A 55,673-nucleotide genomic window follows, 5' to 3' on the forward strand; every position below is an offset into this window, starting at 1 on the left:
ACGCGCAAGGAAGAGCTGCTGGTCGAGAAGGACAAGCTTTCGAAGATGTGGGTCCTGCGTCGTATCCTCATGCAGATGGGCACGATCGACGCGATGGAATTCCTGCTCGACAAGATGAAGGATTCCAAGACCAACGAAGACTTCTTCGATACGATGAACCAGTAAGTTCCGGATCTTCTAGGGGGAGAGCCTGGTGCACAGGCTATTGTATCGCAGTCAGGTTGCCGATGGCGTGAAAGCGGCGGACGTCTTCGACATCGTCGCCCAGTCCGAGCGCAACAACCCGAAACACGCAATGACGGGGTTCCTGCTGCAGGAATTCGACAGTTTCCTCCAGTTCCTGGAAGGGCCTGTCTTCGCCGTCGAAGCGCTGCTGACGCGGATCGAGGAAGATCCGCGTCACAGCAATCTCGAAGTGCTCTATCGCGAGGACGCGCAGACGCGGCTGTTCGACGAATGGTCGATGAAGCACCTGCTCAGTTTCGGGGAACGACCGGCGCTCGAGCAGCTGCGCAACATTCTCGGCACCCGACCCGACGGAGAGCGCCTTCTACGCGAGGTGGAGAAGTTCGTGTCCGGCGGCTAGCCGGCAGCCTTCTGCCGTTCGAGTTGAGCGGCCATCATTTCCCAGACCTTGTTCACTGCCTTGAGCGGGCGGACCATCACCTTGAAATCTGTAATCAGGCCGTCCTCGTCGAAGCGGATCAGGTCGATACCGTTGACGTGAATGCCGCCCATCTCGGTCACGAATTCGAGCAGGATATTCTCGCCGTCGACCATCTCCCGGACATAGCGAAAGCTGTCATTGTTGAGCGTCTGTCCGGCAGCTCCGAGGTAGGCCATCACGATCGGCTTGCCGCGTTGCGGGGTGTGGACGACCGGTGAGTGGAATACGGCGTCATCGTGGAGGATGTCCGCCAGTGCGTCGGCCTTGTTGCCGCCTTCGATGACGGCATGCCAGCGAGCGAGATTGTCGGTTGCGCTCATATCGCCTTCCTGAATGTATCGGCGCGGGCCTGGCGCCACGAGCGGGCATAGCGCGTGCCTTCGGGATCGTCGAGCAGCACGCCGGGTTCCAGAAAGTCGTGAATGTCGTCGAGCTGACAGGCGCGTGCTCCGTCGAGCCTTTCGCGCATGTCCTCGGCCCGGATATGCCACGGGCTGTCATGGCCCATGGCGACGACGATTTCCCGCAGCGAGTGCAGCGTCTGGCGCTGGAAGCGGGTTACGCGCTCGGCCTTCTTGTCGACGTCTAGACCCTGCTGGCGCCATTCCTTCTGGGTCGCGATGCCGGTCGGGCATTCGCCGGTGTGGCATCGCATCGACTGGACGCATCCCAGCGAGAACATGAAGGCGCGCGCCGCGTTGCAGAAATCCGCGCCGATCGCGAAGGAAATGGCGAGGCCCGCGCCCGAGTGAACCTTGCCGGATGCGCCGAGTGCGATGTGATCCTTGAGGTTCATCCCGACGAGCATGTTGCGCACCACGACCAGCCCTTCGCGCAAGGGCATTCCGACATTGTTCGACAGTTCGAGCGGCGCTGCTCCGGTTCCGCCCTCCGCGCCGTCGACGACGATGTAGTCAGGCGCGATACCGGTCGCCCGCATCGCCTTGCCGATGGCGAAGACTTCATGGACCTGGCCGACGCAGAACTTGATGCCGATGGGCTTGCCACCGCTGAGACGCCGCAGCTGGCCGATCCACTCCATCATTTCCAGCGGCGTGGAGAATGTCGAATGCGCTGCCGGTGAAATCACGTCGCGGCCCGGATCGACGCCGCGGGCCTCGGCGATCTCCGCCGTGACCTTGGCACCCGGCAGGACTCCACCGTGACCGGGCTTCGCGCCCTGGCTGAGCTTGATCTCGACCATCTTGACCTGCTGGTCTTGCGCCTGGTCGGCAAAGCGATCGGGATCGAAACCGCCGTTCTTGGTGCGGCATCCGAAATAGCCCGAGCCGATCTCCCATATCAGATCCCCGCCATGCGAGCGGTGATAGCGGCTGATGCCGCCTTCACCGGTGTTGTGAGCGAAGTTTCCGGCCGCCGCCCCCTTGTTCAGCGCCTCGATCGCCTTGGCCGAGAGCGAGCCGAAACTCATCGCGGAGATGTTCAGCAGGCTGCTGTCGTAGGGCTGGGCGGTCTCCGGGCCGCCGATGGTCTTGCGCCATTCGAGCGGCGCATCGACGTTGGGCACCATCGAGTGACCGAGCCATTCGTATTCTTCCGAATAGACATCGTATTCGGTCCCCATGGGATGCGCGTCGAGTTCGCCCTTGGCCCGGGCATAGACCAGACTGCGCTCTTCATGGCTGAAGGGTCGGCCCTCCAGATCGTCCTCGATGATGTAGGACTGCATGAACGGCCGCAGATCCTCCATCATCCAGCGGATGCGGGCGACCAGCGGATAATTGCGCCTTAGCGTGTGGCTTCGCTGGAAGAAGTCCCGCAGGGCGATGCCGAGCAAGGGTAGGGCGAGCACGAGGCCCCAGCGCAGCGTAGGCCAAGGGGCAATTGCCAGCCCCGCCACGACCAGCAGCAGGATCAGCGGGACGAGGTAGCGGGGCGCAGTCGGCGCCACCGGGCTCAGCCCAGGTGCTCCTTGAAGAATGCCTCTGTCCGCGAATCGGCGAGCTGGGCGCCTTCCTCGTCGCGGCGGTCGCCGAACTCGGTTGCAAAGCCGTGATCAAGGCCCTCGTAATCATGGAGCGTGACCTTCGGATGGTCGTCCAGCCCTTCATGCATGGCTTTCTGAGCTTCCTTGTCGACGAAATGATCCTCGGTGGGAACGTGCAGCATGAGGGGGTTGGCGATCGCGTGCTTCTCGCCCAGCATCTGGTCGATCTGAACACCATAGTAGCCGACGGTCGCGTCGCTGTCGGTGCGTGTGGCAACCATATAGGCGAGTTTACCCCCAAGGCAGTAACCAACTGCGCCGACTTTCTCAGCGCCTTGGCTGCGCGCGTATTTGATCGCGGCCTCGATGTCCTTCACGCCCTGATCCGGATCGAACTTGCCCATAAGTTCGAGCGCGCGCTGGAATTCCGGCTCGACGTCCGGGTCGAGCTCCACGCCAGGTTCGAGGCGGAAGAACAGGTCTGGCGATACGGCCAGATATCCGGCCTCGGCCCACTTGTCGCATTTGCGCCGAATTCCGGCATTCACTCCGAAGATTTCCTGGATGACCACGATCGCGGCCTTTGGCTCGTCGGCCGGACGGGCGACGTAGAGCTTGAATTCCTCATTGCCATCGAGCGTCTCGATCATCACGGTTTCGGACATTGGCTGTATATTCCTTTTGCAAGCGGCGCTGTTGTCGACGTCGAGCGCACGAGGGGATTGGGCTTGTCTGTCGGCATTGATAAACCCAGATAGGGACGACGAGATCATAACGGAGAAACGGGGATGAAGGTCAACATCGAAATCGATTGCACGCCGGAAGAGGCGCGAACCTTCATGGGATTGCCCGACATGAGCAAGGCCAACAGCGTCTATGTCGATACCATGGCGAAAGCGATGAAGGGCGTCACCAACCCGGAGAAGCTCCAGGAATACGCGCAGAATCTGGCTCCGATGGGGCAGATGGGCCTGAAGTTGTTCCAGAATTTCATGGAGAACAGCGCCGCGATGGCCGAAGGAGCGTCGCGTCCGAGGAAATCCTCCGACGATTGATCGGTGGGCATTGCCCCGATGAGCGATGACACGATCTTTGCGCTATCGAGCGGCGCGCCGCCTGCTGCGATCGGCGTGATCCGGATCAGCGGTTCTGGCGCAGGGGACGCGGGCAGGGCGCTCGCCGGCGATTTGCCGGAGCCGCGACGGGCGGCGGTTCGCAGCCTCCGCAACAGCGAAGGTGAGCTTCTTGACGAGGCCCTGGTGCTCTGGTTTCCGGGGCCCGGCAGCGCGACCGGCGAGGATTTGCTCGAATTTCATTGTCATGGGGGACGGGCGATCGTTGCCGCAGTCAAGCGCACTCTGGCTTCGCGCGTCGGCCTGCGCGAGGCAGAGCCCGGAGAATTCACGCGCCGGGCCTTCGCCAACGGACGCATCGACTTGGCCGAGGCCGAAGGGCTGGCCGACCTGCTGGAAGCGGAAACCGAACTGCAGCGCGCCTCCGCGCTCGCAATGGCTGGCGGTACGCTGTCGCGCCAGGCTAACTTGTGGCGCGAGGAGCTGCTGGCATTGTCCGCGATCGTCGAGGCATCACTCGATTTCTCGGACGAGGATGATGTCGACGAACTGCCACCGTCCTTCACTTCGCGCTTGCGGGAATTCTCCGGCGAAGTCGCGCAATGGCTTTCCCGGCCAACGGCAGAACGCTTGAAGGACGGATACAGGATCGTGCTGGCTGGGCCACCGAATGCGGGGAAGTCGAGCCTTTTCAACGCATTGACCGAGTCGCAGGGAGCCATCATCTCGCCGCATGCAGGTACGACGCGTGACCTGATCGAACGGAGCGTTGCGATTTCGGGCGTGCCTCTGACATTCGTCGATACGGCAGGATTGCGCGAAGAAGGTGCCGAGGAAATCGAGGCGATCGGAATCGCACGGGCGCGGGATGCGCTCGAAACCGCCGATTGCGTCTTGTGGCTCGGAGAAGAGGGGCAGGGTCCGCCGCAGGCCTGGGAAATCGAGACCAAGGTCGATCTGCCAGATCGTCCGGGAAAGGCTTCTGCGGTCTCGCGAGTCTCGGCAGAAACGGGATCGGGCATCGGCGAATTGGTGGAGAAGCTCGTTCGCACCGCGCGCGATGCCATGCCCAGGCCCGGAGAAACGGCGCTCAACCGGCGGCAGCGCCGGCTCGTCTCCGAGCTGGGGATTGCGCTTGCTGGCGCCGGTCGTGTTTCCGACCCGCTATTGGTGGCGGAGAGGCTACGGACGGGACGGCTTGCGCTCGACGCGCTTGTCGGGCGGACATCGACAGAAGACATGCTGGACGGGCTTTTCGGTCGTTTCTGCATTGGCAAGTGACGCGTCCGAGCTAAGGCGCGGTTGTTCCACGTGGAACACGGCTTTGCTTTGACGCTCCATCGGCGATTCAGTATGGGCGCACTATGCGCTCATTCGATGTCATCATTGTAGGCGGTGGGCACGCCGGCGTGGAGGCGGCTGCGGTCGTTGCGCGCATGGGCCTGCGCGCGGCACTGGTGACGTTCGGCCTCGATACCATCGGGGCGATGAGCTGCAATCCGGCCATCGGAGGTCTGGGCAAGGGCCACCTCGTGCGCGAGGTGGACGCCTTTGACGGACTGATCGCGCGCGCGGCCGACGAGGCTGCGATCCATTATCGCATGCTCAACAGGTCGAAGGGCAGCGCCGTATGGGGCCCGCGCGTCCAGGCGGACCGAAAACTGTTCAAGGCGGCGATCCAGCGCATGCTTGCCGAACAGGGAGATCTCGCCTGCATCGAAGGGGAAGTCGCAGCGCTGCTGATGGATGGGGCCAGGGTGACCGGTGTTCGCCTCGCAGACGGTACCGAACTTGCAGGGCAGGCTGTCATCCTGTGCACCGGCACGTTCCTTGGCGGGACGCTGTTTCGCGGCGAAGAACGGCTGCAGGGTGGCCGCATCGGCGAGGCGGGTGCGCACAAGCTGGCTGAGCAGTTGCGTGCAGCCGAGCTACCGATGGCCCGCCTGAAGACCGGCACCCCGCCGCGTCTCGACGGTCGAACGATCGACTGGGCTGGGCTGGAGGAGCAGGCTTCGGATGACGAAGGCTGGACGATGTCCCCGCTCACTGACGGACGTGCGATGCCGCAGGTCTTCTGCGCCATCACCCGGACCAACGAGCGCAGTCACGCGATCATCCGAGAGAATCTACATCGTTCGCCGATGTTCACCGGGGCGATCGACGCGCAGGGCCCACGATATTGCCCCTCGATCGAGGACAAGATCCACCGTTTCGCGGATCGCGACGGTCATCAGGTCTTCCTCGAGCCGGAGGGGCTCGACACGCACCTGGTCTATCCGAACGGCATCAGCACATCCCTCCCGGCCGACGTGCAGCTCGCCATGCTGCGCACCATGAAGGGGCTGGAGCGGGTGGACATGGCGGTGCCGGGGTATGCCGTCGAATACGACCACATCGACCCGCGCGCCTTGTCGCGTTGGCTTGAAGTCAAGGTATTACCGGGACTGTATTGCGCCGGACAGATCAACGGCACTACGGGCTACGAAGAAGCTGCGGCGCAAGGCCTGATTGCCGGGATCGGTGCCGCTTGCAGTGTCTTGGAACGTGCCTATCCGGCGTTGGACAGGGCAAATTCCTACCTCGCCGTGATGGTCGACGACTTGTCGCTCCAGGGTGTCAGCGAGCCGTACCGGATGCTGACTGCCCGCGCCGAATATCGCCTGCGCTTGCGTGCGAACAACGCGATCACGCGCCTCACCCCGATGGCGATCGAGGCAGGGTGCGTCGGTGAGCGACGTCGGGATTGGTTCGCGGCACGCTCTGCTCGTCGCCAGCGATGGCTTGAGGCACTTTCGCATCCGGTAAGTCCGCGAGACTTCGCCTCGGCAGACATCTCGGTGAAAAAGGATCGTCAGGCGCGATCGGTGGGTGAATGGTTGCAGGTCGACGGCATCTCGACCGACATGCTGAGGGATTGGCTGCCTGGCTGCTTTCAGACCGATGATCCGCTTGCCGCAGAATTGCTGGAAGACGTAGCCTATGCTCCCTACCTCGAACGGCAGTCCGCAGAGCTGAGAGACTTGTGTGCAAGCCAGGCGCTCCCGCTCTCGCCGCAGTTCCCATATGCCTCCGTTCCCGGTCTCTCTAACGAGATGGTCGAACGGCTGACCCGGGCACAGCCGGACTCGCTGTCTGCCGCCGGCCGGGTGGCAGGGATCACGCCCGCTGCATTGGCCGCGCTGCTGGTGCATGCGCGCCGCTATGCGAAAACGGCGGCATGATCGATTCGGAGGAAGCGGCCAGGCAGTACGTCGCTGATCGTTGCGATGACGAAACGCTTCTCACGCTCGAAAAATATGTCACAGCGCTAAAAGCCGAGAACCAGCGTCAAAACCTCGTATCTGCCGCGTCATTGGATTCGGTATGGTCCCGCCATATTGCTGATTCGGCACAACTCCTGAATTTTGTTCCACGTGGAACGTTGCCGGTGTTGGATCTGGGGTCTGGGCCGGGACTGCCTGGCCTGGTCATCGCTGCAATGCGACCTGATCAGACGGTCGTCCTCGTAGAATCGCGTCGCAAGAGGGTCGAGTTCTTGCAGGAGATGGTCGCGCTCCTGGAACTACGCAATTGTCGGGTTGAGGGCCGCAGACTCGAACAAGTCGGAGCGTTTCCGGCGGGGGCGATAACAGCAAGGGCATTTGCGCCGCTTGGCAGATTGCTGGAATTATCCAAACGATTCTCCACAGCCGACACCTTGTGGGTCTTGCCCAAGGGTCGTTCCGCGGCGCAAGAACTTGCAGACATGCCAACGGCGCAGCGAAGCTTGTTCCACGTGGAACAATCGATAACCGACCCGGCGGCAGGCATCATCGTCGGAAAACTGCCCTTTCGAGGAATTCGGAAATGATAACCATCGCAGTTGCCAACCAGAAGGGCGGAGTCGGAAAGACGACGACGGCGATCAATATTGCGACCGCCATGGCCGCTACGGGCTGGAAGACGCTGCTGATCGACCTAGATCCGCAAGGGAATGCCTCGACGGGGATGGGCGTGCCGGCAAGCGCGCGGGAAAGTTCGAGTTACGACCTGCTGGTCAATGACGTGGCCTTGCGCGAGTGCATTCAGCCGACCGAAATACCCGGCCTTGATATCGTGCCAGCGACCGTAGATCTGAGCGGCGCGGAAGTAGAATTGGTCGCGGTGGACGATCGGACCGCCAGGCTGCAACGCGCGCTGGCGGGTCACGTCGGACACGAAATCTGTTTCATCGACTGTCCGCCATCGCTCGGGCTGCTTACACTGAACGCGCTCGGCGCGGCCGATACGCTACTAGTGCCCCTGCAGTGCGAATTCTTCGCGCTCGAAGGGCTGAGCCAGTTGTTGCAAACGGTCGAACGGGTGCAGCAGCGGTTCAATGCCGATCTCGGCATCATCGGCATCGTGTTGACCATGTTCGATCGCCGAAACCGCCTGACCGACCAGGTTGCCGACGACGTGCGCGATTGCTTGGGTAATCTCGTCTTCGAATCGGTCATTCCACGAAACGTCCGCTTGTCTGAAGCTCCCAGCCACGGGATGCCTGCGCTGATCTACGACCACGCGTGCGCTGGCAGTGTGGCCTACATGGCGCTCGCCCGGGAGCTAATCGCCCGCCTGCCCGAGAAGAGGAAAGCTGCATGAGCTCCGAAATCGACGACACCGCCGCGGCAAAGCCCGCAGCGGCGAAGAAACGGCTCGGTAAGGGCCTGGGCGCTCTCCTGGGCGAGACGCGTCGGGAGGAGCCACTCGTCCGTCAGGGCCATGCAGCGGATATCGGCGCCAACGCTGCCGATGATTCGCAACCATCGTCGGCTAGCAGCAGCCCGTCATCGGCGCTCAAATCGCTCCCGATTGCGTCGATCGAGCCGTTGCCGGGGCAGCCGCGAATGCATTTCGACGAGGCATCTTTGGCAGAACTCGCCGATTCGATTGCCACGCGCGGAGTGATCCAGCCCATCATCGTGCGACCGATTGGCGAGGGATACCAGCTGGTTGCCGGCGAACGGCGCTGGCGCGCGGCCCAGAAGGCCCGCCTCCACGAAATTCCCGCGATCGTTCGCGACCTCGATCGTCGCGAGGTACTGGCGCTGGCGCTGATCGAGAACATCCAGCGCGAAGACCTCAATCCCATCGAAGAAGCGCAGGCTTATCAGAGACTTGCCGATGACGAGGAGATGACTCAGGCAGAAATTGCCGAGATGGTCGACAAGTCGCGCAGCCATGTCGCCAATCTCATGAGGCTGCTGAGCCTGCCCGACGACGTCATCTCTCTGGTGGGAACAGGCAGCCTTTCGATGGGGCACGCCCGCGCTCTCATCGGGCACGAAGATGCTTCCAGGCTGGCGCGACAGGCCGTCGATCAGAAGCTGTCGGTGCGCGAGATCGAAAAGATGGTTCGGCAGGGATCCGGTCCGGCAAAGGCGAAGCCCGGCCACACCACCCGCGATCCTGCCAAGGATGCGGATATCGCCGCCGTTCAAGGGCATCTCGAAGAATTTCTCGGTCTCAACGTTCGCATCAAGACCGATGCCGATCCCCGGTCCGGTGCGGTGACTATTCGTTACCGCACTCTCGACCAGCTGGACCTCATCTGCCAGCGGCTCACCGGCGGAGACATATAGCTTCTCCGCCGCATCCCGAGGTTAGCCAGGCGTAAAGGATTAATATCCCGCGCTTTTCGGTTAACCATATCCACAAGTAAAGATTGAACCCGGTAGTCCTACTTAGAGCCGGCGGACGGGGCGAAAACCTGTTCGGCGGGGAGCTCCTGAGTGATTTCCCCCAGGGGAAGAAGACCAGGATTTACAAGGGATTATACCAGATGATCAATAAGCTTCGCTTTGGCGCCGCTGGTGCCGCTATCGCTGCCGCACTCGGCATGGCTTCGGTTGCCAACGCTGCGGACAATGCCGACGCAACGGCGACCGCAGAAGTGCTCAGCGCGCTCACCCTCGAGGTCGCGGCGGGCACCACCCTCGATTTCGGCTCCATGGTCGTATCCGGTGCCGGTACGGTTGCGCTGGCTGCCGACGGTACGCTGACCTGCACCGATCCCGACGTGATCTGCTCGGGCACGACCAGCGTTCCGACCTTCAACATCAGCGGTGGCACCATCAACAAGGCCGTGACTGTGACATTGCCGACCGGAACGGTGAATCTCCTCCGCTCGGGCGGCGCACTTGCCAACGCTTCGGACGTCATCGTGCTCGGAGGCTTCGTCGACGACACCACGGCGGGCGAAGTGACGCTCGACGGTGCGGGCGCAGGCTCGTTCGATGTCGGCGGCACGATCACTTTCGACGGAAGCGAAGTACCGGGTGTTTACAGCGGCACGTTCAACGTGTCGGTTGCCTACTCCTGAAGCGGAGCGCATTCCGGCAATCCGCCGGATCCAAAAACGAAAAACGGGGGCTGCGCTCATCTGCGCGGCCCCTTTTTTCATGCCTGCTGGAGGCCGGTGTTTAAGCAATCTTAACCCTGTCTGCTTACCAAACCAGGTGAAACCACGGAGCTCGGTCTTCGTGCGTCACACGCGAATCGGGAAAGGTCGCAGCATGAATTTTTCGCCCTTGCGTTCACTCTTCGGCGCGGTCGCTCTCTTCAGCGCGACTGTGGTCGGCTGGGCAGTCAGCCCAGCCCAGGCGCAGGGCGACCTGCTCGTAGCGCCAACGCGGGTGATTCTCGACGGTCGGCGCGGAACCGAGGTCATCCTGAGCAATATCGGCGCGGACGAAGCGACGTACCGTATCTCGCTCGAACTGCGCCGCATGGAGGAGGACGGTTCGCTCGTCGATGTGGCCGAGGAAACCATCACTGCCAAGGAAACCGCCGCACTCGAGATGATTCGCTACGCGCCGCGGCGCATCACCCTGCCGCCGGGTCAGCCGCAGGCAGTGCGCATCTCGGCACGACCGGGGGCGGATCTTCCTGACGGGGAATACCGCGCGCACATGCAGTTTCGCGCGATTCCCAAGCCGGCCCCGGTAACCCAGCCTGCCGATGCGGCCAGCGGGGTCACCATCAACCTCATCCCGATCTACGGCATCACCATTCCGATCATCATTCGCCACGGCAAGATGGACGTCCAGGCGGCCATCGAGCAGCCGACGCTCGTCAACGGAGCGCGGGGGCAGGAACTGCACCTGGCGATCGTCCGGAGCGGCACGAGCTCCACCTACGGCACATTGCGCGTTCTGAAGCCGGGTAGCGATACGCCGGTCTACGAAGCGCAGGGCGTGGCGATCTACCCTGAAGTCGGCCGCCGCAAGGTGACCTTGCAGCTCACACCCGAACAGGCGGCGCTGATGCACGGGAAGCTCCGCTTCGAATATCGCGAGATGCCCGAAGCCGGCGGAGGCCTGATCGCCGCAGTCGATACGGTGCTCGGCTAAGAGCGCTCGAGGGACCCTCAGGAAATCAACGAAATGGCCTGGAAACTCTCCCGGACCCTCGGCGCCGTCGCGGCTTTCGCGGCGGCGTTCGGCGTGTCCGGGCCAGGCCTCGCGCAGACCCAGACCGAAGCCAACCAGTTGGGCGAGGATGATTTCCTCCTCCTCCAACCGGTGGTTGGCGGCTACAAGCTCACCGCCGACGTCCGTGGCTATCAGACCGATCAAGGCATCTGTCTCGATCTGGCAGACATCATCCAATCGCTCGATCTGCCGGTCCGGCTCGACAAGAAGTCGCGCCGCGCAACTGGCTGGTTGTTCGCAGAAGACCAGACGATCACGATCGACCGTTCGTCTAACACGGTACAAATCGTGAACAGAGGTGCCAAACCGATCGGCGATGCAATCTACGACACGCCCGAGGGCTGGTGTGTGGACACCAAGGCGCTTTCGGCCTGGACGGGCGTGGAATTCAAGCCCGACCTCTACAACTCGGTCGTGAAGCTGGTCACCGATCGTGAGATGCCGTTCATGCAGGCTATCGAGCGGCGAAGTCGCGCCGCACGACTTCGTCCCAAGACGCAAAGTTTCGATCTGGCGCAATATCCGCACGCAGAGATGGAATATAAGCTCTGGCGCACCCCGTCGGTCGATGTAGTGGCGCAGGCTGGGTATGAATCCGACCGCACCCGCGGCAATCGCCGCGTTGCCAAGCTGGAAGCCTATGCTGCCGGCGAAATCGGGAAGGCGAGCTACTTCGCCCGTGTCGCGACCGATAATGACCTCAAACCCGATTCGCTCCGCCTGCGAGCCTATCGACACGATGCAGACGGGAAGCTGCTCGGCCCGCTTAAGGCAACGCAGGTCGCCGTCGGCGACGTGCAGTCGCTGTCAGGTCAGCTGACCGGCGAGAGCGCGGTCGGCCGGGGCGCCTTCATCAGCAACCAGCCCCTGGCACACCGCGCACGCTTTGCCGAAACGTCGCTCCGCGGCGTGCTGCCTGCCGGGTGGGATGCCGAGCTTTACCGCAATGGCCAGCTGATCGCCTTCCAGGGCGACAATGGCGACGGACGATACGAATTTCTCGACATCGACCTGTTCTACGGTCGCAACGAACTAGAAGTCGTTCTCTACGGGCCGCAGGGCCAGATCCGCCGCGAAACGAGCAGCCAGCCCGTCGGCCTCGAGAATATTGAGCCCGGCAAGACCTACTACTGGGCCGGCATCCTGCAGGATGATCGCGATCTGATCGACTTGAGGCGCAATCGCATCGCCGGGCCGCACGAATGGCGTTGGGGCGGCGGTGTCGAACGCGGAATCGACAAGCGCACGAGCATCGGGGTCGGCTTGCAAAGCTTCTGGTACAATGGTCGCCGGCGCAACTATGCCGAGACGACTTTGTGGCGCACGGTCGGACCCGTGATGATGGAGTTTTCCGGCGCGCACGAGTTCGGCGGCGGCAGCATCGCTCAGGTCAACGCGCTCGGGCAGGTCGGCAAGATCAATTTCGGTGCGCACGTGGCGAAGGGGATCGGAAACTTCCAGAGCGAGCAGGCGCTGGACGGTTTGCGGCACGAAATCGGCGCGCAGATCGACATGTCGTTCAAACTCGGTTCGCTGAGCATCCCGCTGCAACTGTCCGGCCGACGAGCGGAGCTGCGCGACGGCGGCAAAGTCGACAATCTCTCGGTCCGGACTGCCCTGACGACGCGGGTCATGGCGATTGCTGCCGAATTCGACCACGAAAGCCGCTCGGTCCCAGGCCCCGGCGGCGATTTCGAGCGGAACAAGTTGCGCCTGCTGGCCAATAGCCGCATTTTCGGCCTGCGCCTCCGCGGTAACGCGGCGTTCGATCTGTCCGGCCCCGACAAGGGGTTCGAGTACGCCCGTCTGACTGCGGAAAAGCGCCTGACCGAACGATCGGATCTGGCGGCTGAAGTCGAGTACCTCGCACGCGAGGACGCGACCCGTTTCAGCCTGGGCTATTCGCGTTATTTCGACCGCTTCGCATTGCGCACCGATGCTTCGGTCGCGACCAATGGCGCGGTCGGCGCCCATGTTTCGGTCGCCTTCAGCTTCGGCCCCGATCCGCTGAGCGGCGGCGTGCGCTTCTCGGGCAGCAAGCTGGCACGCTCGGGCCAGGCAGCCGTTACCGTATTCCGCGACGACAATGGCGACGGAGTGCGCTCTGCTGGCGAGGAATTGCTCCCCGAAGTACAGATCGAAGCGGGCATGCGCGGCGCCGGCACCCTGACCGACGACAAGGGGCAGGCGATCGTCGACGACCTTCGGCCGTTCATCCCGGTGCTGGTCGGAATAGACGAAAGCACGCTGGAAGATCCCTTCCTTGCTCCGGCGATCAAGGGTGTGGTCGTCGTCCCGCGGCCGGGAATTGCCGCAAGGATCGAACTACCGGTCGCCCCGTCCGGCGAAGTGGAGGGCGTTCTCCTGAACCTTGCGGGCCTCGAGATCGGCGGCGTCGAGCTCGAACTGATCGATCGCGCAGGCCGGACGGTCGGGACGGCCTACAGCGAATTCGACGGCTTCTTCCTGTTCCAGCGCGTGCCTTACGGCGAATACCGCTTGCGCGTCGCGAGGGATTCGGCGCGGACTCTGGGCGCGGAACAATCGCTGGCCGGTGCGCTGGTGGTGAATCGGGACAGCGACGTGGCGCGGCTCGGCGCAGTGAAGCTGGCCCCGGCGCGGGGAAGCATTGCCGCCGCGGGCGACGACGACTAGCTCGAGAGGTCTGCCAAGGCCGGGCTCAGGGCAAGAGCAAGCGCCTCGACGCCCTCCGCATCCTCGCGATCGAACCGTTCCACCCGCGGACTGTCCAGATCGATCACGGCGACAACCTTCTCATCCACGAAAACCGGGACCACCAGTTCCGAGCGGCTCGCCGTGTCGCAGGCGATGTGTCCGGGGAAAGCGTGGACGTCGGGAACGAGTTGCGTCGTGGCGTCAGCCGCTGCCGCGCCGCAAACGCCCTGTCCAAAAGGAATGCGAATGCAGGCGGGCCGCCCGATGAAGGGGCCAAGAACCAGCTCCTCGCCAGCCACCCGGTAGAACCCCGCCCAGTTGAGCTCTGGTAGATATTCGGCCAGCAGGGCGGCGACATTCGCCATGTTGGCGACCGGATCCCGTTCGCCCGAAACAAGCGCCTGTGCGGCATTCACCAACTCGCGATAGAGTTCGCTCTTGGGCAGATCGGCATCGGGGCGGAAATCGAACATGACGCGTGATGTAGTGCGCCGCCCCATTGCCGCAAGCGTTTGCCTCGCCTATTCCGTGCACATGCATACCGGACGCAACATCCTCGCCTTCTTCCTCATCGTGCTGCTGGGGCTGCTGTTCGTCGCAGCCTGGTTCGTTCAGGGCGACGATGCCAATCTCACCGTCGCGCAAGTCGCGGGGGCCGACCCGGTCCTCGAGGAGCCGAAGGCCGAGGCTTTTCCGACCGTCCAGATCGCCGAGCCGGTCGGCTGGGCCGCAGATGACGCGCCGAGCGCTGCGGCCGGTTTGGTCGTCACGCGTTTTGCCGAGGGGCTCGATCACCCGCGCACGATGCATACGCTGCCAAACGGCGACGTCCTCGTCAGCCTGACGCGCGGACCCAAGGGTGAAGGCAAGGACGACGGTGGCATCATGCCGGCGATCCGGGGCTTCATCGAGAAGACGCTGTTCGAAAAGGCAGGCTCGGCCGGGCCGTCGCCCAATACCCTCTTGCTGCTGCGGGACAGCAACGGCGATGGGCGCGCCGACCAGCAGGTCGCACTGACGAAGGAACTCGATTCACCGTCGGGCATCGCCTGGAAAGACGGCAAGCTCTACGTCGCAAATCACGACGAAGTCCTTGAATTTGCATATGAACTCGGTTCGACAACGCTTGCGGGAGAGCCGCGCAAGCTGATGGATCTGCCGGGCGGCGGTGGACACTGGATGCGCAATCTCGAGCTGAACGAAGCGGGCGACAAGCTTTACGTCGCGGTCGGCTCGGTCAGCAATATCGGCGAGCAGGGCATGGAGGTCGAGGAAGGCCGCGCCATGATCTGGGAATACGATTTCGCGAAGCAGGCCGCGCGTCCTTATGCGCAGGGACTGCGCAACCCCAACGGGCTCGACTGGAACCCGTGGAGCGGCGAGTTGTGGACGACGGTCAACGAGCGCGACATGCTCGGCTCGGACCTCGTGCCGGATTACCTCACCAACGTGCCGGTGGGCGCGCAATACGGATGGCCGTGGATCTACTACAAGGACAATTACGATCGCCGGGTGAAAGAGCCGATGCCCGCCTATCTCCAGGAATATGCGCGCAATCCCGAATACGCGCTCGGGCCGCATGTCGCGGCGCTCGGTTTTGCCTTCACCCGCGAAGGCCAGAGGCTCGGATCGCAATTCGGGCAGGGCGCGATCATCGCCCGCCACGGCTCGTGGAACCGCAAGCCGCCGTCCGGCTATGATGTGGTCTATGTCGCTTTCGACGATCGCGGCAATCCGCAGGGGCTGCCCAAGCCGCTGCTGACCGGGTTCCTCAACGGCGACGGCACGACCAAGGGCCGCCCGACGTGGGTGGCCTGGGCCGGAGACGGTGCGTTGCTGGTGAGCGACGATACCGCGGGGATCATCTGGCGGGTCATCGATCCCAAGGCTGCCCCGGGAGCGGCAATCGTGCGCAAGAAAGGCGAAAGCCTTAGGCCCACGCGTGAGTTGACCGGCGATCCGCGCGCGGCCTTCGGCGAGGAAGACTACGCTCGTATCGAGCCTGCCCAGTAATTCTTGCTAGAGGGACTGTCCGGCGCGCCCGGCCAGTTCATTGGCGAATTGCCACGCGGTACGGCCCGAACGGCTTCCGCGTTGCCTGGCCCATTCGAGCGCGTCCTCCGTCTCGAACGCCAAGCCGAGCGCGTCGGCGTATCCGCGCACGATGTCGAGATAGTCGTCCTGCGAACACGCATGGAAGCCGAGAGACAGGCCGAAGCGATCGGCTAGTGCGAGCTGGTCGTCGATCGCGTCGCGCGGATTGAGCGAACCGTCCTGCGCGCCGGCCTCGCGCTCGACGATCGCGCGCCGGTTCGACGTGACCGCAAGCCGGACGTTGGCCGGGCGGGCTTCTACGCCGCCGTCGAGCCAGCTGCGCAGGCGGCGTGCCTGTACACCGGCTTCCTCGCCGAAACCGAGGTCGTCGATATAGACGAGGAAATTGCGCTCGACCCGTCCGAGGACGGAGAACAGGCACGGCAGTTCGGCCAGCGCATCGCTCGCCACTTGGACCAGCGCGATCGACGAACGGCGATCTTCCTGCACATCGCGCACGGTCGCGCGCACCACTGCCGACTTGCCCATTCCCCTTGCGCCCCACAGAAGCATATCGTGAGCGGCGTGGCCGTCGGCGAGACGCTGCACGTTCTCGTGCACGATGCGCTTCTGCCGATCGATTCCGCGCAGTTGTTCCAGCCGGGGCGCCTTGATGGCATCGACCGGGCGCGCTCCGCCCTGCGTCCAGACGTAGGCGGGGGCAGCCAGCCAGTCTGTATCGCCGGACTGGCGGGGGGCCAGGCGCTCGAGGGCATCCGCGATCCGCGTCAGCAGCCGGTTGCGCTCGCGCCCCACCGGCCGATCAGCCTACCAGAGCTTCGGCGCTCAATTGGTAGAGCAGCGCGGCCCCGTCCAGGGCAGAGGACTTGAGCCCGCTCGCTTCGGCGACGACGTGATCGAGGAAGAACCGCGTGGTCACCGCCTTAGATTTCGCCTGCGCAGCATTGTCGCTGCTCTTGAGCGAGCGGACTTGGCGGACAAGTTGCCAGCCGGCGACGGCCACGGCTGCCATAGTCGTGAAGGGAACGCTGCCCGCGAGCCGGTCGTCGAGGCTAGCGGTATCGGCCATCCATCGCGCGATCTCGCTGCAATCGCTTGCCAGCCCGGAAAGCCCGGCTTCCTCGCCGCAGTCCGCAACGATGTCGGCGAAGAGCGCCTGCATCGCCTCGCCGCCGTCCATGCCCAGCTTGCGCGTGACGAAATCGGCCGCCTGGATGCCGTTGGTCCCTTCGTAGATCGGTGCAATCCGCGCGTCGCGGTAGTGCTGCGCCGCGCCGGTTTCCTCGACGAAGCCCATGCCGCCGTGGACCTGCACCCCCAGGCTGGCGACCTCGATCCCGATGTCCGTGCCCCATGCCTTGATCAGCGGGGTGAGGATTTCTCCGCGCATCCGTGCCGCCGCATCGCCGAGCGTGCCGCGATCGACCTGTCCTGCGGTGTAGTAAAGCAGTGCGCGCGAGCCCTCGGTCAGCGCCTTCATGCGCAGCAGCATCCGGCGCACGTCGGGATGGTCGACGATGGCGATGGGTTTGCGATCAGGGGAGCCTGCGCGGGCCGACTGGACGCGGTCCCTGGCATAGCCGAGCGCTTGCTGCGTTGCCCGCTCGCAGATCTGCACGCCCTGGTTGCCGACGTTGATGCGCGCATTGTTCATCATCGTGAACATGGCTGCGAGCCCGCGGTTTTCCTCGCCGACGATCTCGCCGATGCATTCGTCGTTGTCGCCGTAGCTCATGACGCAGGTCGGCGAGGCGTTGATGCCCAGCTTGTGTTCAAGGCTGACGCACTTGAGATCGTTCTTCGGCCCGAGCGATCCGTCGGCCTTCACGTGATACTTAGGCACCACGAACAGCGAGATGCCGCGGCTACCCTCGGGCGCGTCGGGCGTGCGCGCGAGGACGAGGTGAATGATGTTCTCGGCCAGCTCGTGCTCGCCCCATGTGATGTAGATCTTCTGGCCCTGGATCCGGTACTTGCCGGCGTGCTCGCCATCGGTGATCGGCGTGGCGGTCGCCCGCAGAGCGCCGACGTCCGATCCGGCCTGCGGCTCGGTCAGATTCATCGTTCCGGACCATGCTCCGCTGACGAGCTTCGGCAGGTACATCTCCTGCTGCGCGCGCGAGCCATGCGCATCGAGCGCCTCGATCGCGCCCACGCTCAGCATCGGGAGCAGGTTAAATGCCATGTTGGCCGTACCGAGATTCTCGAGCACGTTGCAGGCGAGGGTGAAGGGCAGGCCCTGTCCGCCGAAATCGACCGGGCTGGCGATCGCGTTCCACCCCTGCTCGACATAATGGGCGTAGGCTTCCTCGAAGCCGTCCGGCAGCCGCACGACGCCGTTCTCCAGCTTCGCGCCTTCGAGGTCGCCCTTGCGGTTGAGCGGCGCCCATTCGCCTGCAGCGAACTGGCCGATACCCTCGACGATGGCTTCGACCATGTCGGGTTCGGCGGCAGCGAAGCGCTCGCTCGCGGCCAGCTCCTCGATCCCGGCATTGACGCGAATGGCGAGCAGTTGGTCGGCGGTGGCGGGGGCGTAGGTCACGTGCTTCCTCTTGGCTTTGCTGCCCCGCGCATATAGCGCGCCGGGCATGACCGGCAAGAACGCTACGGAAACGCTACGGGCTGATGCGGCCGGAATCGCGCGCGCCGCTGCGATTTTGCGGGATGGCGGGCTGGTCGCCTTGCCGACCGAGACGGTCTACGGCCTTGGCGCCCGCGCCGACAGCGACGAGGCCGTGGCGCGCATCTACGAGGCCAAGGGACGGCCGAGCTTCAATCCCCTCATCGTCCATGTCGCGTCGACGGACCAAGCGGAGCGGCTGGCCGTATTCGACGAGCGGGCGCGTGTCCTCGCCGATCGTTTCTGGCCGGGCCCGCTGACGATGGTGCTTCCCTTGCGTGACGATGCCGGGCTGGCAGGGGCGGTGAGTGCCGGCCTTCCGACCATCGCCCTTAGAGTACCGGGGCACCCCGTCATGCGCGCCGTACTCGATGCTGGCGGCGTGCCGCTCGCGGCACCTTCGGCGAACCGCAGTGAATCCGTCAGCCCGACCAGCGTGGCGCATGTCCTCGCCACGCTCGATGGCCGGATCGACGCCGTGATCGACGGCGGACTCTGCGAGCAGGGACTGGAATCGACTATCGTCGTCCTGCGTGGTTCTGCTGGCCGACCGGCTGGCTGGAGCTTGTTGCGGCCGGGACCCGTGACGCTCGCCAAAATTCACGCGGAACTGGGTCCGCCGCAGGACGGCCCCGCCGACCGGATCGAAGCGCCAGGCCAGCTTGCCAGGCATTATTCGCCGGGAAAGCCAGTGCGGCTTGATGCGGACGAGGCGCAGGCGGACGAGTTTTTCATCGGGTTCGGCGCGATCGCGGGAGATGTCTCGCTGTCACCTGTCGGCGATCTCGCACAGGCAGCCGCCCGGCTCTATTCCTGCCTTCACGAAGGCGCGCGTTCGGAAAAGCCCCGGATCGCGGTCGCCCCGATCCCGGCGACAGAGATCGGGATCGCCATCAACGACCGGCTGCGGCGCGCCGCGACCTAGTCTTTGTCGAGCTCGGCCGGGATCGTCGGGACGATGAGCTGGATCTCGGCATAGGTGTCGCGCGCATCGTCGCAGGAACGACGGTTGCCGTCGGCGCACTCCTGCAACTGCTCCTGATATTGCCGTTCCAGCTTGCCGAGTTGCTCTTCGCGCTTGCGAATCTCGCGCCCGCGCTTCTCGTCGGCCTCGGACTGGCTGGTGGTCGCGAGATCGACCCCCTTGCTGACGGCCTTCACCGGCAAGGTGACGACGTCGTAGGCGGCCTTGGCGATGCAGCCGGGAAGGGCGAGGATCGCGACAAGCAGGAGAGGGGAAAGGGCGCGGCGCATGAGGAGGACTGTTTCTCATGCGCCGCATAAGGACAAGGGCTTTGCGGTGTGATGAACGCCGCGGCCGCCAAGGGTTCTACGGCGTCTCGCCGGTATCCTCGGCCGGGGCCGCATCGTCGGTTTGCGTTTCGGTTGCCGGCTGGGCAGGGCCGGACTGGCAGGTCAGCGTCCCCGAGCCCACGGACTTTATGGTGCACTTGGCGCTGCCGGTGACCCGGACGTCGCCGGAACCGATGATGTTGCCTTCGACCCGTCCTTCGGATGCGAACTCCGCATCGCCCGATCCGGCGATATTGAGTTCCGCGCGCTCGGCCGAAAGGCCGGCCATGCGGGCGCTGCCGGAACCCGCCAGGTTGAGTTCCAGTCGGTCGACCGTCCCCGCAGCCTCGATTCCGCCCGAACCGGCGATGACGACTTCCAGCTTCTCGCTCCGGACCTGCGCCACCTTGATCTTGCCCGATCCGCCGATCGCGATCTCGGAACTTGCAGCGAGTGTGGCCGCCTCGATCGTGCCCGAACCGGCGATCACGAGATTGTCGGGAGCAGGCATGGTGACGCGAACTTGCGCAGTACCATCGACCCGGTCCGCCTTGGGATCGCGAAGGATCGCGAGCGTGCCATCGTCGATCGCGAACCGCAGCACTTCCGCGACGGCAGGATCGCCGCCGACTTCGATGGCCAGCGTCTCGCCCTCGGCGAGGATGACCGTGTCGGGACCGGCAAGGACGATCTTCGTCGGGGCCGGACCGGACGTGTCGAGTTCGGTCAGCGGCACGCCCTCGGTGTCGCCAACGGTGATCGTGGCATTGTCACAACCCGCCAGGCCAGCGGCGAAGGCAATCGCCACAATGGGCGCTATACCCCTGATGATCTTGTGCAGCATGTCGAACTCCCTTGCGATTGTGTATTGCCTACATAATACAGCAAGGGACGTGATGCAAGAGCGGTGCGCAGCTGCACGAAAAAGGGCCGCCGTCGCCGGCAGCCCTTCGTTCGACTATCGATGATCGCCCGCTCAGGCGTCTTCGGCGTTGTCGTAATATTGCGGAGCGTGTTCGCGCAGCACCTCCAGGATCTTCTCGAGAGCCGCCGGCTCGTCGGTTTTTTCCATGGCGGCGAGTTCGCGGGCCAGGCGGCTCGAAGCCGCTTCGAAGATCTGCCGCTCGGAGTAGCTCTGCTCCGGCTGGTCCTCGGGGCGGAACAGGTCGCGCGTCACTTCGGCGATCAGAACGATCTCGCCCGAGTTGATCTTGGCTTCGTATTCCTGCGCGCGGCGCGACCACATGGTGCGCTTGACCTTGGGCTTGCCCTTGAGGGTCTCCATCGCTTCCTTGAGCGTCTTGTCGCTCGAAAGCTTGCGCATGCCGATCGATTCGACCTTATTGGTCGGAACGCGCAGCGTCATGCGCTCCTTCTCGAAGCGCAGCACGTACAGTTCCAGCTGCATGCCGGCGATTTCTTCATTCTGCAGCTCGATCACACGACCGACGCCGTGCTTGGGGTAGACGACATAATCGCCGACATCGAAGGCGAGAGCGCTGTCTGCCATGAAAAGTCCTTTCCTCGGTGGAAGCGCGGACAACAAGGCGACAAGACCCTCTGCGACCGTGCCCGCGGCGCGGTCGAAACCGGTTCTGCGCTGTCGCTGATGCTCCTGCTCTTCCAGCTTAGCCACTCTGCCGCCGGAGGAGGTTCCGGCGCAGTTGTTGCATTATATAGCACAGCCGCAACAAAATTGCGAGTCGGAGCTTACGCTGATTCGCTCCGGGCCTGCGCGACGGCATTGAACTCGCCGCCCAAGAGGAGAAGATAAGCGCTCAGGTATAGCCAGGTGACCAGCACGACGACCGCGCCGAGCGAGCCGTAGGTCGCGTTGTAGTTGCCGAAATTGGCGACATACATGCCGAATGCACCGGTTGCGGCAAGCCAGCCGAGCGCGAACAGCACCGCCCCCGGCAGGACATCGCGCCAGTCCGGATGGGCGCGGTGCGGTGCAATCCGGTAAAGGACGGCAGCGCCGCCAACGGCGGCGAGCAGCATCGCCGCGTAGCCGGCGATCGCCCCCGCGCCTCCGCCGATGGTGGCTGTGAAGGCGAGCAGGGCGGCAACGATGCCTACGCCTGCCGCACCCAGCGCCGTGATGCCCAGCGCGGCAAGGGTCCGCCGCACGAAGCTGCGTCCTTCCGCGATGCCATAGGCTACATTGAGGGCAATGATGATGGAACCGGCCGCGTTGCGTGCGCCGATGAGGGAGAGAACGAGCGATGCCAGAAGCCCGAGACTGAGCCCGGTCGACGGTTCGGACGTCATCTCGGCAAGCTGGTCGCCGATCAGTTCTGCGGCCGAAGCGGGTAGCGCGCCGGCGAGAAAGTCGATGTGCCTTGCCACCGTGTCTGGCCCTGCGAACAGCCCGTACCCCAGCACCACCGACGCCAGGAGCGGCACCATCGCGAGGAACGCGTAATAGGCGATGCCCGCCGAAAGCAGGCTGGCGTTATGCTCGCCACTACGGGCAATTGCTGCCCGCAAGCGGGCGATCAGGCTGGTGACACGCTCGATCTCGGCGTTTGCCGGTCAGTCGCCCTCGCCGGGCTCGGGGGTGAAGTACTTCTCGTACTTGCCCTCTTCGCCCTTGTGCTCGTCGGCATCTTCGGGCGGCGCCTTCTGGCTGGTGATGTTCGGCCACTCGGCGGAGAACTTCGTATTGATCTCGAGCCATTTCTCGAGCCCGCTTTCGGTGTCGGGCAGGATCGCTTCCGCCGGACATTCGGGTTCGCACACACCGCAATCGATGCATTCGCTGGGGTTGATCACCAGCATCGTCTCGCCTTCGTAGAAGCAATCGACCGGGCATACCTCGACACAATCGGTGTACTTGCACTTGATGCACGCGTCGGTGACGACATAGGTCATGGGCGATTTTCCCCTGGAATTGGCACTATCGAACCGGCTGCTAGTTTGCTTTCACCTGCCGGGTCAAGCGCTCTGTAATGGCCTTGTGCCTCGCTAGCAGGGCCGCGGCGTGCAGGCAGGCTGGTAATTTCGATAATCCGCACTCCGCCCGGAAGCGGAATGGTCAGCACGTCGCCCGCGGCAACGGCATGGCACGGCCTCGACACGCGCTGCCCGTTGCACCGCACGTGCCCCTCCTCGACCAGGCGCCTAGCGATGCTCCTGCTCTTGGAGAAACGCAGCCAGAAGAGCGCGAGGTCGAGCCGCATTCAGCGCACGAGGCCCGCGAGCGAAGCGAAGGGATTGCCGGGAACCGGCTCGGCCCGCTCGACCGGTTTGCCGCGCGGCTTGCCGTTCTTCCGATTCGAGGCAGCCTTGTGCGGCTTGGCTTGCGGCGCATGGGCCTGTCCCGGTCTCCACGACCAGCGATCGGGCTGTCTCGGGCCAAGCTGTCCCTCGGCGAGATCGGGTGCGCGGTTCAGCCGAAACCCTGCTGCGCCCAGCAACCGCTCGAAACTGCGCGGCGTGAGCCCGGTCGAAATGGCCAGCGACTGGTCGAGCACCACCTTGCTCGCGCCCTTTTCACGCTGCTTCACCCGCGCTTCGTGCGCGGCCCGGATGATCTTGTCGGCGATATCGATCCGGATCGCCTGCTCGCCTGCCGGACGGTAGCCCGAAGGCAGCCTGTCCTTTCCTTCGATCACCGGCTGCATCGCGGCCTCGAGCGGGCGCCGGTCGCTGCCCAAGGCGTGCAGCAGTTGGCGTGCGCCCGGCTTCAGCAGCGCGGGCGCGTAGACGTCGAGCGCGCCGAAATGCACGCCGAGCTTGCGCAGGAACGGGCGCAATTCCTTGGGCACATGCTCCAGCCCGGCCGCCTTGCGTGCAACGTAGCCAGCCCCCGCGACCAGCTTCAGCAGCAAGGCACGTGCCTCGCTGCCGCCTTCCTCGGAATGGGTCGCCGCTTCGATCTTGGCGAGCGGGGCCAGCGGAGCGACCTGACCTGCGAGCCAGGCTTCGATTGCCGCCAAAAGGCGCGCCCGGGCCGGTTCGGGCACGTCGGCCAGCTCCTTGCTTGGGACGAGGCGCGGGTTCGCGATCGGACCGTCGCGATCGATCCGCGCCAGCTCCGTGCCTTGCCAGCGGACGATTCCCTGCGCCAGCTCGAGATCGGACAGATCGCTCGCGGCAAGCGCGTCGGCCCGCTCGGAGAGTATTTTCGGCATGGCTCTTTCTCCTGCTGCCTGCAGCATCTTGCGATCGCGATGATCGGCCCGGTGATCGACTTCGAAGCGGAAGCCCCGCACGCGGCCGATGCTTTCCGAATCGACCAGCAGTTCCCCGTCATGCGCGACCGTGACCGGCAGTAATCCCGCATCCTTACCGAGCGATTTCAATAACACGGCGGTCCGCCGGTTGACGAACCGTTCGGTCAGGCGAGCGTGGAGCGCGTCCGAAAGCCGCGCCTCGACCGCGCGCGAGCGGGCGGCCATCTCGTCGCGCGCCAGCACCCAGTCCGGTCGCTGGCAGATGTAGGCCCAGCTGCGGATCGCCGCGATGCGACCCTGCAGGGTGTCGATGTCCCCCTGCACGTTGTCGAGTTCGGCGATGCGAGCGGCGACGTAGTCGGCACCGAGGTAATCGTGCCTCAGGTCGCGCCACAATCTGGCGACGAAGCGCGCGTGGACGTCAGGGCCGCTCTGGCGGAAATCGGGCAGCGAACAGGCTTCCCAGAACCGCCGGACCTGGCCGGTGCCGCGAATATCGGCCGCGAGGTCTTCTTCCGCCAGGCGCTTGAGCACGGCGAGATCGATCGCCTCGGGCGCGGCGGCGAGCGCCGGGTCATCGGGCGGCGCCTCGAGATCGGCAATCAGCGTCGCTACCGTGTCGAAACGTGGCTCGGCCTCGCGCCAGAAGAGTTTGGTGAGCGGCGCGAAACGGTGCTCCTCGATCGCGTAGACCTCTTCCTCGGTGAACTCCGGCGCGTCGCGTCCGCTCGTGCCCCCGGCAAGAGTGCCGAAACTGCCGTCGCGCTGGTGGCGCCCCGCGCGCCCCGCAATCTGCGCCATTTCCGAAGGATGCAGCCGCCGTTTGCGCATTCCGTCGAATTTGCTGAGCGAGGCGAAGGCGACGTGATCGATGTCGAGGTTGAGGCCCATGCCGATCGCATCGGTCGCGACGATGTAATCGACCTCACCATTCTGGAACATCGCAACCTGCTTGTTACGTGTCTCCGGTGAAAGGGCCCCCATGACAACCGCGGATCCGCCACGAAACCGCCGCAGCATTTCCGCCACCACATAGACCTGTTCGGCGCTGAAGGCGACGATCGCACTTCGGGGCGGCAGGCGCGACAATTTGGCCGAGCCGGCATGGGTCAGCGTCGAAAATCGCGGTCGCTCGATGATTTCCGCCTTGGGGACGAGCTGGCGCACGATCGGCTCGAGTGTCGCCGAGCCCAGCAGCATCGTTTCGTCGCGCCCACGGGCATTGAGCAGGCGATCGGTGAAGATATGCCCGCGTTCGGGATTGGCGCCGATCTGCGCCTCGTCCAGCGCCACGAAGGATGCCGGCTGTCCGCCGAAGCCACCGATACGCGGCATGGCCTCGGCGGTGCAGCAGAAATAGCGTGCGCCCTCGGGCTCGATCCGCTCCTCGCCGGTGATGAGGGCGACCTGCTTTTCGCCCTTGATCGCGACCACGCGGTCGTAGACTTCGCGGGCGAGCAAGCGCAGCGGGAAGCCCATGACCCCGCTGGAGTGGCCGCACATCCGCTCGATGGCGAGATGTGTCTTGCCAGTGTTGGTCGGTCCGAGGACCGCCTTGATTGCGCCCTGATCCACGCAGGCGAGAGTGACAGTCGCGGCGCTCCGCATCAACTACTCGTCGCGGACATTCCACGGCCTGTCGCTACCACGAGTCGTTTCATCGCGAGTTAAAGCCGTCTTTACTTTGTTTAGGGCATGGTTTCGGGCATCGGGCAGCGAAACAGGCATGGCGGAAGGGGCCGCGTGCCGTTTGTCGGTATCCGGGACGGAGGGGCGTTGTTCACGCCAGAACACGATAGCGAGGCCATGGCCGCACGCGACAACGGCTCGACCGCGACCCGCGGTGGCGAGCCAATTGTCGTGGGCGCCCCGCTCGTCGCGCAGCCTGCCGTGCCGTTCCTGGCGCGTATGTCGGGCGTCATTGGTGAGCGGATCGAGGCGGCGCGCAGCAGCATCGCGCATCTTTTCGACCGGGTCGATCTTACTCCCGACCTCGCGCAGGACATCGGCAGCCGCAGGTGGTTCCGCGGGCTCGGCACGTTCCTGGGGCTGAGCGCGCTGAGCCTCGCCTTTTGGCCGGATTTCGCTCCGCTCGAAGCGGCGCCCGCCTTGCAGATCGACCGCGCGGAGCGCGACGAATACCGCAGCCAGATGATCATGCCGCTGGGCATGGGCGCCGACAGCGGGCGGCGCATGGGCGCGACCGCCAGCGTGGTGCCGCTCAAGTCCGCGCCCGAACGACCGCAGATCGAGCTCGTCGCGAATCTGCCGGGAGGCGACGCGTTGGAACAGGTTTTGCGCAGGGCAGGCGTGTCTTCCGCCGATGCGGCGCGGGTCGAGGAACTCGTATCGCGGGCGATGCCCCTGTCGGAGATCGACCAGGGCACGCAACTCGAGATCACTCTCGGCCGCCGCCCGAATGCTAATGCCCCGCGCCCGCTCGATGCGCTGACCTTCCGGGCCCGCTTCGATCTCGAACTCGATGTTGAGCGAGCCGGCGGAACCCTCGCGCTCCAGCGCAATCCGATCCGCGTCGACGAGACCCCGCTGCGCATTCGCGGTACGGTGGGCGACAGCCTGTACCGTTCGGCGCGTGCTGCCGGAGCGCCCGCCAAGGTGGTGCAGGAATACCTCAAGGCCCTGTCCGAGCAGATCGACGTCAATTCCGACATCCGCTCGACCGACACCTTCGACATGATCGTCGCCTACCGCCGCGCTGCGACCGGCGAGCGGCAGGCCGGCAAGCTCCTGTTCGCCGGGATCGACCGGGGCAGTGCGCCGAAGACCCAGCTGATGCGCTGGGGCAAGGAAGGCCGGTTCTTCGAGGCGTCGGGCGTCGGCGAGCAGCGCAGCGGCCTCGTTGCGCCGGTGCCGGGACGCACCACGTCGGGCTTCGGGATGCGACGCCACCCGATCCTGGGATACAGGCGGATGCATTCCGGTCTCGATTTCAAGGCGCGTCACGGAACGCCGATCGTCGCGGTGACCGACGGGACGGTGAGCTCGGCAGGTCGCGCAGGCGGCTGCGGGAACGCCGTGCGCCTCAATCATGCCGGCGGGCTGCAGACCCGTTACTGTCACATGAGCAGGATTGCGGTGAACCGCGGCCAGGTAGTGCGGCGTGGACAGGTCATCGGCTATGTCGGCTCCACTGGCCTGTCGACCGGGGCGCACCTCCATTACGAGATGTACCGCGGCGGCCGGGCGATCAATCCGGCGGGTGTCAACTTCGTGACCCGAGCCCAGTTGAGCGGAGCCGAGCTTCTCCAGTTCCGCGAAACGCTGAAGACCATCAGGCAAGTCGAACCCGGTGCCGCGCTCGAGAACCTCGCTCTGCAGCCGAGCGAAATCGATTCCTCTCCGCGCCGCGAGATCGATAGGGCCGAACAGCCCAAGCAGGTCGGCTGACCGCGGCCGATTGCGAAGCGCCGCGCTTTGCGGCAACACGCATCCATGACTGCCCGTTACCCCGCCACCCGCCTTCGCCGGACCCGTGCGACCGCTTGGAGCCGCGCGCTTCACCGCGAAACCGTGCTCACGCCCAGCGATCTGATCTGGCCGCTGTTCGTGACTGACGGCAAGGGGGTGGAGGATCCGGTGGCGAGCCTGCCCGGCGTGTCGCGCTGGTCGGTCGACGGGATCGTCGACCGCGCGCGCGAAGCGGTCGATCTCGGCATCAGATGCGTCGCGCTTTTCCCCAACACGCAGGAGGGCAAGCGCAGCGATGACGGCGCAGAAGCGCTCAATCCCGACAACCTGATGTGCCGCGCCATCAAGGCTATCAAGGATGCCTGCGGCGACGACCTCGGCGTGCTCACCGACGTGGCGCTCGACCCCTATACCAGCCACGGGCAGGACGGCTTGCTCGACGATGCGGGCTATGTCGTCAACGACGACACGGTTTCGGTGCTGGTCGACCAGGCAGTCAACCAGGCACAGGCCGGGGCGGACATCATCGCGCCTTCGGACATGATGGACGGGCGCGTCCACGCGATCCGCATGGCACTCGAGATGGGCGGCCACCACAACGTCCAGATCATGAGCTACGCGGCGAAATACGCTTCGGCTTTCTACGGCCCGTTCCGCGATGCGGTCGGCTCGGGCGGGCTGCTCAAGGGCGACAAGAAAAGCTACCAGATGGACCCCGCCAATGCCGAGGAGGCGCTGCGCGAAGTCGAGCTCGACATCGCCGAGGGTGCGGACAGCGTGATGGTCAAGCCGGGCCTCGCCTATCTCGACATCGTGTGGCGGGTGAAGGAGCGCTTCGGCGTGCCGGTCTTCGCCTACCAGGTGAGCGGCGAATACGCGCTCATCGAAATCGGCGCGCGCGAGGGCGTGGGCGATCGCGACGCGCTGCTGATGGAGAAGCTGCTCGCTTTCAAGCGCGCTGGCTGCAGCGGCATCCTGACCTATCACGCGCCGGTGGCCGCGCGTCTGCTCGGTGCCTGAGGTTCTCGAAACCGAGCGGCTGGTGCTGCGTCCGCCGAACGCGGATGACCTGCCCTTCCTGCTTTCCGAGATGAAAACGCCGATGGTCATGCGCTATCTGGGTGGCGCGATCTTTTCCGAGGCCGATGTCACCAGCCGCCTGCAGGCCGACATCGACGCCTTTCCGCGGCCCGAGGGGTGGCAGCGCTGGACGGTAATGCGACGCGAGGGCGAAGTGCCGGTGGGCCGTTGCGGGTTGTTCCACGTCCGCAGCGAGGCCGCTCCTGACGCTCTGCGCGGTGAGCGCGAGATCGGCTGGACGCTGGCGGAGGCGCATTGGGGGCAGGGCTATGCCACCGAGGCAGCGCGCGCCGTGCTCGACCACGCCTTTGCCACGCTGGAGGTGGTCTACTCGCAGACGAGTGATTCCAACGCCGCCTCCACCCGGATGATGCACCGGCTGGGCTTCTCGGCACGACCCGAGCTCGGCTATGTCGATCCCGATTATCCGGAGCGCGACAATCCCACGACGGTCTGGTCGCTGACGGCGCGGGAGTGGAAACGATGAACGGCGAGTTCCGCAACGAGACCGAGCGGCTGGTGCTGCGCGACTGGCGCAATGATGACTGGCCCGAGTTCTTCCGGGTCACGAACACGACCGCCGTCATGCGGTGGCTGGGCGGCGTGCTCGACGAGGAAGGCAAGCGCAAGCAGCGCGCACGGGTCGAGGCATGCCACGCGGCGAACGGCTTCTGTTTCTGGGCAGTGGAGCGCAAGGACGATGGCGCCTTGCTCGGTTTCTGCGGACTGAAGCGCGCCGACGCGCCCGGATCGAGCGTGACAGGCATGATCGAGGCCGGATGGCGCTTTCGCGAGGATGCCTGGGGCAAGGGTTATGCGAAAGAGGCGGCGATTGCCACGCTCGATGCTGCATTCGACCGCTTCGCTGCCGATGAAGTCGTCGCGCTTACCGTAATCGACAACGCACCTAGCTGGGGCCTGATGCGCCGGCTGGGCATGGAGCGCCGCGAGGAACTAGATTACGCGGACGACCGGTACGAACCGCCATGGCGCGACACCATCGTCTATTCGATCGCGCGCGAACAATGGGAGAAGCAGCAATGAGCCAATCGAGACCCGGCGTGAACATCGTCCCGATCCATGGCAAGACCCCGCAGATCGACGAGACCGCCTTCATCGCGCCCGGTGTGACCATCGTGGGCGACGTGACCATCGGGGCCGGTAGCTCGATCTGGTACAATTGTGTGCTGCGCGCCGACGTCAGCCGGATCGTCATCGGCGAACGGACCAATGTGCAGGACGGCAGCGTCCTTCACTGCGACCCGCCGCGCCCCGGCGACCCGGACGGCTCGCCGCTCATCATCGGCAACGACGTGCTGATTGGCCACATGGCTATGGTCCACGGCTGCGTGATCCACGATCGCGGCTTCGTCGGCCTGGGCGCGATCGCGATGAACAAGGCGGTGATCGGTTCGGACGCGATGCTTGCAGCAGGCGCCATGCTGACCGAAGGCAAGGTGATGGGCGCACGCGAATTGTGGGGTGGCCGGCCGGCGCGCAAGATGCGCGATCTCGACGATGCCGCGGTCATGGGGATGCGGATGGGCACGGCGCACTACGCCGAGAACGCGAAGCACCACGCCGAAGCGATTGCGGCCGCGCTTTAGTCGCGGATCAGGCTCCGCAAGGCCTCTATGCGATCCGCCTCGTGCGGTGGCTTGTCCCAGCGGATGCGGTGAATGCGCGGAAAGCGCATGGCGAGGCCCGACTTGTGGCGCTTGCTCTCGTGAACGCTGTCGAACGCGACCTCGAAGACCAGGCTCCGGTCAGTTTCCCGCACCGGACCGAAGCGATTGACCGTTTTCTGGCGCACGTGCCGGTCGAGCTTCTTCAGTTCCTCGTCGGTGAAGCCGGAATAGGCCTTGCCGACCGGCAGCAGGTCCGCCCCCGCATCGGGATCACCGTCCCAGCAGCCGAAAGTGTAGTCGGAATAGAAGCTGGAGCGCTTGCCGGATCCGCGCTGGGCATACATCAGGACGCAATCGACCAGTAGCGGGTCGCGCTTCCACTTGTACCACAGGCCGGTTCGGCGCCCGGCGACATAGGGGCTGTCGCGGCGCTTGAGCATGAGCCCCTCGATCGCGTCGTCGCGCGCGCCTTCGCGGATCCGGGCGAGATGTTCGAAATCGCGCGCCTCGACCACCTGACTGAGGTCGAAGTGGCTGTCGGGCAAGCGCGGCATCAGCTGTTCAAGCCGCTTGCGCCGCTCGGACCAGGGCAGCTGGCGCAGATCCTCGCCGTCGAGCATCAGCACATCGTAGAGCCGGACGAAGGCAGGGTACTCGGTCCGCATCTTCTTGCTGACGGTCTTGCGCCCCAGTCGCTGTTGCAGCGCGTTGAAGCTGGCCGCGCCGCCTTGCTTTTCCCGCCCGGCTTCCCCGCCCTGGTGCGTGCCGCGCACCAGCAATTCACCGTCGAGGACAGCGGGCACTTCCAGCACCTCGACCATTTCGGGGAAGCTTGCCGAGATATCGTCGCCGCTGCGCGAATAGACCCGCGTATCGCCGCCCGGATCGCCGGGCACGTGGACCAGCTGCACGCGGATCCCGTCCCATTTCCATTCGGCGGCATAATCGTCGAGCGAGACGACGGTCTCTTCCAGCGGATGCGCCAGCATGAAAGGCCGGAAGGTCGGCATGTTGTCGATATCGGGAGCGGCCTCGCCGCCTGCCGCCCAGGCGAACAGTTCGGGATAGGGAGCGCTGAGCGCGTGCCAGTACTCCTCGACCTCGTCGACCGAGACATCGAAAGCCTGCGCCAACGCGGTCTTCGCAAGTCGGGTGGAGACACCGATCCGCATCCCGCCGGTCGCCAGCTTGAGAAGCGCATAGCGCCCCGAAGGGTCGAGCCGGTCGAGCAGTTTCGGCAATTCCGACATTACCGTGACGCGGGTCATCTGCTGCAGCGTCTCGACCGCTTCGCTGACGGTCGGCGGCGGGGCGTCCGCCTCGGCGGTGCCCATCTGCCCGGTCTCCCACAGCAGGCTGGCGGTTTCGGCCGTGTCGCCGACGAAATCGCGGCTCAGCGTCCAGAGCACCGGGTCGATCCGTTCCTTCATCAGATTGCGAATGGTCGAGCTCTTCACCGCGGGAAAGTCGAGGCCGTCGCTGAGCGCGGCCAGCGCCCATCCGCGATCGGGATCGGGCGTGGCGCGCAGATATTCCGCGATCAGGCGCAGCTTCTCGTTCCGGCTGCGGGTATAGACCAGCGCATCGATGAGGGCGGCGAACTCTTCCATTAGCCGGCCAGACCCTCTTTTCGACTCGCCTGTTCATAGCTATGAAAGCGCGGAGATAGCAGGCATACGCCAGCTTCAGACGGGAAGGAATCGCCACCATGCATTTCAAGTTTTTCGCCGCGTCCATAGCCGCCATCGCTGCCCCGGTCGCGATTGCTGCCGCGCCGGCCGCCGCTCAGGAGGCCGCTGCGAAGTTCAGCACCCAGCTTCCGATCGAAACGCTGATGGCCGACGATGCCGCGCGTGCGGTGGTGCTCAAGCACATGCCCGGGCTCGATCAGCATCCGGCCTACGACCAGATGAAGGGCATGAGCCTGCGGACCATCATGCCCTATTCGCAAGGCCGGATTACCCCGGAAACGCTCGACGCGATCGACGCCGACCTGGCGACTCTCTGATCGAGTACTTGTGAGGCGGGTGCGCTCAGTCATCCTCGTCCTCGTAACCGACAAGGGCTAATGCCCGCGCGCGGCGCTGGTGTAGCTGGCACCAGCGCAGCAGCGCATCCTCGCGCCCGTGGGTGATCCAGTTCTCCTGCGCGCCGACTTCCTCGATCGTGCGGGTCAACTCGCCCCAGTCGGCATGGTCGGAAATCACCAGTGGCAGCTCGACGTTGCGCTGGCGGGCGCGCTGGCGCACGCGCATCCAGCCGCTCGCCATGGCGGTGATCGGATCGGGAAGGCGGCGGCTCCAGCGATCGTTCAGCGCGGATGGCGGGCACATGACCACCGCACCACGCATGTCGTCCTTCGAATGATCGGCGACCAGCCGTAGTTCGCCGAGATCGACGCCATGTTCTTCGTAGAGGCGGCACATCCTTTCCAGCGCGCCGTGCAGATAGATCGGGTCCTTGTGCCCGACCGCGCGCAATTCCGCGATCACACGCTGCGCCTTGCCCAGCGCATAGGCGCCGACCAGCACGCAGCGATCCGGGTGCGCGGCTAGGCGGTCGAGCAACTTGGCCATCTCGTCCTCGATCGGAGGATGGGTGAACAGGGGCAGGCCGAAGGTCGCCTCAGTGATGAAGATGTCGCAGGGCGTCACTTCGAAAGGGGGGCAGGTCGGATCGGCACGGCGTTTGTAATCGCCGGTGCAAATGATCCGCTCGCCGGCATGCTCGAGCAGGATCTGCGCGCTGCCGAGCACGTGTCCCGCCGGAATATAGGTCGCATCGACCCCGCCCTTCAGGCGGATGGTTTCGCCGTAGGCGACCGGCACTGCCCTGGATGGCATCTCGCCGTGCTCGTTCTCGACCCCGGTGCGATAGCGCAGGGCCATGATCGCCAGCGTTTCCGGCGTGGCGACCGTCTCGCCGTGGCCTCCGCGCGCATGGTCGGCATGGCCATGGGTAACGAGCGCCCGATCGACGGCGCGGCTGGGGTCGATCCAGCAATCTGCCGGAGCGACATAAATGCCGTGCGGTTCGGGCGTGATCCAGGAAAAGGGCGGCGGCATATGACCGACTCAAGCAAAAGGGGCGCGAACCGTTCCCGTATCCGCGCCCCTCGCTGGTTCGATTGTCCCGGAACGATCAGCTTTCGCTGTCGTCCCCGTCCGGACCCGGGCCGGTTTCCTCGCTTGCGCCTTCGCTGGCACTGGCGTCCGGCACCTTCGTTGCGGACTTCTTCGAGGATGCTTTCTTCTTCGGCTTGGCCTTTGCCTTGGGCGGAGCGGGCGTGAGCTCGAAGACCGGCTTGCCGTCCTTCACGCCCACGTGCACCTCGCCGCCTTCGGCGAGCTTGCCGAACAGCAATTCCTCGGCGAGCGGCTGCTTGATCTTTTCCTGGATCAGGCGGCCCATCGGACGTGCACCATAGAGCTTGTCGTAGCCCTTGTCGGCCAGCCACTTCCTCGCATCGCCGTCGAACTGGATGTGGACGTTCTGTTCGGCCAGCTGCAGTTCGAGCTGGAGGATGAACTTGTCCACCACGCGCGCGACGGTGCTTCGGCCGAGGTAGGCGAAGGGCACGATCGCATCGAGGCGGTTGCGGAATTCGGGGGTGAACATCTTCTTCACCGCTTCCTCGCCCGCGTCTTCCTTGCTCACGTCGCCGAAGCCGATGCCCTGTCGTGCCATGTCGGACGCACCGGCATTGGTCGTCATGATCAGAACGACGTTGCGGAAGTCGACCGTCTTGCCGTGATGGTCGGTCAGGCGGCCGTTATCCATCACCTGCAGGAGGATATTGAACAGGTCCGGGTGCGCCTTCTCGATTTCGTCGAGCAGCAACACGCAATGCGGGTTCTGGTCGATCGCATCGGTCAGCAATCCGCCCTGGTCGTATCCGACGTAGCCCGGGGGCGCGCCGATCAGCCGCGAGACGCTGTGGCGTTCCATGTATTCGGACATGTCGAAGCGCTTCAGCTCGATACCCATGATGCTGGCGAGCTGGCGCGCGACTTCGGTCTTGCCGACGCCGGTCGGGCCGGAGAACAGGAACGAGCCGATCGGCTTGTCCGGATCGCGCAGGCCTGCACGCGACAGCTTCATCGCGGTGGACAGGCGATGGATCGCCTCGTCCTGGCCGAAGACGACGTGCTTCAGGTCGCGCTCGAGGTTCTCGAGCGCCTTCTTGTCGTCCTTGCTGACGGATTTCGGCGGGATGCGCGCCATCGTGGCGATCACGGCTTCGATCTCGCGCGAGGTGATCTTCTTGCGCCGACGGCTGGGCGGCACGAGCATCTGCATCGCGCCGACTTCGTCGATCACGTCGATCGCCTTGTCGGGGAGCTTGCGGTCGTTGATGTAGCGCGCCGACAGCTCGACCGCGGTCTTGATGGCATCGGGCGTGTACTTGACCTTGTGATGCTCCTCGAAGGCCGAGCGCAGGCCCTTCAGGATCTTGACCGTGTCTTCGATCGTCGGCTCGTTGACGTCGATCTTCTGGAAGCGGCGCAGCAGCGCGCGGTCCTTCTCGAAGTGGTTGCGGAATTCCTTGTAGGTGGTCGAACCGATGCAGCGGATCGACCCGCCCGAAAGGGCCGGCTTCAGCAGGTTGGAGGCATCCATCGCGCCGCCGCTGGTCGCGCCGGCGCCGATGACCGTGTGAATCTCGTCGATGAACAGGATCGCTTCGGGCATCTTTTCGAGCTCGGAGACGACCTGCTTCAGCCGCTCTTCGAAATCGCCGCGATAGCGCGTGCCGGCCAGTAGCGCGCCCATGTCGAGCGAGTAGATGACCGCATCGTTGAGGACTTCGGGCACGTCGCCCTCGATTATCTTGCGCGCGAGACCTTCCGCGATCGCGGTCTTCCCGACGCCCGGGTCGCCCACGTAGAGCGGGTTGTTCTTGCTCCGGCGGCACAGGATCTGGATCGTGCGATCGACTTCCGGGCCGCGACCGATAAGCGGATCGACCTTGCCGGCCTTGGCCTTGGCATTGAGATTGACCGTGAACTGGTCGAGCGCAGTTTCCTTCTTCCCGCCTTCGGCCTTCGCCTCGTCGGCCTGCTGGGCCTCGTCGGCGCCCTGCGGATTGCGGCTTTCGATCTGGCGACCGCCTTTGCCGATCCCGTGCGAGATGAAGCTGACGGCGTCGAGCCGGCTCATGTCCTGCTGCTGCAGGAAATAGACCGCGTAGCTGTCCCTTTCGGAGAACAGGGCGACCAGCACGTTCGCGCCGGTTACCGTATCCTTGCCCGAGGACTGCACGTGCAGGATCGCGCGCTGGATCACGCGCTGGAAGCCGGCGGTCGGCTGCGGATCGGCGTCGTCCTCGGTCTGGAGCGACTGGTATTCCTGCGCCAGATACTGCTTCACGGCCTCGGCCAGTTCGGCAAGGTCCACCCCGCAGGCCGCCATGACCTGGGCCGCATCCTCATCGTCCGTCAGGGCGAGGAGAAGATGCTCGAGCGTCGCGTATTCATGGCGCCGTTCGGCCGCATCGGCGAGGGCGGCGTGGAGCGTCTTCTCGAGGTTCTGGGCAAAGCTGGGCATGTAATTATCTGTCCTGATTGATAGAACTGGATTTGTGAAGATTGCGTTGCTGGGGATGAACGCATGCTGATGCGGATCTGGCGGCTGTCGGCGCCGTGTCCAGCCAATATGGGAAGCCGCCCCGCAATGTGTAGGGGCGGTGGCGGGTCACGACCCTGATTTCCTGCCGAACAGGGCATCCGCTGCGGCGCGATGGGAGCTGGCCCTTTCGCGATGGTCGCGGACCCGCTCGATCTCCGCTTCGAGCAGCTCGATCCGCTCGCCCAGCTCGTCGACCGAATAAGGCGAGAGGTCTTCGCCGGCGAGCTTGCTCGCGGCATCTCCTCTCGGGCGTGGACGGTCGTCTTCATCCATACGAGTGATGTTCGCGCCTGTGGCGGCTTGCTGTCAATGGGAGCGCTGGCTAGTTGTCCGCAGTTGCGATGGCGCTGTCACCCGGCAGCCACACCGCGACAGGGGGTTTTGCAATGGGTCAAGTTCTGCCGGATACGATGACTGCGATGGGGTTCGACGAACCCGGCGGGCCGGAGGTATTCCGCGCCGAAACGCTGCCGGTTCCGCAGCCGGGAGAAGACCAGGTGCTGATCCGGGTCAGCCATGCCGGGGTCAACCGCCCCGACGTCATCCAGCGGCAGGGCTTCTACCCGCCCCCGCCGGGCGCCTCGCCGATCCCGGGCCTCGAGATATCGGGCGAAGTCGTCGCGCTGGGCAAGGGCTCGCCCGAAGCGCTGCTCGGCCAGAAGGTCTGCGCGCTCGTCTCCGGCGGCGGCTATGCCGAATACTGCCTCGCCCATTTCCGGCATTGCCTACCCGTGCCTGCAGGAATGGCGCTGGACGAGGCCGCGGCGATTCCCGAGACTCTGTTCACGGTCTGGCACAACGTCTTCGAACGCGGGATGGCCGCCGAAGGCGAGACGCTGCTGGTCCACGGCGGGACCAGCGGGATCGGCACGATGGCGATCATGCTCGCCAAGGCCTTCGGGCTCGACGTGATCGTGACCTGCGGCGACGACGAGAAGTGCGCCGAGGCGCGCAAGGTCGGGGCCGATCACGCGATCAACTACAAGACGCAGGATTTCGTCGAGGAAGTGGAGCGGATCACCGGGGGCAACGGTGTGGAAGTCGTGCTCGACATGGTTTCGGGCGATTACGTCGCGCGCAACATGAAATGCCTTGCCGAAAGCGGGCGTCACGTGACGATCGCGGTGCTGGGCGGACCCAAGGCGGAAATCAACATGGCCGTCGTCATGAGCCGTCGCCTCACGCTAACCGGATCGACCCTGCGCCCGCGCACCGACGCGTTCAAGGCCGCGCTCGCCGACGAGATCGCGCGCACGGCCTGGCCATTGTTCGAAAACGGCGACATTCGCCCCGTCATGGACAAGATCTTCGCGCTGTCCGATGTGTCCGCCGCTCACGCGCGGATGGAAGCCGGCGACCATATCGGCAAGATCGTGCTGGAGGTCGGCTGATGGCGGAGCGATACACGCTTCACGAGGACCCGCGCAGCGGCAACTGCTTCAAGATCGCCCTCACCGCAGCTTTGCTCGGCCTGCCGCTGGAGCGCAGGCAATACGATATCATGGCCGGAGAGACGCGGACCGAGGAATTCCTCGCCCGGGTCAATTCGAACGGCCGGATCCCCGTGCTGCAGATCGACTGCGAGGACGGTTCGACGCGGTTCCTGCCCGAAAGCAATGCGGCTTGCTGGTACCTCGCCGACGGCAGCGCGCTGATCCCGGATGACCGGTTCGAGCGGGCCGACATGCTCCGCTGGATGTTCTTCGAACAGTACAGCCACGAACCCAACGTCGCGACCTTGCGCTTCTGGCTCCGTTTCGTGGGCAAGGACAAGCTGTCGGACCACCAGCGCGCGCAACTGATGCCGAAGCATCTTGCGGGCGAGGAGGCGCTGCGGGTGATGAACGGCCATCTGGCGACGCGCGACTGGTTCGTCGGCAATTCCATCACGCTCGCCGATATCGCGCTCTATCCCTATACTTCGGCTGCGGCGGAGGGGGGCTTTGACCTTTCGTCCTGCGATGCGATCCGGGCATGGATCGAGCGGGTGGAGGCCAGCAAGGGCGCGATAGCCTTCGACTGACCGGCGGCATGAATCCTTGCGCGGCGACGTGCTTTGACCTAGATCGTCGGGGCAACGGCCGCTCCGCAAGGGGCGGCCCTTTACATTTTCAAGCCGATTTCAGGACCGATCCATGGCCAATCAACCCACCCCTCTGATGCCGCATGCTACCGCCACCTGGCTGGTCGACAACACCGGCCTGACCTTCGAGCAGATCGCCGCCTTCTGCGGCATCCACATCCTCGAGGTCCAGGCGATGGCGGACGATCTGGCCAGCAGCAAGTACACCGGCCGCGACCCCGTCCACGCCGGCGAACTCACGCTGGAGGAAATCGCGCGCGGCGAGGGCGATAGCGAATATTCGCTCAAGATGCAGAAGGCCCCGGTCGAAGTCACCCGCACCAAGGGTCCGCGCTACACGCCGGTTTCCAAGCGTCAGGACAAGCCCGACGGGATCGCCTGGTTGCTGCGCAACCATCCCGAAGTTTCTGATGCACAGATTTCCAAGCTGATCGGCACGACGCGCAACACCATCGGCGCGATTCGCGAGCGGACGCACTGGAACATCCAGAACATCCAGCCCAAGGATCCGGTGACGCTGGGCCTGTGTTCGCAGCGCGAGCTCGACGCGGTCGTCGCCAAGGCTGCCAAGAAGGCAGGCACGAGCGAAACCGAAGAAGCGGCGCCGGTCGAGGCGGGCACCGATCGCGAGAAGCTGATCGCCGAATTGCGCGCCGAACGCGATGCCAACGAGAAGGCCGCTGCCGAGGCTGCGCAGGAAGCCGAAGCGGCTGCCTGGCTCGAGAACAAGCGTGCCGAAGAGGCCGGCGAGGCGACCGATCCGGCCTGAGGCCAGGGGCCAGCCTATTCGCTTGCCTTTCCAAGGGAATGCTGCATCCTGCTGACATGAATGTCAGCAAGGCACATCCTTCACCCGCGACCTATGGCCATCCGGTTCCGTGGGCGACGCATTTTTCGCCCATGACACTCCCGGAAATGTTTGCCCGAACGGTTTCACGGGCGAGCGGCAAGCGGCTGCTCGCGTTCATGGGGCGCGACTACAGTTACGCCGACCTCTATGCCGAGGCGCAAGCCTTCGCGGCGGACTTGCTCGCGCGCGGGATCGAGAAGGGCGACCGGGTCGGCCTGTTCCTGCCCAATGTGCCGATCTACGTTTCCGCCTATTACGGGGCGATGATGGCGGGAGCCACGGTGGTGAATTTCTCGCCGCTGTACACGGTCGAGGAATTGCGCGCCCAGGTCGCCGATTCGGGGACGAGGATTCTCGTAACGGTCGACGTGCCGGCGCTTTATCAGACAGCCAAGAAGGTGCTCGACGGTTCGCAGCTGGAAACGCTGATCGTCGGCGAACTTGCCGCCATGCTCCCGACGCTCAAGCGCATCGGGATGAAGCTCCTGAAGCGCAGCGATATCGCGCGGGTCGAACACGGTTATGGCGTCGTCCGCTGGTCGGATTGCGTCGCCACCCGCAGCCCGGACGTGCGCCCGGTCGACCTCGAACCCGAAGACATCGCTTTGCTGCAGTACACCGGCGGGACGACCGGCACCCCGAAAGGCGCCATGCTCAGCCATGCCAACCTGTCGATCAACGCGCAGCAGGTCGCCGGGCTCAACCCGTTCGGCGCGCCCGAGAGCGAGATCTTCATGGGCGCGCTGCCGATGTTCCACGTCTTCGCCAATACCGCGCTGCTCAACCACGCGGTCGTGACCGGCGGCGCGATCGCCATCGTCCCGCGCTTCGATGCGGGGCAGGTGCTGGCCACGATCGAGAAGACCGGAGCAACCGGTTTTCCCGGCGTGCCGACCATGTTCCAGGCGTTGCTCGACCACCCTAAGCTCGATTCGACCGACCTGTCCTCGCTCAAGGTGTGCATTTCCGGCGGTGCGCCGCTGCCTGCACCGGTGCGCGAGAAGTGGGAGAGCCGAACCGGTGTGCGGCTCGTAGAGGGCTATGGCCTGACCGAGAGTTCGGGCGTGGTCTCTGCCAACCCTTATGCCGGGCATCGCAAACCCGGCACGATCGGCCAGGTCGTGATGGGGACCGAAATCCTGCTGCTCGACAAGGAGGACGAGACCCGGTGCGCGCCCGATGGCGAGCCGGGCGAGCTGGCTATCCACGGCCCCCAGATCATGCAGGGTTACTGGAACCGGCCGGAAGCCAGCGCTCAGGTGTTCATAGAGCACGAGGGCAAGACCTGGCTGCGAACGGGCGATGTCGCGACGGTCGACGGCGAGGGGTTCCTGCAGATCGTGGACCGGATCAAGGACATGATCGCGGTCGGCGGCTTCAAGGTATTCCCGAGCGAGGTCGAAAAGGTGCTGCTGGAGCACCCGTCAGTCAAGGAAGCGCTCGTGCTCGGCCTGCCGGACAATTATCACGGCGAATATCCGGCAGCCTACGTCACGCTCAACGATGGCGCGGAGGAAACGGGCGAACAGCTGGCCCAGTGGCTCAATGCACGCGTCGGCAAGCATGAACGGGTGTCCGGCGTGACCGTGCGCGAGATCCTTCCCAAGACGATGATCGGCAAGCTCGATCGCAAGGCGCTGAAAGCCGAGATCCTCGGCGAAGAAGCGTAGCGGACAAAGGAAAAGGGCGCGCCTCGCGGCACGCCCTTCTTCCTGTAACGAATGTGAGGCCGATCAGCCGGCGAGGCTGAGCTTGGGCTCGCTGCCGTCGGGGTTCGTGCCGTCCTTGCCGGCTGCATCGCCCGCCGGAGCCTTCGCCTGGTTCTGGGCCTGCTTGGGCTTGCGATTGGCAAAGCGCCCTTCGACCTGCGCACCCTGTTCGATGGTCAGCGCATCGTAATGCACGTCGCCGTCGATCCGGGCGGTCTTCAGGATCACCAGTTCGCGGGCATTGATGGAGCCTTCGACCGATCCGGAAAGCCGGGCGGTTTCCGCCTCGATCGAGCCGGAGATCTTGCTCGATTCGCCCTGGACCAGCGAGGAGCAGGCGATGTCGCCTTCGATCGTGCCGTCGACATGGAGGTCGGCGCTGGCCGAGATGTCGCCCTTTATGGTGACGTCCGAACCGATCACGGAAAAGGTCGAGTTGGAATGGTTATTCATGGCCATGGGATCAGCTCCTACGCTCGGGTGCGGAGAATCCGCGGGCTTCTTTGAGAACATCGGGTGCACTCTCCAGGAATGGGCGCGGATTGACCGCGCGATTGTTGATGCGCAGCTCGAAATGGAGGTGCGGTCCGGTCGATCGGCCGGTGCTGCCGATGGCGCCGATCACGGTTCCGGCATCGACGGTCTGGCCGCGCCGGGCGGCAAATTTCGACATGTGGGCGTAGCGGGTCATCAGGCCGTTGCCGTGCGTGATCTCGACGACGTTGCCGTAACCCGACTTGCGCCCGACGAAAGTCACCTTGCCCTTGGCGGCGGCATAGATCGGGCTGCCGATCGGGCCTCGGAAGTCGAGGCCGTAATGCATCGCGCCGGCGCCGGTGAACGGGTCGCGGCGGTAGCCGTAGCTCGACGTCACCATCGCCACATTGGCCGGTGCGACCTGGGGGATGCCTTCGAGACCCTGCTCGAGAGCGGCCATCCGCGCGAGGCTGAGGCCCAGCCGCTCGAACCGCGGATCGACCTTGCCCGTGCGCCCGATGTTGAGCTTTTCCAGCGGACCACCCATCGCCTGCCGGTCGGCAGCGCGCATCATCACGTTCGGATCGAGGCCGAGCTTGCGGAGCGCCTGGGCTGTGCGTTCCGCCCGGCGGTCGGCATAGCGGGTCAGCTTCTCGACGAAAGCGATCTGGCGCGCCTCGATCTGGGCCAGCGCACTTGCCTCGGGGATGGCGGCACTGACCTTGTCGACCGTTGCAGTCGTCTCGGTAGTGCTGTCCGAAATCGTCTCGTTCGTCTTCGCATCGGCGGGCAGGGCATCGACCATGTCCTCGATGAACTGCTGGCGCTTGACGAGGTCGGTGGCGACCGCGTCGATGTCGTTGCGATAGGCAGAGACACGCTCTTCCGCGGTGGCGACCTTCGCTTCGCGTGCGAGCAGCGAATAGCGGTCCGCCTCGGCGCGGTACTGCGACCATGCCATGCCGGCCATTGTCACGGCCCAGGCCACCAAGGCCAGCACGGCGAGCGCCGCGGCCCGCTTCTGCAGCTTGGAGGAAATTTTGATGAAGCGGACCTGGCCTTGCGAGCGCATGATGAATTCGCGCTCGGGAAACCAGCGTTGCAGGCGGTCTGCGAGCCTGCCGGCTGTCAATTTGTTGAGCAAAACGACCCCTCGTCGGTACTGTTTTATCGATCCCGTGGAGGGCGAGCTACCAAGTGCCTGGTTAAAGGTCGATTGGACGGAATTGGTAAAAGGGTCGAGTCGACGGACTCCCGGGACGAGTCGAGCGTGAACATTCACATTTTTCGGTTTCGGTTGAAACGAATCATGTGAATCTGCGTTTAGCGCGCCGATTCTCCCGCCGCTCTATCCTTGCCGAGCCTGCGGCTGACAGCGTGGCTTCTGCCTGTTAGAGACGTCGCATGGCTGAAGCAGACCCCCAACTCGACACAGATTTCACCAAGCTCGTCGCCGACCTCGCAAAGGACGGTCGCGCGGCTCAGCGCAAGCTCGCCGCGATGAGCTCCGAGCAGAAAGCGGCAGCGCTCCACGCCGCCGCAGACGAACTGCGCGCGCGCAAGACCGCGATCCTCGATGCCAATGCGAAGGACGTGGCATCGGGCGAGGAGCGTGGGCTGACCGGCGCGATGCTCGACCGCTTGCGGCTCGATCCGGAGCGGCTGGAAGGCGTCGCCTCGGCCGTCGATGCCGTCGCCGACCTGCCGGACCCGGTGGGCGAGGAGATCGACCGCAACACTCAACCCAACGCCCTGGTGATGACGCGGGTTCGCATTCCGGTCGGCCTGCTCGGGATCATCTACGAAAGCCGTCCGAACGTGACTGCGGATGCAGCGGCATTGTGCGTTCGCGCGGGCAACGCCGTGCTTCTGCGCGGCGGCACCGAGGCGGTGCATTCGAACCGCGCGATCCACCAGGCGATGGTCGCCGGGCTCGAGAGCGCGGGTGTACCTGCAGCGGCAGTGCAGATCCTGCCGACGCAGGACCGGGCAGCGGTCGGCGCGATGCTCAAGGCAGCCGGCCTGATCGACATGGTGATCCCGCGCGGCGGCAAGAGCCTGGTCGAGCGCGTCCAGAACGAAGCGCGGGTGCCCGTGCTCGCGCACCTCGATGGCTTGTGCCACACCTATGTCCATTCGGCGGCCGATCCGGCCAAGGCCCGCGACATCGCGGTCAACGCCAAGCTGCGCCGAACGGGTATTTGCGGCGCGATGGAGACCCTGCTGATCGATGCGCAGTTCGACGGAGCGGCGGACGTCCTGGCCGCGATCGCCGACAAGGGTTGCGAACTGCGCGGCGATGGTCGTGCGCGTGCACTCGATTCCCGGGTCGCCCCGGCCAGCGAAGATGACTGGGACACCGAATATCTCGACGCGATCCTCTCTGTGAAGATCGTCGATGGTCTCGACGAAGCGATCGCCCATATCGAGGCGCACGGTTCGCACCACACCGATGTCATCGTGACCGAAGACGATGCCGCCGCGCAGCAGTTCATGGCCGAAGTCGATTCGGCCATCGTGATGCGCAACGCCTCCAGCCAGTTCGCCGATGGCGGCGAGTTCGGCCTGGGCGCCGAAATCGGCATCGCAACGGGCCGCCTGCACGCGCGCGGCCCCGTCGCGCTGGAGGGGCTGACGACATACAAGTGGCTCGTCCATGGCGACGGCCAGACCCGCCCGTGACATGCGGCTTCTAGCCGCGATGGTGTCAAGGGCCTCTGCCGAGAACCGATTTGGCTCGTAGGCGGGTCGGTCTTCTGGGTGGGAGCTTCAATCCTGCGCATGGCGGGCACCGGCGCATTTCGCTCTTCGCGCGCGATGCGCTGGGGCTGGACGAGGTGTGGTGGCTGGTTTCCCCGGGCAACCCGCTCAAGCCGAAGAAAGGCATGGCATCGCTGTTCGCGCGGATGAAGGCGGCGCAGAAGCGGGCGCGCCGTGCGCCGATCGTGGTGACCGCGATCGAGCGCGAGTTCGGGTCGCCCTACACCGTCGACACGCTGCGCTCGCTTGCCCGGCGCTATGCCGACACCGAGTTCGTCTGGCTGATGGGTTCGGACAACCTGTTGCAATTTCATCGCTGGAAAGACTGGCGCTGTATCGCTCGGACGATGCCGATTGCGGTCATCGCCCGGCCCGGGTATGATGCCCAGGCTGTCGCAAGCCCCGCGATGGCCTGGCTCGGTCGTTTTCGTGTACCGCTCGCCGGATTTCGGAAACGGGGCGAATGGAGTGCGCCGAGCCTGGTGATCCTGCGTTTCGATCCCGACCCCCGGTCCGCAACGGCTATCCGCCGCGGCGATCCCGATTGGGCGGAACGATACGCTACCGGCACGGTGCGAGACCAGCTGACGCACAGGCGCATCGATCCGGACGGAGATCGTCCGGCGTGAACCTCGCCCTGCGCCCGCCGTCAGCTTTCATCAATGCAGATTGGAGTAGTGCACACGCCTATGAACCAGGCGCAAACCTCTGCGGCACCCGCCGCATCGCAAACGGCCGGACTCGCCCTGTCGAGTAACGGCAAACCGTCCGACGACGTGCTCGCCATGGTCCTGGCGCAGCTCGACGACGACCAGGCGCAGGATGTCGTGACCATCCCGCTCGAAGGCAAGTCGAGCATTGCCGACCACATGATCATCGCTTCCGGCCGGTCGACCCGGCAGGTCGCCTCGATGGCGCAGAAGCTCGCCGAAAAGATCAAGCAGGCGGGTTTCGGTCCGGTCCGGCTCGAAGGCCTGCCGGCCGCAGACTGGGTGCTGATCGACGCGGGCGACGTGGTCGTCCACCTGTTCCGTCCGGAAGTCCGCAGCTTCTACAACCTGGAACGCATGTGGGCCTTCGGAGACGCCCCGCCTGTGACCGGCAACGGCTGAACAAATCGCGGTGCGCGGGTTCCTAAGCCGCGTGCCGGGGGCTAGAAGCGCGCCATGCTGCTGCATGTGATCGCGCGCGGAAAGATCGGCCGCTCCCCCGAGGCGGAGCTCGTTGCACGATACGAAAAGCGGATCGGCTGGCCAGTCCGGCTGACCGAATTGCCCGAAACGGGCGGACGCATTCCCGAATCACAGATGCCTTCGCGCACGGTCCTGCTCGACGAGCGCGGCGATGCGCTCGGCAGCGAGGATTTCGCCGCCAAGCTGGAGCGCTGGCGTGACGCGGGCGTGCGCGAAACCCGGTTCCTGATCGGTGCCGCCGACGGTCACTCGGACGAGGAGCGGGCGGCAGCCGACCTGCTATTCAGCTTCGGCAAGGCGACCTGGCCGCACCTGCTGGCACGCGCGATGCTGCTGGAACAGCTCTACCGGGCGACGACGATCATCGCCAACCACCCCTATCACAGGGCGGGCTAGGCCATGCGCGCCGCTCCGCTCGCTGCCGTGGCCGCAACCTGCGTGGTCCTTGGCGCAGCCGCATTGGCGGCCGGTCGTATCGACGCGCAGACGCCATCCCCCAGTGTGACCAGGTCCGACGCCCGAGCCGCGCTCGACCAGGCGGAAGCCGATCGGCGGGCCGCGGGCCTGCGTGCCCAGACGCTCGAGAAGCAGGCGGAGCGGGCGGAGGAGGCCGCGAAAAAGGCCGCCAGCGAACGGGCGGCGCTCGCGGCACGAATCCAGCAGGCCGAAGCCGCGATCACCGCTGCCGAAGTGCGCGTGGCATTGATCCAGGACCAGCAGGCCGCGCTCGATCTCGGCCTTGCCGAAAAGCGCCAGCCTCTCCTCCGGCTGACGGCAGCGCTCCAGCGCATGGCCCGCCGCCCGCTCGCCCTGTCCGCCCTGAAACCGGGCAGCCTAAAGGACGCGGTCTACGTGCGTGCCATGCTCGCGACCAGTGTCCCGGAGATCCAGCGGCGGACGAGCGGCCTGCGCGCCGAGCTCGCGCGCAGCCGTAAGCTAGCCAGCGAAGCCAGCGCCGCGCTTGCGACCCTGCGCGAGACCGAAAGCACGCTCGACCAACGACGGCGGAGTCTCGCGGCGCTCGAAGCGCGCGAGAGAATGGCCAGTCGCCAGGCCGGTCTTGCCGCCCGCCGCGAACAGGAGCGCGCCTTCACCCTCGCAGAAGAAGCGCGCGACCTCGACGCGCTGGTCGGCGAATTCGACCGTGCAGGAGCCTTGCGCGCGCGCCTCGCCGCCTTGCCCGGACCGGTCCTGCGCCCCGGTAGCGGCGGCCCCGCGACGGTGCGCATGGCCTTGCCGACGCCCGATGCTCCGACGCAATCGGCGCCCTCGGGATATCGCCTGCCCGTCACCGGACGGATCGCGACCGGGTTCGGCGAGCGGTCGGGAACGAGCCTGCCCAGCACGAGCGTGAAGCTGGCACCGAGAGCCGGCGCGGTCGTCGTCGCCCCGGCAGCGGGGCGTGTCGTGTTCGCCGGCACCTACCGGGGCTATGGCAAAATCGTGATCATCGAGCACGGTGGCGGCTGGACGAGCGTGGTGACCGGTCTTGCGCGCACCGATGCCCGGGTCGGGGAGCAGGTCGTCGGCGGTTCGCCGCTGGGTCGCGCCGGGCAGGCCGATCCCGCGATCGGGCTGGAACTGCGCAAGGATGGCCGTCCGACCAATCCCCTGTCGCTCATCCGCTAGCTCGGCGAGGGCGTCCGTCGAGCCTTGATGGCCGTTCGCCAAAGGCAATCTGGCATTCATCCCGCCGGCGCGATAGACTGGCGGCAACAGGAAGGTCTGCACACGATGAAATTCGCGAACTTGGTCCGGGCAACAGCGCTGGTGAGCGCGGTGGCGATGATTCCCGCCACGACAGCCGGTTTTGCCGCAGTCGATGGCCGGGTCGGCCCGGAATTCGCGCGTTTCTTCGCCACTTACGAGCGAATCAAGTCCAGCTATGTCGAGGAAGTCGACGACGAGAAGCTGATTCGCGGCGCCATCGACGGCATGCTCGCCTCGCTCGATCCGCATTCGGCCTATCTCGACGGTGCAGGCTTCCAGCGGCTCGAAACGATGATCGACGGCAATTATTCGGGCCTCGGCCTGTCCGTCGTGATGGAAGACGGCGCAGTGAAGGTCGTCTCGCCTTTCCGCGGCAGTCCGGCAGAGAAGGCGGGGCTCAAGGCCGGCGACTTCATTACGCATATCGACGGCAAGCTGGTCTACGGCGGCGACATCGACGAAGCCGTGACCCGGATGCGCGGCCCCGCCGGTTCGGCGATCAACTTGACGATCTTTCGCCCCGGCCGCGACGAGCCCTTCGATGTCCGCGTGACCCGCGGCGTGATCGAACTGGAGCCGGTCACCCATGAATTGCAGGCCGGCAACATCGGCGTGATAACAGTGAACGAATTCTCGCGGGACGTCGGCAGCGATGTCTACACCGCCTGGGAAGCGCTCCGGAAGCAGGCGAGCGGGCGCATGAACGGGCTGGTGCTCGACCTGCGCTCCAATCCCGGCGGCGCGCTGGAAGAGGCGGTGAGCCTGTCGGACCTGTTCCTGACCAAGGGGCGGATCGTCTCGCAGCGCGGCCGCGCGCGGGGCGAAAATCTCGCTTACGATGCCGAAACCGTGTTCCGTGGCGATATCGCGGAGGGCGTGCCGCTGATCGTGCTGATCGATGCCGGTACTGCGTCCGCGTCCGAGATCGTCGCCGGGGCGCTGCAGGACCACCGCCGCGCGGTTATCATGGGCGAGCGCAGCTTCGGCAAGGGAAGCGTCCAGTCGATCCTGCCGCTCGGCAACAACGCCGCGCTCAAGCTGACTACCGCCCGTTATTACACCCCGTCGGGCCACTCGGTGCAGGAGGGCGGAATCAAGCCGGACATCGCGGTGCCGCAGCTGTCCGATCCCGATCTCGCCAAGCGGGCCAAATTCCAGATGCGCGAATCGGACCTGCGCGGCCATTTGATCAACGAGCTGGCCATGGAAGACGAGGCGATGGAGGCCGACCGGCGCGAGGATCCGCGGTTCCAGAAGACCGCGGAGCAACTCGAGAAGGAAGGCATCGACGATTTCCAGCTGCACTATGCGCTGGAGACGCTGCGCCGCACCGCGCCCCGCACCATGGCCTCGCGCAACTGACCGATGGCGGAAGATCCCTCGGCCAGACTGGCTCGCCAGCTGGCGCTGGCAACGCCGGCCCTGCTCCTGGGCGGGGCGCTGGTTTCGCAATACGGCTTCGGTCTCTACCCGTGCGAGATGTGCATGTGGCAGCGTTACCCGCATTACGCGGCGCTCGGCTTTGCGCTGCTGGCGAATTTCGCCCAGCCCAGGCGGATGTGGACGGCGGCGGCAGCGCTGGCCATCCTCGTCTCGGGCGCGATCGGCCTGTTCCACGCGGGCGTCGAGTATCACTGGTGGGAAGGCATCACCGGCTGCGCGCTGACTGCGGACACCACGGGGACCGACGCGCTCGAGGCAATCATGAACGCGCCGCTGGTCCGGTGCGACGCGCCGGCCTGGACGCTGTTCGGCATTTCGCTCGCGGGATGGAACTTCCTGTTCTCGACAGCGTCGGGGCTGGGTATCCTCTGGCTCCTCTCACGCAGCGCAAGGCAAGGCTGACATGACCTACAAAACCCCTCGCGAACGCATGATCCGGGTCGACCAGGCCGGCGAATTCGGTGCGACCCGCATCTACGAAGGCCAGCTGGCGGTCATGGGCAACCGCGGCCCGCATTCGGGCGAGATCGCCGCCATGGCGCGCCAGGAAGAAGGGCATCGCGCGCGGTTCGACGCCCTGATGGCCGAGCGCGGCGTGCGCCCGACGATCCTGCAACCCTTCTGGTCGATCGCGGGGTATGGCCTCGGCGTCGCGACCGCGCTGATCGGGCCGGAGGCGGCGATGGCCTGCACCGCGGCGGTCGAGGAAGAGATCGACCGCCACTATTCCGAACAGCTCGACGAGCTCGAGGCCGATGGCGACGATCCCGAACTCGCTGCGATGATCGAGGAATTCCGCGAGGACGAGCGGGAGCATCGCGATGCCGCGCTTGCCGCCGGGGCCGAGCGTGCGCCCGCATATCCCCTCCTTGCAGGCGCGATCCGCCTGGGCTGCCGCGCCGCGATCAAGCTGGCGGAGCGGATCTGACGGGCCAGGAACTGCCGACCGGTCCCGATCGCTTCCAGAGGCAACCCGCCAGGGAAACGCTTCACTTGGCATTCACTGCAAAGCGCGCCTAACTGGGTGCGAACAGACAAAGAGACCCGAAATGATCCGCAGCCTTTCCCTTCTCCCGCTCTCCGCTTTGGCGTTCGTTGCCGCGCCCGCAGCAGCCCAGGACGATGCAGGCGACAAGGTCAACATGGTGATCATTTACGGCGACGATGACTGCCCGGCCTCGACCGAAACCGAGATTACCGTTTGTGCGCGCAAGGCGGAAAGCGAACGCTACCGCATCCCCGAGACCCTGCGTTCCAGCGGCTCGCCCGCTAACGTCGCATGGGCCGAACGGGTCGAGAAACTCGAGACGGTGGGCAGGTTCGGCACGATGTCGTGTTCCCCGGTCGGCGCCGGGGGAGTGACCGGTTGCACGCAGGAAATGATCGATGCTGCCTACGCCGATCGCGAGAACAATTCCGATGTCCGCTTCGGCCAGCTGATCGAGAACGCGCGGCAGGAACGCCTGTCGACGATCGACGAGGATGCCGCGGAAACGCAGCGCGACGTCGAGGCGCTCGAGCGGGCCTACATGGAGAAGCTGGAGCGCGAGCGCGAGGGCCTGCTGCCTGGCGAGGAAGGCCCGGTTGCCCAGCCGGTCGACACGGCCAACACCGACGAAGCCGAATAGGCAGATCGCCCGGCCGGAGATTACAACTCGGTAACGGCGCGCTTTCACGCTGGCGGCAATTCCGGGTGCGGGGCAGACCCCGGCCATGGGGTCGCAGCCGAAAATCCTGACGGTCGTCGGCACTCGCCCCGAAGCAATCAAGCTATTCCCGCTGATCCACGCCCTGCGCGCGGATGGTCGTCTCGCCGCGCGGGTGTGCGCGACCGGCCAGCACGCGGGGATGCTTGCCGATGTGCTCGCGTTGGCCGGGATCACGCCCGATCACGACCTGGGCCTGATGTGCGCAGGCCAGTCGCTCGACAGGCTGACCGCAAGGCTGATCGAGGCGATCGGGGAAGTACTCGACCGCGAACGCCCCGACGTCGTGATCGTGCAAGGCGATACGACCAGCGCCTTTGCCGGCGCGCTGGCCGCGCATTACCGGCAGATCCCGGTGGCGCATGTCGAGGCGGGCCTGCGCAGCGGGAATATGCATCATCCCTGGCCCGAGGAATTCAATCGCAAGGCGATCGCGGCGGTGGCTGACTGGCATTTTGCTCCTACCGATGCGGCGCGCGACGCGCTGCTGGCGGAAAATGTCCGTCGGCAATCCGTCCACGTCACCGGCAACACGGTCATCGATGCGCTTCTATGGATGCGCGCCAGGCTTGCCCGGCAGCCGTCGCTGGCGGAGCGAATGAGTGCGATCGAACAGGCGTGTCATGGGCGCCGCATCATCGCGGTGACCTGTCATCGGCGCGAGAATCTCGATGGCGGAGTTGAGCGCATTGCAGCGGCGCTGGCCGAGCTTGCAAGCAGGAACGACGTCGCGATCGTGCTGCCGCTCCACCCCAATCCCTCGGTGCGGTCAAGCTTTCTCGACGCGCTGTCGTGTCGCGATCAAGTGCATCTGGTCGAGCCGCTGGGATATCCCGATTTCGTGCGGCTGCTCGATTGCGCTCATCTCGCTCTGACCGACAGCGGCGGCGTCCAGGAAGAGGCGCCCGCATTGGGCACGCCGGTGCTGGTCATGCGCGAGACGACCGAGCGGCTCGAGGGGATAGCGGCGGGAACCGCCCGGCTGGTCGGGACCGACAGCGATCGGATCGTCGCCGAAACCGCGCGGCTGCTCGACGATCCTGTTGCCCATGCGACGATGGCGCAAGCGCACAATCCCTATGGCGACGGAAGGGCGAGCGGCCGGATCGTCGATGTGCTGGCGGCGGCACTCATCGCCTGATCGTCAGATGCCGTGATAGTCGCGATACCAGGCGACAAATTTGGGGAAGCCAGTCTCGACCGGGGTCGTCGGGCGATAGCCGAAGTCACGCTCCATCGCGGAAATGTCGGCATAGGTGCGCTCGACATCGCCCTTCTGCATGCCGCGCATTTCGATCTCCGCCTTGCGACCGCAGGCATCCTCGATGATCCCGATGACCTTCATCAACTCTTCGGACCGGTTGTTGCCGATATTGTAGATCGCGTGCGGGGCGTGGCTGCCGCCCGGCTTCTGCGCGCCATCGTCCGCGGGCGGGTGGTCGAGACAGGCAATCACCCCGGCGACGATATCGTCGATATATGTGAAGTCGCGCTGCATCTTTCCGTGGTTGAACACCTGGATTGGCCGTCCTTCCAGGATCGCGCTGGTGAACAGCCAGGGCATCATGTCAGGCCGCCCCCACGGCCCGTAAACCGTGAAGAATCGCAGGCCCGTCTGCGGCAAGCGGTAGAGGCTGGCGTAACTTTCGCTGATCAGCTCGTCGGCGCGCTTGGTCGCGGCGTAGAGTGAGACGGGGTGGTCCGTCCGGTCCTCGACCGAGAATGGCACTTTCTCGTTACCGCCGTAAACCGATGACGAACTTGCATAGACCATGTGCCCGATGGCGTTGTGCCGCGCATATTCGAGCATGTTGACATGCCCGACGATATTTGCCGTCGCATAGACGTGCGGATTCTCGATCGAATAACGCACGCCCGGCTGGGCGCCCAGGTGAACGATGCGCTCGATGCTGCGACCTTCGAGGCACGACGCCAATGCCTCGCGATCGGAGAAGTCGCAGCGCTCGAATGCGAAACCTTCCCCGCCGGCACCCGCTTGAATATCGGCGACGCGCGCCTGCTTGAGCGCTACGTCGTAATAGGGTTCAAAATTGTCGATCCCGAGCACCGTATCGCCCTGCGCCACAAGCGCGCGGCAGACCGCGGCACCGATGAAACCGGCTGCTCCAGTGACAAGGGTGGTCATGCCGCCCGCAATAGTGTCATTCTCCGACTACCTTGCGGAAATATGCGACCGTCCGGTCGAGCCCCTCGTCGAGCTCGATTGTCGGTTGCCAATCGAGTACTTCGCGCGCCTTTGTGATATCGGGCTTGCGCTGCGTCGGATCGTCCTGTGGTAGCGGCCGTTCGACCAGTTTCGACTTTCCACCAACTTTGCCGAGGACCTTCTCGGCCAGTTCACGAATGGTGAACTCGTTCGGATTGCCGAGGTTGATCGGCCCAGTCACGTCCGGGTCGGTATCCATCAGCGCCAGGAACCCGCGGACGAGATCGTCGACATAGCAGAAACTGCGCGTCTGGGATCCATCGCCGAAGATCGTAATGTCCTCGCCTTGCAGGGCCTGCACGATGAAATTCGACACGACGCGCCCGTCAGCCGCATGCATGCGCGGACCGTATGTATTGAAAATGCGAGCGACCTTGATCTCCAAGCCGTGCTGCCGGTGGTAATCGAAAAACAGAGTTTCGGCGCAGCGCTTGCCTTCGTCATAGCAACTGCGGATGCCGATAGGATTGACATTGCCCCAGTAGCTTTCTTCCTGCGGGTGTATTGCAGGATCGCCATAGACCTCGCTGGTGCTCGCCTGGAAGATCGGGACTTTGAGACGCTTCGCCAGCCCGAGCATGTTGATTGCTCCGTGTACGCTGGTCTTGGTCGTCTGGACCGGGTCGTGCTGATAGTGGATCGGCGAAGCCGGGCAGGCGAGATTGAATATTGCGTCCACCTCGACAAACAGCGGGAAGCAAACGTCATGTCGCATGAACTCGAAACGCGGCTCGCCGGCGAGGTGGTCTATGTTTGCCTTGTCGCCGGTGAACAAGTTATCGACGCACAGGACTTCGTCTCCTCGCTCGAGAAGCCGATCGATGAGATGGGAACCCAAGAAACCCGCGCCCCCGGTCACGAGGACCCTCCGCCGCCCAAAAGCCAGCCTTGCCAAAATAAAAACTCCAGAAGATGTGCGCGTCGCTTTAGGAATCGGGGCAATTCTTGTCCAGTTGGCTCTCCGCCAGCGACCACGATCGCCCGCAGCGACACCCATTCAGCCCTCGCTCAGTTCACAGAAGTGAATGTATTCCGATGCGTGGATTGCTTCAGCGATTAGTGATGAGGATTTTGGCCGCAGCCGTGGCGTGCCTTGTCCCGTCCGCGGTTTCGGCGCAAAGCCCCGATCTTCAGAGCCGGTTGGACGCTGCGTCGGGCGGAAGCGATCCTGTCGTGCGGATTACGCGCAATTCGAACATCGCTGTTCGCCACGGCTTGATCATACCGCGCGGGGTGACACTCGACCTGCAAGGTGCAACGCTCGTAATTACGCTGACGAGGACCAACGATGCTGGCGTCAGGCTGCTGTCGGGAGCAACGCTGCGCAATGGCACGGTGCGAGTGCTTTCTCGCGGTACGCCTGGCAGTCAGGCTGCGATTCACGCGCCTGTCCTGGTCGGCGCGCTGTATGGCGAAAACCCGTCCAGCGCCAGAATATCTCGCTTCGAGGCTCCGTCCGGCTGGCGGATCGAGAATATGACCCTGCATTCCGACAAGCGCGTTATGGTTGGCGGATCCCAGTTGGGCGCTGCGGGGATTGCAATCATGGGCGGCGCGAATCATGGCTCTATAGACACTGTGACAATCGAAGATTCCGACCGCATGGCAGGCGGCGTCATGATCGATTGGGGCTTCATCGGCCCCATTTCATCCGGCGATGTTGCGAGATCGGCGCAGGCTTATCGTAGTGGCCTCGGCTGGACGGCGCATCCGCACTCGATCACTATCGAGAACCTCACGATTGGCAGGCTGACCAAGCCGTCGCGCCACGGTGATGGAAGCTTCGGCCTTCGCATTTCCGGCGCTCACGACATCCTTGCAAGACACATTCGCATCGAGCGCGTCACCGAATCAGCCATCTTTTACACAGCTGGCGATCTTGGTTATGAATTCGCCCGGGGCAACGACCGGAGCCGGGCTCACCGGGGAACCGTAATCCAGCATGTGCATGTGCAAGCTGTCGACGGCGGGCACCTTATCAGAACCAACAGTCACGCGGACAACATTAGCCGGGCCGCCGAGCGCGGCTATCGCCCAACCCTCGCCCCAATCGCCGAAACAGACCTGACGATTTCGAATGTATCGGGAACATCGCTACGCCCCCGACCGCATACCAGTGGCGTCAGGGTGGATCATCAGCATGGCGGAACTCTGCGCGACATCTCGGTAGCGGGTTTCGACACCGGCTTCTGGATCGACGAGCAGGTCAATGCGACGGTGCTCGAGCGCCCGCGCGCGATCGCCAGCAAAAGCGCCGCCTTCATGATCGGGCATCCTCACCGGCCGCCTTCAAACATCTCCATCGCTCAGCCGATCGTGGAGGGAGCAGGCATTGGTGCGCAACGCCTGGCAGTCAGTCGCAGCACCGGTGTAGTCGTCCGCGGCGGAAATGCGAGGCTGGAGATCTCCGAGCAAGCTCGCGGAACTCGGGTCACCCGGTAAGGGGACGTTCCTCGACTTCGAGGAGTTCGAGCCATCCGTCGGCAAACCGAATAGCCGGATTTTCGCCCGGTTGCTCCACGATGCGAGCGGCCCAAATGATCAATTTATGATCATCGCGCACAATGAATGCCCCCGGGTACGGGTGCGTCACTGCTCGTACCAGGCATTCTGCGTCGTGGACCGATCCGTCGCGGTCGATCTCGCCGTCTTCGGGCTTGCGCCCCTCCCAAACCGTGGCCCCGGCTTCGTCCTGCTTTAGCGGAGAAACGGTGCCCGCTTCCAATTTCGGGATCGTCTGTCTCATCAGATGGACGTGAGCCTGGTCGACCAATCGATATAGTTCGGTTGCCGTAGTTGTATCGGTAAGTGGTATGGTCCCCTGCGCTATTATCGGCCCGGTATCTACTCCGGAATCGAGTTGAAACATCGTCACGCCTGTCCGCTCTAGACGTTTGAGAATTGCCCATGGGATCGCCGCGCGGCCGCGGCCTTCAGGCAGCAAGGTTGGATGCATCCCGATTGCAGCAAGACGTGGCAGAGCGAGAATCTCAGCCTTTGCGATCTGCGACCAGCCGATAATGAACAGGTAGTCCAAATCGTACCGCGCGATGGCCGCGATAGTGGCCGGATCGTTTATCGAGGCAACTTTGATCAGGTCGACACCGTTGTCTATGCAGAACCGGTCCAAGTAGACCCTGCCCGACTTGGTTTTCGCGCGCTCGTCTGACAGCGTTATGGCCACGTCGAGACTCGCGCCCGCATCGTAGATGGCCTCCATGCAGGACAGTCCCAGTTGCACGCAGGTCACGAATCCGTATCTCACGATTTCTCCTTCAATATTTCGGTGGCGGGCGGGTGAGATAGGCGAAGGTCCGCAACATCACCTTTGCATCGGTCAGCAGACTTCTTTTCGCATAATATTCACCGTCGAGTTCCGCCTTTCTCGTCACGGGCATTCCGTCATAGGCATTCACCTGCGCCCAGCCAGTAAGCCCCGGACGCAGTTGCGCCGCGCCGTTTTCTTCTCTCAAGAGCAACAGCTCGGTCTGAGTAGGTAACGCGGGGCGAGGGCCGATGAGAGACATGTCGCCGATCAGTACATTGTAGAACTGTGGCAATTCGTCCAAATTGGATCGCCTGAGGAACCGGGAGATCCACGGGAGCCGGACCTCCCCTAATTGGTCAGAGGGAATATCGCCTGTCGTGACGGGAAGTGACCTGAGCTTGTAGAATTTGAACGTCCGCCCGGACCGGCCGCTACGCTTTTGGGTGAAGATTACCGGGCCGGGATCGAATATCTTGATAAGCATGCCGAGAACCAACACGACCGGAGTCGCGATTATC

The 55,673-nt window shown here is 64.7% G+C and carries 57 protein-coding genes (2 of these 57 only partly in view); 34 read left to right on the forward strand and 23 right to left on the reverse strand.

Annotated features, from left to right (window positions below; translation table 11 throughout):
• Both rho and GRI48_RS08470 read left to right on the forward strand, forming a co-directional pair.
• Window positions 1–165, forward strand: partial view of a transcription termination factor Rho gene (gene rho, locus GRI48_RS08465; protein ID WP_160674015.1) — the 3' end only. Its footprint begins 1,101 nt before the window's first position; the window shows 165 of its 1,266 coding nt (coding positions 1,102–1,266); the start codon falls outside the window, past its left edge; its stop codon occupies window positions 163–165.
• A gap of 28 nt (window positions 166–193) precedes the next feature.
• Entirely contained in the window at window positions 194–586 is a 393-nt protein-coding gene (locus GRI48_RS08470) for a BLUF domain-containing protein (protein WP_160674018.1), read from the forward strand.
• On the opposite strand, the gene GRI48_RS08475 is transcribed toward GRI48_RS08470, so the two are convergent.
• The 3 genes from GRI48_RS08475 to GRI48_RS08485 are packed head-to-tail and all read right to left on the reverse strand — an operon-like array spanning window position 583 to window position 3,280.
• Window positions 583–987 (reverse strand): nuclear transport factor 2 family protein, encoded by a 405-nt coding sequence (locus GRI48_RS08475; protein WP_160674021.1) that lies wholly within the window; start codon window positions 985–987, stop codon window positions 583–585. The two genes, GRI48_RS08470 and GRI48_RS08475, sit on opposite strands and share 4 nt — an antisense overlap.
• Window positions 984–2,579, reverse strand: a complete 1,596-nt coding sequence (locus GRI48_RS08480; RefSeq protein WP_337190793.1) for an FMN-binding glutamate synthase family protein — start codon at window positions 2,577–2,579, stop codon at window positions 984–986. The genes GRI48_RS08475 and GRI48_RS08480 overlap by 4 nt, the downstream gene beginning before the upstream one ends.
• Before the next feature lie 5 nt (window positions 2,580–2,584).
• Window positions 2,585–3,280, reverse strand: coding sequence for a dienelactone hydrolase family protein (locus GRI48_RS08485; protein WP_160674024.1), 696 nt, complete (start codon window positions 3,278–3,280; stop codon window positions 2,585–2,587).
• 123 nt (window positions 3,281–3,403) lie between these two features.
• On the opposite strand from GRI48_RS08485, the gene GRI48_RS08490 reads away from it, so the two are divergent.
• From GRI48_RS08490 to GRI48_RS08530, 9 genes are all read left to right on the forward strand, one after another.
• On the forward strand, window positions 3,404–3,670 hold the full coding sequence (locus GRI48_RS08490; protein ID WP_160674027.1) for a DUF6489 family protein: 267 nt from the start codon (window positions 3,404–3,406) through the stop codon (window positions 3,668–3,670).
• Between the two features lie 18 nt (window positions 3,671–3,688).
• On the forward strand, window positions 3,689–4,969 hold the full coding sequence (mnmE, locus tag GRI48_RS08495) for a tRNA uridine-5-carboxymethylaminomethyl(34) synthesis GTPase MnmE (RefSeq protein WP_160674030.1): 1,281 nt from the start codon (window positions 3,689–3,691) through the stop codon (window positions 4,967–4,969).
• Between the two features lie 83 nt (window positions 4,970–5,052).
• Window positions 5,053–6,909, forward strand: coding sequence for a tRNA uridine-5-carboxymethylaminomethyl(34) synthesis enzyme MnmG (gene mnmG, locus GRI48_RS08500; RefSeq protein WP_160674033.1), 1,857 nt, complete (start codon window positions 5,053–5,055; stop codon window positions 6,907–6,909).
• Window positions 6,906–7,538, forward strand: a complete 633-nt coding sequence (gene rsmG / locus GRI48_RS08505) for a 16S rRNA (guanine(527)-N(7))-methyltransferase RsmG (protein ID WP_160674036.1) — start codon at window positions 6,906–6,908, stop codon at window positions 7,536–7,538. Before mnmG ends, rsmG begins: the two co-directional genes overlap by 4 nt.
• Window positions 7,535–8,311, forward strand: coding sequence for a ParA family protein (locus GRI48_RS08510; RefSeq protein ID WP_160674039.1), 777 nt, complete (start codon window positions 7,535–7,537; stop codon window positions 8,309–8,311). Before rsmG ends, GRI48_RS08510 begins: the two co-directional genes overlap by 4 nt.
• A complete protein-coding gene (locus GRI48_RS08515) occupies window positions 8,308–9,291 on the forward strand; it encodes a ParB/RepB/Spo0J family partition protein (RefSeq protein WP_160674042.1) in 984 nt (327 codons plus the stop codon). The genes GRI48_RS08510 and GRI48_RS08515 overlap by 4 nt, the downstream gene beginning before the upstream one ends.
• A 200-nt stretch (window positions 9,292–9,491) precedes the next feature.
• Window positions 9,492–10,031 (forward strand): DUF4402 domain-containing protein, encoded by a 540-nt coding sequence (locus tag GRI48_RS08520; RefSeq protein ID WP_160674045.1) that lies wholly within the window; start codon window positions 9,492–9,494, stop codon window positions 10,029–10,031.
• Between the two features lie 193 nt (window positions 10,032–10,224).
• Complete coding sequence (locus GRI48_RS08525) at window positions 10,225–11,061, forward strand: fimbrial biogenesis chaperone (protein ID WP_237451777.1); 837 nt, start codon at window positions 10,225–10,227, stop codon at window positions 11,059–11,061.
• 33 nt (window positions 11,062–11,094) lie between these two features.
• Window positions 11,095–13,797 carry a carboxypeptidase-like regulatory domain-containing protein gene (locus tag GRI48_RS08530; protein WP_160674048.1) on the forward strand — a complete coding sequence of 901 codons (2,703 nt, stop codon included), beginning with the start codon at window positions 11,095–11,097 and terminating at the stop codon, window positions 13,795–13,797.
• On the opposite strand, the gene GRI48_RS08535 is transcribed toward GRI48_RS08530, so the two are convergent.
• On the reverse strand, window positions 13,794–14,291 hold the full coding sequence (locus GRI48_RS08535) for a GAF domain-containing protein (RefSeq protein ID WP_160674051.1): 498 nt from the start codon (window positions 14,289–14,291) through the stop codon (window positions 13,794–13,796). The two genes, GRI48_RS08530 and GRI48_RS08535, sit on opposite strands and share 4 nt — an antisense overlap.
• Before the next feature lie 61 nt (window positions 14,292–14,352).
• Between GRI48_RS08535 and GRI48_RS08540 the strand changes: the two genes are divergently transcribed.
• On the forward strand, window positions 14,353–15,831 hold the full coding sequence (locus tag GRI48_RS08540; RefSeq protein ID WP_160674054.1) for a PQQ-dependent sugar dehydrogenase: 1,479 nt from the start codon (window positions 14,353–14,355) through the stop codon (window positions 15,829–15,831).
• A 6-nt stretch (window positions 15,832–15,837) separates the two neighbouring features.
• On the opposite strand, the gene GRI48_RS08545 is transcribed toward GRI48_RS08540, so the two are convergent.
• Entirely contained in the window at window positions 15,838–16,668 is an 831-nt protein-coding gene (locus GRI48_RS08545; RefSeq protein WP_160674056.1) for a DUF815 domain-containing protein, read from the reverse strand.
• Window positions 16,669–16,675: 7 nt separating this feature from the next.
• Window positions 16,676–18,415 (reverse strand): acyl-CoA dehydrogenase family protein, encoded by a 1,740-nt coding sequence (locus GRI48_RS08550; RefSeq protein WP_160674059.1) that lies wholly within the window; start codon window positions 18,413–18,415, stop codon window positions 16,676–16,678.
• A 46-nt stretch (window positions 18,416–18,461) separates the two neighbouring features.
• On the opposite strand from GRI48_RS08550, the gene GRI48_RS08555 reads away from it, so the two are divergent.
• Window positions 18,462–19,418, forward strand: coding sequence for an L-threonylcarbamoyladenylate synthase (locus tag GRI48_RS08555; RefSeq protein WP_160674062.1), 957 nt, complete (start codon window positions 18,462–18,464; stop codon window positions 19,416–19,418).
• On the opposite strand, the gene GRI48_RS08560 is transcribed toward GRI48_RS08555, so the two are convergent.
• From GRI48_RS08560 to GRI48_RS08590, 7 genes are all read right to left on the reverse strand, one after another.
• Window positions 19,415–19,747 carry a hypothetical protein gene (locus GRI48_RS08560; RefSeq protein ID WP_160674065.1) on the reverse strand — a complete coding sequence of 111 codons (333 nt, stop codon included), beginning with the start codon at window positions 19,745–19,747 and terminating at the stop codon, window positions 19,415–19,417. The genes GRI48_RS08555 and GRI48_RS08560 overlap by 4 nt on opposite strands.
• 76 nt (window positions 19,748–19,823) lie before the next feature.
• A complete protein-coding gene (locus tag GRI48_RS08565) occupies window positions 19,824–20,630 on the reverse strand; it encodes a head GIN domain-containing protein (protein ID WP_160674068.1) in 807 nt (268 codons plus the stop codon).
• Window positions 20,631–20,762: 132 nt separating this feature from the next.
• On the reverse strand, window positions 20,763–21,296 hold the full coding sequence (locus GRI48_RS08570; protein WP_160674071.1) for a CarD family transcriptional regulator: 534 nt from the start codon (window positions 21,294–21,296) through the stop codon (window positions 20,763–20,765).
• Window positions 21,297–21,496: 200 nt separating this feature from the next.
• A complete protein-coding gene (locus GRI48_RS08575; protein WP_237451780.1) occupies window positions 21,497–22,276 on the reverse strand; it encodes a YihY/virulence factor BrkB family protein in 780 nt (259 codons plus the stop codon).
• A gap of 45 nt (window positions 22,277–22,321) precedes the next feature.
• Window positions 22,322–22,660, reverse strand: a complete 339-nt coding sequence (fdxA, locus tag GRI48_RS08580) for a ferredoxin FdxA (protein WP_160674074.1) — start codon at window positions 22,658–22,660, stop codon at window positions 22,322–22,324.
• Entirely contained in the window at window positions 22,657–22,968 is a 312-nt protein-coding gene (locus tag GRI48_RS08585) for an RNA-binding S4 domain-containing protein (protein WP_160674077.1), read from the reverse strand. The genes fdxA and GRI48_RS08585 overlap by 4 nt, the downstream gene beginning before the upstream one ends.
• A complete protein-coding gene (locus GRI48_RS08590) occupies window positions 22,969–25,572 on the reverse strand; it encodes a helicase-related protein (protein WP_160674080.1) in 2,604 nt (867 codons plus the stop codon).
• A 198-nt stretch (window positions 25,573–25,770) separates the two neighbouring features.
• On the opposite strand from GRI48_RS08590, the gene GRI48_RS08595 reads away from it, so the two are divergent.
• Genes GRI48_RS08595 through GRI48_RS08615 form a run of 5 tightly spaced genes read left to right on the forward strand, consistent with a single transcriptional unit; the run spans window position 25,771 to window position 30,080 of the window.
• Entirely contained in the window at window positions 25,771–27,372 is a 1,602-nt protein-coding gene (locus GRI48_RS08595) for a M23 family metallopeptidase (RefSeq protein ID WP_160675590.1), read from the forward strand.
• Between the two features lie 45 nt (window positions 27,373–27,417).
• Window positions 27,418–28,413 carry a porphobilinogen synthase gene (gene hemB, locus GRI48_RS08600; RefSeq protein WP_160674084.1) on the forward strand — a complete coding sequence of 332 codons (996 nt, stop codon included), beginning with the start codon at window positions 27,418–27,420 and terminating at the stop codon, window positions 28,411–28,413.
• Window positions 28,406–28,960: a GNAT family N-acetyltransferase gene (locus GRI48_RS08605; protein WP_160674087.1), complete on the forward strand. Its 555-nt coding sequence runs from the start codon at window positions 28,406–28,408 to the stop codon at window positions 28,958–28,960. Before hemB ends, GRI48_RS08605 begins: the two co-directional genes overlap by 8 nt.
• Entirely contained in the window at window positions 28,957–29,517 is a 561-nt protein-coding gene (locus GRI48_RS08610; RefSeq protein ID WP_160674090.1) for a GNAT family N-acetyltransferase, read from the forward strand. Before GRI48_RS08605 ends, GRI48_RS08610 begins: the two co-directional genes overlap by 4 nt.
• Complete coding sequence (locus GRI48_RS08615; protein WP_160674093.1) at window positions 29,514–30,080, forward strand: gamma carbonic anhydrase family protein; 567 nt, start codon at window positions 29,514–29,516, stop codon at window positions 30,078–30,080. The genes GRI48_RS08610 and GRI48_RS08615 overlap by 4 nt, the downstream gene beginning before the upstream one ends.
• Here the strand turns inward: GRI48_RS08615 and GRI48_RS08620 are convergent.
• Window positions 30,077–31,711: a cisplatin damage response ATP-dependent DNA ligase gene (locus GRI48_RS08620; RefSeq protein WP_160674096.1), complete on the reverse strand. Its 1,635-nt coding sequence runs from the start codon at window positions 31,709–31,711 to the stop codon at window positions 30,077–30,079. The two genes, GRI48_RS08615 and GRI48_RS08620, sit on opposite strands and share 4 nt — an antisense overlap.
• A 98-nt stretch (window positions 31,712–31,809) precedes the next feature.
• On the opposite strand from GRI48_RS08620, the gene GRI48_RS08625 reads away from it, so the two are divergent.
• The gene (locus tag GRI48_RS08625) at window positions 31,810–32,109 is read left to right on the forward strand and encodes a hypothetical protein (protein ID WP_160674099.1); all 300 of its coding nucleotides are present in this window, start codon (window positions 31,810–31,812) and stop codon (window positions 32,107–32,109) included.
• A 25-nt stretch (window positions 32,110–32,134) separates the two neighbouring features.
• Here the strand turns inward: GRI48_RS08625 and GRI48_RS08630 are convergent, their stop codons facing one another.
• The 3 genes from GRI48_RS08630 to GRI48_RS08640 form a co-directional block, all read right to left on the reverse strand.
• The gene (locus GRI48_RS08630) at window positions 32,135–33,166 is read right to left on the reverse strand and encodes a ligase-associated DNA damage response exonuclease (protein WP_160674102.1); all 1,032 of its coding nucleotides are present in this window, start codon (window positions 33,164–33,166) and stop codon (window positions 32,135–32,137) included.
• 76 nt (window positions 33,167–33,242) lie between these two features.
• Entirely contained in the window at window positions 33,243–35,648 is a 2,406-nt protein-coding gene (gene clpA, locus GRI48_RS08635) for an ATP-dependent Clp protease ATP-binding subunit ClpA (RefSeq protein ID WP_160674105.1), read from the reverse strand.
• 147 nt (window positions 35,649–35,795) lie between these two features.
• Window positions 35,796–36,002 (reverse strand): DUF1192 domain-containing protein, encoded by a 207-nt coding sequence (locus GRI48_RS08640; RefSeq protein ID WP_160674108.1) that lies wholly within the window; start codon window positions 36,000–36,002, stop codon window positions 35,796–35,798.
• A 137-nt stretch (window positions 36,003–36,139) separates the two neighbouring features.
• Here GRI48_RS08640 and GRI48_RS08645 point away from each other — a divergent pair, with 137 nt between their 5' ends.
• The 4 genes from GRI48_RS08645 to GRI48_RS08660 all read left to right on the forward strand — a co-directional run bounded on the left by GRI48_RS08645 (window position 36,140) and on the right by GRI48_RS08660 (window position 40,332).
• Entirely contained in the window at window positions 36,140–37,120 is a 981-nt protein-coding gene (locus tag GRI48_RS08645; protein ID WP_237451783.1) for an NAD(P)H-quinone oxidoreductase, read from the forward strand.
• Window positions 37,120–37,752 carry a glutathione S-transferase family protein gene (locus GRI48_RS08650; protein ID WP_160674114.1) on the forward strand — a complete coding sequence of 211 codons (633 nt, stop codon included), beginning with the start codon at window positions 37,120–37,122 and terminating at the stop codon, window positions 37,750–37,752. The genes GRI48_RS08645 and GRI48_RS08650 overlap by 1 nt, the downstream gene beginning before the upstream one ends.
• A gap of 112 nt (window positions 37,753–37,864) precedes the next feature.
• Window positions 37,865–38,581, forward strand: a complete 717-nt coding sequence (locus GRI48_RS08655; RefSeq protein WP_160674117.1) for a DUF1013 domain-containing protein — start codon at window positions 37,865–37,867, stop codon at window positions 38,579–38,581.
• Between the two features lie 56 nt (window positions 38,582–38,637).
• The gene (locus tag GRI48_RS08660; RefSeq protein ID WP_160674120.1) at window positions 38,638–40,332 is read left to right on the forward strand and encodes a long-chain-fatty-acid--CoA ligase; all 1,695 of its coding nucleotides are present in this window, start codon (window positions 38,638–38,640) and stop codon (window positions 40,330–40,332) included.
• Window positions 40,333–40,395: 63 nt separating this feature from the next.
• Here the strand turns inward: GRI48_RS08660 and GRI48_RS08665 are convergent, their stop codons facing one another.
• Window positions 40,396–40,830, reverse strand: coding sequence for a polymer-forming cytoskeletal protein (locus GRI48_RS08665; RefSeq protein WP_202389204.1), 435 nt, complete (start codon window positions 40,828–40,830; stop codon window positions 40,396–40,398).
• Between the two features lie 4 nt (window positions 40,831–40,834).
• Window positions 40,835–41,920 carry a M23 family metallopeptidase gene (locus GRI48_RS08670; RefSeq protein ID WP_160675593.1) on the reverse strand — a complete coding sequence of 362 codons (1,086 nt, stop codon included), beginning with the start codon at window positions 41,918–41,920 and terminating at the stop codon, window positions 40,835–40,837.
• Between the two features lie 332 nt (window positions 41,921–42,252).
• Here GRI48_RS08670 and GRI48_RS08675 point away from each other — a divergent pair, with 332 nt between their 5' ends.
• From GRI48_RS08675 to wecB, 10 genes are all read left to right on the forward strand, one after another.
• Complete coding sequence (locus GRI48_RS08675; protein WP_160674126.1) at window positions 42,253–43,530, forward strand: glutamate-5-semialdehyde dehydrogenase; 1,278 nt, start codon at window positions 42,253–42,255, stop codon at window positions 43,528–43,530.
• A gap of 50 nt (window positions 43,531–43,580) precedes the next feature.
• Entirely contained in the window at window positions 43,581–44,237 is a 657-nt protein-coding gene (locus GRI48_RS08680; protein ID WP_160674129.1) for a nicotinate-nucleotide adenylyltransferase, read from the forward strand.
• Window positions 44,238–44,393: 156 nt separating this feature from the next.
• Entirely contained in the window at window positions 44,394–44,720 is a 327-nt protein-coding gene (rsfS, locus tag GRI48_RS08685; RefSeq protein ID WP_160675596.1) for a ribosome silencing factor, read from the forward strand.
• A 54-nt stretch (window positions 44,721–44,774) separates the two neighbouring features.
• On the forward strand, window positions 44,775–45,197 hold the full coding sequence (locus GRI48_RS08690; RefSeq protein WP_160674132.1) for a 23S rRNA (pseudouridine(1915)-N(3))-methyltransferase RlmH: 423 nt from the start codon (window positions 44,775–44,777) through the stop codon (window positions 45,195–45,197).
• A 3-nt stretch (window positions 45,198–45,200) separates the two neighbouring features.
• A complete protein-coding gene (locus tag GRI48_RS08695; RefSeq protein WP_160674135.1) occupies window positions 45,201–46,430 on the forward strand; it encodes a murein hydrolase activator EnvC family protein in 1,230 nt (409 codons plus the stop codon).
• 105 nt (window positions 46,431–46,535) lie between these two features.
• Window positions 46,536–47,873 carry a S41 family peptidase gene (locus tag GRI48_RS08700; RefSeq protein ID WP_160674138.1) on the forward strand — a complete coding sequence of 446 codons (1,338 nt, stop codon included), beginning with the start codon at window positions 46,536–46,538 and terminating at the stop codon, window positions 47,871–47,873.
• Between the two features lie 3 nt (window positions 47,874–47,876).
• Window positions 47,877–48,356, forward strand: coding sequence for a disulfide bond formation protein B (locus tag GRI48_RS08705; protein ID WP_160674141.1), 480 nt, complete (start codon window positions 47,877–47,879; stop codon window positions 48,354–48,356).
• Between the two features lies 1 nt (window position 48,357).
• Entirely contained in the window at window positions 48,358–48,882 is a 525-nt protein-coding gene (locus GRI48_RS08710; protein ID WP_160674144.1) for a demethoxyubiquinone hydroxylase family protein, read from the forward strand.
• A 121-nt stretch (window positions 48,883–49,003) separates the two neighbouring features.
• Entirely contained in the window at window positions 49,004–49,582 is a 579-nt protein-coding gene (locus tag GRI48_RS08715) for a hypothetical protein (protein WP_160674147.1), read from the forward strand.
• Window positions 49,583–49,667: 85 nt separating this feature from the next.
• Entirely contained in the window at window positions 49,668–50,801 is a 1,134-nt protein-coding gene (gene wecB, locus GRI48_RS08720) for a non-hydrolyzing UDP-N-acetylglucosamine 2-epimerase (RefSeq protein WP_160674150.1), read from the forward strand.
• A 3-nt stretch (window positions 50,802–50,804) separates the two neighbouring features.
• Here wecB and GRI48_RS08725 read toward each other — a convergent pair whose 3' ends face one another.
• Window positions 50,805–51,806 carry an NAD-dependent epimerase/dehydratase family protein gene (locus GRI48_RS08725; RefSeq protein WP_160674153.1) on the reverse strand — a complete coding sequence of 334 codons (1,002 nt, stop codon included), beginning with the start codon at window positions 51,804–51,806 and terminating at the stop codon, window positions 50,805–50,807.
• Window positions 51,807–51,822: 16 nt separating this feature from the next.
• Complete coding sequence (locus GRI48_RS08730) at window positions 51,823–52,884, reverse strand: UDP-glucuronic acid decarboxylase family protein (RefSeq protein ID WP_160674156.1); 1,062 nt, start codon at window positions 52,882–52,884, stop codon at window positions 51,823–51,825.
• Window positions 52,885–53,120: 236 nt separating this feature from the next.
• Between GRI48_RS08730 and GRI48_RS08735 the strand changes: the two genes are divergently transcribed.
• Window positions 53,121–54,329: a hypothetical protein gene (locus GRI48_RS08735; protein ID WP_160674159.1), complete on the forward strand. Its 1,209-nt coding sequence runs from the start codon at window positions 53,121–53,123 to the stop codon at window positions 54,327–54,329.
• On the opposite strand, the gene GRI48_RS08740 is transcribed toward GRI48_RS08735, so the two are convergent.
• Together GRI48_RS08740 and GRI48_RS08745 are read right to left on the reverse strand one after the other, a co-directional pair.
• Window positions 54,319–55,107 (reverse strand): methionyl-tRNA formyltransferase, encoded by a 789-nt coding sequence (locus tag GRI48_RS08740; RefSeq protein ID WP_160674162.1) that lies wholly within the window; start codon window positions 55,105–55,107, stop codon window positions 54,319–54,321. The two genes, GRI48_RS08735 and GRI48_RS08740, sit on opposite strands and share 11 nt — an antisense overlap.
• A 55-nt stretch (window positions 55,108–55,162) precedes the next feature.
• Window positions 55,163–55,673: the 3' portion of a sugar transferase gene (locus tag GRI48_RS08745; RefSeq protein ID WP_160674165.1), read on the reverse strand. Its footprint extends 53 nt past the window's final position; only the last 511 of its 564 coding nucleotides appear in the window; its start codon lies beyond the right edge, outside the window — the gene reads right to left on this strand; it ends in the stop codon at window positions 55,163–55,165.

This window comes from Qipengyuania oceanensis (assembly GCF_009827535.1).
In the GTDB taxonomy this organism is placed as follows: domain Bacteria; phylum Pseudomonadota; class Alphaproteobacteria; order Sphingomonadales; family Sphingomonadaceae; genus Qipengyuania_C; species Qipengyuania_C oceanensis.

Coding starts and splice junctions, on each gene's coding strand:
- GRI48_RS08540 (WP_160674054.1), top strand. CDS start 14,353: ATGCATACCGGACGCAACATCCTCGCCTTCTTCCTCATCGTGCTGCTG.
- mnmG (WP_160674033.1), top strand. CDS start 5,053: ATGCGCTCATTCGATGTCATCATTGTAGGCGGTGGGCACGCCGGCGTG.
- GRI48_RS08695 (WP_160674135.1), top strand. CDS start 45,201: ATGCGCGCCGCTCCGCTCGCTGCCGTGGCCGCAACCTGCGTGGTCCTT.
- GRI48_RS08520 (WP_160674045.1), top strand. CDS start 9,492: ATGATCAATAAGCTTCGCTTTGGCGCCGCTGGTGCCGCTATCGCTGCC.
- GRI48_RS08675 (WP_160674126.1), top strand. CDS start 42,253: ATGGCTGAAGCAGACCCCCAACTCGACACAGATTTCACCAAGCTCGTC.
- GRI48_RS08490 (WP_160674027.1), top strand. CDS start 3,404: ATGAAGGTCAACATCGAAATCGATTGCACGCCGGAAGAGGCGCGAACC.
- GRI48_RS08650 (WP_160674114.1), top strand. CDS start 37,120: ATGGCGGAGCGATACACGCTTCACGAGGACCCGCGCAGCGGCAACTGC.
- GRI48_RS08660 (WP_160674120.1), top strand. CDS start 38,638: ATGAATGTCAGCAAGGCACATCCTTCACCCGCGACCTATGGCCATCCG.
- rsmG (WP_160674036.1), top strand. CDS start 6,906: ATGATCGATTCGGAGGAAGCGGCCAGGCAGTACGTCGCTGATCGTTGC.
- GRI48_RS08630 (WP_160674102.1), bottom strand. CDS start 33,166: ATGCCGCCGCCCTTTTCCTGGATCACGCCCGAACCGCACGGCATTTAT.
- clpA (WP_160674105.1), bottom strand. CDS start 35,648: ATGCCCAGCTTTGCCCAGAACCTCGAGAAGACGCTCCACGCCGCCCTC.
- GRI48_RS08725 (WP_160674153.1), bottom strand. CDS start 51,806: ATGACCACCCTTGTCACTGGAGCAGCCGGTTTCATCGGTGCCGCGGTC.
- GRI48_RS08595 (WP_160675590.1), top strand. CDS start 25,771: ATGGCCGCACGCGACAACGGCTCGACCGCGACCCGCGGTGGCGAGCCA.
- GRI48_RS08700 (WP_160674138.1), top strand. CDS start 46,536: ATGAAATTCGCGAACTTGGTCCGGGCAACAGCGCTGGTGAGCGCGGTG.
- GRI48_RS08620 (WP_160674096.1), bottom strand. CDS start 31,711: ATGGAAGAGTTCGCCGCCCTCATCGATGCGCTGGTCTATACCCGCAGC.
- GRI48_RS08655 (WP_160674117.1), top strand. CDS start 37,865: ATGGCCAATCAACCCACCCCTCTGATGCCGCATGCTACCGCCACCTGG.
- GRI48_RS08730 (WP_160674156.1), bottom strand. CDS start 52,884: ATGGGTGTCGCTGCGGGCGATCGTGGTCGCTGGCGGAGAGCCAACTGG.
- GRI48_RS08510 (WP_160674039.1), top strand. CDS start 7,535: ATGATAACCATCGCAGTTGCCAACCAGAAGGGCGGAGTCGGAAAGACG.
- mnmE (WP_160674030.1), top strand. CDS start 3,689: ATGAGCGATGACACGATCTTTGCGCTATCGAGCGGCGCGCCGCCTGCT.
- GRI48_RS08570 (WP_160674071.1), bottom strand. CDS start 21,296: ATGGCAGACAGCGCTCTCGCCTTCGATGTCGGCGATTATGTCGTCTAC.
- GRI48_RS08645 (WP_237451783.1), top strand. CDS start 36,140: ATGACTGCGATGGGGTTCGACGAACCCGGCGGGCCGGAGGTATTCCGC.
- GRI48_RS08530 (WP_160674048.1), top strand. CDS start 11,095: ATGGCCTGGAAACTCTCCCGGACCCTCGGCGCCGTCGCGGCTTTCGCG.
- GRI48_RS08560 (WP_160674065.1), bottom strand. CDS start 19,747: ATGCGCCGCGCCCTTTCCCCTCTCCTGCTTGTCGCGATCCTCGCCCTT.
- GRI48_RS08535 (WP_160674051.1), bottom strand. CDS start 14,291: ATGTTCGATTTCCGCCCCGATGCCGATCTGCCCAAGAGCGAACTCTAT.
- GRI48_RS08625 (WP_160674099.1), top strand. CDS start 31,810: ATGCATTTCAAGTTTTTCGCCGCGTCCATAGCCGCCATCGCTGCCCCG.
- GRI48_RS08715 (WP_160674147.1), top strand. CDS start 49,004: ATGATCCGCAGCCTTTCCCTTCTCCCGCTCTCCGCTTTGGCGTTCGTT.
- GRI48_RS08740 (WP_160674162.1), bottom strand. CDS start 55,107: ATGGAGGCCATCTACGATGCGGGCGCGAGTCTCGACGTGGCCATAACG.
- GRI48_RS08485 (WP_160674024.1), bottom strand. CDS start 3,280: ATGTCCGAAACCGTGATGATCGAGACGCTCGATGGCAATGAGGAATTC.
- GRI48_RS08555 (WP_160674062.1), top strand. CDS start 18,462: ATGACCGGCAAGAACGCTACGGAAACGCTACGGGCTGATGCGGCCGGA.
- GRI48_RS08690 (WP_160674132.1), top strand. CDS start 44,775: ATGCTGCTGCATGTGATCGCGCGCGGAAAGATCGGCCGCTCCCCCGAG.
- GRI48_RS08525 (WP_237451777.1), top strand. CDS start 10,225: ATGAATTTTTCGCCCTTGCGTTCACTCTTCGGCGCGGTCGCTCTCTTC.
- GRI48_RS08565 (WP_160674068.1), bottom strand. CDS start 20,630: ATGCTGCACAAGATCATCAGGGGTATAGCGCCCATTGTGGCGATTGCC.
- GRI48_RS08590 (WP_160674080.1), bottom strand. CDS start 25,572: ATGCGGAGCGCCGCGACTGTCACTCTCGCCTGCGTGGATCAGGGCGCA.
- rsfS (WP_160675596.1), top strand. CDS start 44,394: ATGGTCCTGGCGCAGCTCGACGACGACCAGGCGCAGGATGTCGTGACC.
- GRI48_RS08585 (WP_160674077.1), bottom strand. CDS start 22,968: ATGCGGCTCGACCTCGCGCTCTTCTGGCTGCGTTTCTCCAAGAGCAGG.
- GRI48_RS08515 (WP_160674042.1), top strand. CDS start 8,308: ATGAGCTCCGAAATCGACGACACCGCCGCGGCAAAGCCCGCAGCGGCG.
- GRI48_RS08615 (WP_160674093.1), top strand. CDS start 29,514: ATGAGCCAATCGAGACCCGGCGTGAACATCGTCCCGATCCATGGCAAG.
- GRI48_RS08640 (WP_160674108.1), bottom strand. CDS start 36,002: ATGGATGAAGACGACCGTCCACGCCCGAGAGGAGATGCCGCGAGCAAG.
- GRI48_RS08665 (WP_202389204.1), bottom strand. CDS start 40,830: ATGGCCATGAATAACCATTCCAACTCGACCTTTTCCGTGATCGGTTCG.
- GRI48_RS08670 (WP_160675593.1), bottom strand. CDS start 41,920: ATGCGCTCGCAAGGCCAGGTCCGCTTCATCAAAATTTCCTCCAAGCTG.
- GRI48_RS08705 (WP_160674141.1), top strand. CDS start 47,877: ATGGCGGAAGATCCCTCGGCCAGACTGGCTCGCCAGCTGGCGCTGGCA.
- wecB (WP_160674150.1), top strand. CDS start 49,668: ATGGGGTCGCAGCCGAAAATCCTGACGGTCGTCGGCACTCGCCCCGAA.
- hemB (WP_160674084.1), top strand. CDS start 27,418: ATGACTGCCCGTTACCCCGCCACCCGCCTTCGCCGGACCCGTGCGACC.
- GRI48_RS08475 (WP_160674021.1), bottom strand. CDS start 987: ATGAGCGCAACCGACAATCTCGCTCGCTGGCATGCCGTCATCGAAGGC.
- fdxA (WP_160674074.1), bottom strand. CDS start 22,660: ATGACCTATGTCGTCACCGACGCGTGCATCAAGTGCAAGTACACCGAT.
- GRI48_RS08710 (WP_160674144.1), top strand. CDS start 48,358: ATGACCTACAAAACCCCTCGCGAACGCATGATCCGGGTCGACCAGGCC.
- GRI48_RS08610 (WP_160674090.1), top strand. CDS start 28,957: ATGAACGGCGAGTTCCGCAACGAGACCGAGCGGCTGGTGCTGCGCGAC.